At 71.2% G+C, this 54,271-nt stretch carries 54 protein-coding genes, 1 tRNA gene and 1 pseudogene; 32 read left to right on the top strand and 24 right to left on the bottom strand.

Annotated features, from left to right (window positions below; all coding sequences use genetic code 11):
* The 7 genes and pseudogenes from ACFSCV_RS08355 to ACFSCV_RS08385 all read left to right on the top strand — a co-directional run.
* Positions 1-127 (top strand): annotated as a pseudogene (locus ACFSCV_RS08355) (succinate--CoA ligase subunit alpha); the annotation flags it as partial.
* A gap of 137 nt (positions 128-264) precedes the next feature.
* Positions 265-3,219: a 2-oxoglutarate dehydrogenase E1 component gene (locus ACFSCV_RS08360; RefSeq protein ID WP_378798842.1), complete on the top strand. Its 2,955-nt coding sequence runs from the start codon at positions 265-267 to the stop codon at positions 3,217-3,219.
* A 77-nt stretch (positions 3,220-3,296) separates the two neighbouring features.
* On the top strand, positions 3,297-4,553 hold the full coding sequence (odhB, locus tag ACFSCV_RS08365; RefSeq protein ID WP_378798844.1) for a 2-oxoglutarate dehydrogenase complex dihydrolipoyllysine-residue succinyltransferase: 1,257 nt from the start codon (positions 3,297-3,299) through the stop codon (positions 4,551-4,553).
* Between the two features lie 10 nt (positions 4,554-4,563).
* Entirely contained in the window at positions 4,564-4,917 is a 354-nt protein-coding gene (locus tag ACFSCV_RS08370) for a hypothetical protein (RefSeq protein ID WP_378798846.1), read from the top strand.
* Entirely contained in the window at positions 4,914-5,231 is a 318-nt protein-coding gene (locus ACFSCV_RS08375) for a hypothetical protein (RefSeq protein ID WP_378798848.1), read from the top strand. Before ACFSCV_RS08370 ends, ACFSCV_RS08375 begins: the two co-directional genes overlap by 4 nt.
* Positions 5,232-5,234: 3 nt before the next feature.
* A complete protein-coding gene (lpdA, locus tag ACFSCV_RS08380) occupies positions 5,235-6,650 on the top strand; it encodes a dihydrolipoyl dehydrogenase (RefSeq protein WP_378798850.1) in 1,416 nt (471 codons plus the stop codon).
* Positions 6,651-6,759: 109 nt separating this feature from the next.
* On the top strand, positions 6,760-7,740 hold the full coding sequence (locus ACFSCV_RS08385; protein ID WP_378798852.1) for an aliphatic sulfonate ABC transporter substrate-binding protein: 981 nt from the start codon (positions 6,760-6,762) through the stop codon (positions 7,738-7,740).
* Between the two features lie 13 nt (positions 7,741-7,753).
* Here the strand turns inward: ACFSCV_RS08385 and panE are convergent, their stop codons facing one another.
* Complete coding sequence (panE, locus tag ACFSCV_RS08390; protein WP_378798854.1) at positions 7,754-8,677, bottom strand: 2-dehydropantoate 2-reductase; 924 nt, start codon at positions 8,675-8,677, stop codon at positions 7,754-7,756.
* Positions 8,678-8,867: 190 nt separating this feature from the next.
* Between panE and ACFSCV_RS08395 the strand changes: the two genes are divergently transcribed.
* From ACFSCV_RS08395 to ACFSCV_RS08405, 3 genes are all read left to right on the top strand, one after another.
* Complete coding sequence (locus ACFSCV_RS08395) at positions 8,868-9,395, top strand: DUF3280 domain-containing protein (protein ID WP_378798856.1); 528 nt, start codon at positions 8,868-8,870, stop codon at positions 9,393-9,395.
* Positions 9,396-9,556: 161 nt separating this feature from the next.
* Positions 9,557-10,027 (top strand): (2Fe-2S)-binding protein, encoded by a 471-nt coding sequence (locus ACFSCV_RS08400; protein WP_271200933.1) that lies wholly within the window; start codon positions 9,557-9,559, stop codon positions 10,025-10,027.
* A 4-nt stretch (positions 10,028-10,031) separates the two neighbouring features.
* Positions 10,032-12,236, top strand: coding sequence for a xanthine dehydrogenase family protein molybdopterin-binding subunit (locus ACFSCV_RS08405; protein WP_378798859.1), 2,205 nt, complete (start codon positions 10,032-10,034; stop codon positions 12,234-12,236).
* Positions 12,237-12,303: 67 nt separating this feature from the next.
* On the opposite strand, the gene ACFSCV_RS08410 is transcribed toward ACFSCV_RS08405, so the two are convergent.
* Positions 12,304-13,563: an MFS transporter gene (locus ACFSCV_RS08410; RefSeq protein ID WP_378798861.1), complete on the bottom strand. Its 1,260-nt coding sequence runs from the start codon at positions 13,561-13,563 to the stop codon at positions 12,304-12,306.
* A gap of 138 nt (positions 13,564-13,701) precedes the next feature.
* Here ACFSCV_RS08410 and mtaB point away from each other — a divergent pair, with 138 nt between their 5' ends.
* The gene (gene mtaB / locus ACFSCV_RS08415; protein WP_378798863.1) at positions 13,702-14,934 is read left to right on the top strand and encodes a tRNA (N(6)-L-threonylcarbamoyladenosine(37)-C(2))-methylthiotransferase MtaB; all 1,233 of its coding nucleotides are present in this window, start codon (positions 13,702-13,704) and stop codon (positions 14,932-14,934) included.
* Between the two features lie 30 nt (positions 14,935-14,964).
* Positions 14,965-15,924, top strand: a complete 960-nt coding sequence (ftsY, locus tag ACFSCV_RS08420) for a signal recognition particle-docking protein FtsY (RefSeq protein WP_378798865.1) — start codon at positions 14,965-14,967, stop codon at positions 15,922-15,924.
* Positions 15,925-15,928: 4 nt separating this feature from the next.
* Here ftsY and ACFSCV_RS08425 read toward each other — a convergent pair whose 3' ends face one another.
* The 7 genes from ACFSCV_RS08425 to ACFSCV_RS08455 all read right to left on the bottom strand — a co-directional run bounded on the left by ACFSCV_RS08425 (position 15,929) and on the right by ACFSCV_RS08455 (position 21,237).
* A complete protein-coding gene (locus ACFSCV_RS08425; RefSeq protein WP_378798867.1) occupies positions 15,929-17,176 on the bottom strand; it encodes a GGDEF domain-containing protein in 1,248 nt (415 codons plus the stop codon).
* 84 nt (positions 17,177-17,260) lie between these two features.
* Complete coding sequence (locus ACFSCV_RS08430) at positions 17,261-17,914, bottom strand: LysE family transporter (RefSeq protein ID WP_378798869.1); 654 nt, start codon at positions 17,912-17,914, stop codon at positions 17,261-17,263.
* Between the two features lie 423 nt (positions 17,915-18,337).
* Positions 18,338-18,640, bottom strand: a complete 303-nt coding sequence (locus ACFSCV_RS08435; protein ID WP_378798871.1) for an EF-hand domain-containing protein — start codon at positions 18,638-18,640, stop codon at positions 18,338-18,340.
* A 331-nt stretch (positions 18,641-18,971) separates the two neighbouring features.
* Positions 18,972-19,631: an outer membrane protein gene (locus ACFSCV_RS08440; RefSeq protein ID WP_378798873.1), complete on the bottom strand. Its 660-nt coding sequence runs from the start codon at positions 19,629-19,631 to the stop codon at positions 18,972-18,974.
* Between the two features lie 303 nt (positions 19,632-19,934).
* A tRNA-Thr gene (locus ACFSCV_RS08445) sits at positions 19,935-20,009 on the bottom strand.
* A 107-nt stretch (positions 20,010-20,116) separates the two neighbouring features.
* On the bottom strand, positions 20,117-20,986 hold the full coding sequence (gene dapF, locus ACFSCV_RS08450) for a diaminopimelate epimerase (protein ID WP_378798875.1): 870 nt from the start codon (positions 20,984-20,986) through the stop codon (positions 20,117-20,119).
* 92 nt (positions 20,987-21,078) lie between these two features.
* The gene (locus ACFSCV_RS08455; RefSeq protein ID WP_378798877.1) at positions 21,079-21,237 is read right to left on the bottom strand and encodes a hypothetical protein; all 159 of its coding nucleotides are present in this window, start codon (positions 21,235-21,237) and stop codon (positions 21,079-21,081) included.
* 433 nt (positions 21,238-21,670) lie between these two features.
* On the opposite strand from ACFSCV_RS08455, the gene ffh reads away from it, so the two are divergent.
* The 4 genes from ffh to ACFSCV_RS08475 all read left to right on the top strand — a co-directional run bounded on the left by ffh (position 21,671) and on the right by ACFSCV_RS08475 (position 24,973).
* Complete coding sequence (gene ffh / locus ACFSCV_RS08460; RefSeq protein WP_378798879.1) at positions 21,671-23,227, top strand: signal recognition particle protein; 1,557 nt, start codon at positions 21,671-21,673, stop codon at positions 23,225-23,227.
* Between the two features lie 134 nt (positions 23,228-23,361).
* The gene (gene rpsP, locus ACFSCV_RS08465) at positions 23,362-23,709 is read left to right on the top strand and encodes a 30S ribosomal protein S16 (RefSeq protein WP_378798881.1); all 348 of its coding nucleotides are present in this window, start codon (positions 23,362-23,364) and stop codon (positions 23,707-23,709) included.
* Between the two features lie 59 nt (positions 23,710-23,768).
* Positions 23,769-24,311 (top strand): ribosome maturation factor RimM, encoded by a 543-nt coding sequence (rimM, locus tag ACFSCV_RS08470; RefSeq protein WP_378798883.1) that lies wholly within the window; start codon positions 23,769-23,771, stop codon positions 24,309-24,311.
* Positions 24,308-24,973: an HAD family hydrolase gene (locus tag ACFSCV_RS08475; RefSeq protein ID WP_378798885.1), complete on the top strand. Its 666-nt coding sequence runs from the start codon at positions 24,308-24,310 to the stop codon at positions 24,971-24,973. The genes rimM and ACFSCV_RS08475 overlap by 4 nt, the downstream gene beginning before the upstream one ends.
* A gap of 7 nt (positions 24,974-24,980) precedes the next feature.
* Here the strand turns inward: ACFSCV_RS08475 and ACFSCV_RS08480 are convergent, their stop codons facing one another.
* The 3 genes from ACFSCV_RS08480 to ACFSCV_RS08490 form a co-directional block, all read right to left on the bottom strand.
* A complete protein-coding gene (locus ACFSCV_RS08480; protein ID WP_378798887.1) occupies positions 24,981-25,943 on the bottom strand; it encodes a DMT family transporter in 963 nt (320 codons plus the stop codon).
* A gap of 149 nt (positions 25,944-26,092) precedes the next feature.
* A complete protein-coding gene (locus ACFSCV_RS08485; protein ID WP_271200919.1) occupies positions 26,093-26,224 on the bottom strand; it encodes a hypothetical protein in 132 nt (43 codons plus the stop codon).
* A gap of 125 nt (positions 26,225-26,349) precedes the next feature.
* A complete protein-coding gene (locus ACFSCV_RS08490; protein ID WP_378798890.1) occupies positions 26,350-27,312 on the bottom strand; it encodes a tyrosine recombinase XerC in 963 nt (320 codons plus the stop codon).
* 136 nt (positions 27,313-27,448) lie between these two features.
* On the opposite strand from ACFSCV_RS08490, the gene ACFSCV_RS08495 reads away from it, so the two are divergent.
* A complete protein-coding gene (locus ACFSCV_RS08495; RefSeq protein ID WP_378798892.1) occupies positions 27,449-27,919 on the top strand; it encodes an SRPBCC family protein in 471 nt (156 codons plus the stop codon).
* 9 nt (positions 27,920-27,928) lie between these two features.
* On the opposite strand, the gene ACFSCV_RS08500 is transcribed toward ACFSCV_RS08495, so the two are convergent.
* The 5 genes from ACFSCV_RS08500 to ACFSCV_RS08520 all read right to left on the bottom strand — a co-directional run bounded on the left by ACFSCV_RS08500 (position 27,929) and on the right by ACFSCV_RS08520 (position 31,017).
* Positions 27,929-28,858, bottom strand: a complete 930-nt coding sequence (locus tag ACFSCV_RS08500; RefSeq protein ID WP_378798894.1) for a metal ABC transporter substrate-binding protein — start codon at positions 28,856-28,858, stop codon at positions 27,929-27,931.
* A 23-nt stretch (positions 28,859-28,881) separates the two neighbouring features.
* Positions 28,882-29,757, bottom strand: a complete 876-nt coding sequence (locus ACFSCV_RS08505) for a metal ABC transporter permease (RefSeq protein WP_378798895.1) — start codon at positions 29,755-29,757, stop codon at positions 28,882-28,884.
* A complete protein-coding gene (gene aztA / locus ACFSCV_RS08510; RefSeq protein WP_378798897.1) occupies positions 29,754-30,509 on the bottom strand; it encodes a zinc ABC transporter ATP-binding protein AztA in 756 nt (251 codons plus the stop codon). The genes ACFSCV_RS08505 and aztA overlap by 4 nt, the downstream gene beginning before the upstream one ends.
* Positions 30,506-30,682 (bottom strand): hypothetical protein, encoded by a 177-nt coding sequence (locus ACFSCV_RS08515; RefSeq protein ID WP_378798899.1) that lies wholly within the window; start codon positions 30,680-30,682, stop codon positions 30,506-30,508. The genes aztA and ACFSCV_RS08515 overlap by 4 nt, the downstream gene beginning before the upstream one ends.
* A gap of 92 nt (positions 30,683-30,774) precedes the next feature.
* Entirely contained in the window at positions 30,775-31,017 is a 243-nt protein-coding gene (locus ACFSCV_RS08520; protein ID WP_378798901.1) for a hypothetical protein, read from the bottom strand.
* Between the two features lie 156 nt (positions 31,018-31,173).
* On the opposite strand from ACFSCV_RS08520, the gene ACFSCV_RS08525 reads away from it, so the two are divergent.
* The 5 genes from ACFSCV_RS08525 to ACFSCV_RS08545 all read left to right on the top strand — a co-directional run bounded on the left by ACFSCV_RS08525 (position 31,174) and on the right by ACFSCV_RS08545 (position 36,308).
* Positions 31,174-32,712, top strand: a complete 1,539-nt coding sequence (locus ACFSCV_RS08525) for a gamma-glutamyltransferase (RefSeq protein ID WP_378798903.1) — start codon at positions 31,174-31,176, stop codon at positions 32,710-32,712.
* A 76-nt stretch (positions 32,713-32,788) separates the two neighbouring features.
* The gene (locus ACFSCV_RS08530; protein WP_378798905.1) at positions 32,789-33,925 is read left to right on the top strand and encodes an alpha-D-ribose 1-methylphosphonate 5-triphosphate diphosphatase; all 1,137 of its coding nucleotides are present in this window, start codon (positions 32,789-32,791) and stop codon (positions 33,923-33,925) included.
* The gene (locus tag ACFSCV_RS08535) at positions 33,922-34,620 is read left to right on the top strand and encodes a DUF1045 domain-containing protein (protein ID WP_378798907.1); all 699 of its coding nucleotides are present in this window, start codon (positions 33,922-33,924) and stop codon (positions 34,618-34,620) included. Before ACFSCV_RS08530 ends, ACFSCV_RS08535 begins: the two co-directional genes overlap by 4 nt.
* A gap of 64 nt (positions 34,621-34,684) precedes the next feature.
* Positions 34,685-35,332, top strand: a complete 648-nt coding sequence (locus tag ACFSCV_RS08540) for a DUF1007 family protein (protein ID WP_378798909.1) — start codon at positions 34,685-34,687, stop codon at positions 35,330-35,332.
* Between the two features lie 4 nt (positions 35,333-35,336).
* Positions 35,337-36,308: a nickel/cobalt transporter gene (locus ACFSCV_RS08545; RefSeq protein WP_378798911.1), complete on the top strand. Its 972-nt coding sequence runs from the start codon at positions 35,337-35,339 to the stop codon at positions 36,306-36,308.
* A 1-nt stretch (position 36,309) separates the two neighbouring features.
* Here ACFSCV_RS08545 and ACFSCV_RS08550 read toward each other — a convergent pair whose 3' ends face one another.
* On the bottom strand, positions 36,310-37,029 hold the full coding sequence (locus ACFSCV_RS08550) for an ArsR/SmtB family transcription factor (protein ID WP_378798913.1): 720 nt from the start codon (positions 37,027-37,029) through the stop codon (positions 36,310-36,312).
* Positions 37,030-37,163: 134 nt separating this feature from the next.
* On the opposite strand from ACFSCV_RS08550, the gene ACFSCV_RS08555 reads away from it, so the two are divergent.
* The 3 genes from ACFSCV_RS08555 (at position 37,164) to hemH (ending at position 39,631) form a co-directional block, all read left to right on the top strand.
* A complete protein-coding gene (locus ACFSCV_RS08555; protein ID WP_378798915.1) occupies positions 37,164-37,508 on the top strand; it encodes an antibiotic biosynthesis monooxygenase family protein in 345 nt (114 codons plus the stop codon).
* A gap of 134 nt (positions 37,509-37,642) precedes the next feature.
* On the top strand, positions 37,643-38,407 hold the full coding sequence (locus ACFSCV_RS08560) for a potassium channel family protein (RefSeq protein WP_378798917.1): 765 nt from the start codon (positions 37,643-37,645) through the stop codon (positions 38,405-38,407).
* A gap of 165 nt (positions 38,408-38,572) precedes the next feature.
* Complete coding sequence (gene hemH, locus ACFSCV_RS08565; protein ID WP_378798919.1) at positions 38,573-39,631, top strand: ferrochelatase; 1,059 nt, start codon at positions 38,573-38,575, stop codon at positions 39,629-39,631.
* A 134-nt stretch (positions 39,632-39,765) separates the two neighbouring features.
* Here hemH and ACFSCV_RS08570 read toward each other — a convergent pair whose 3' ends face one another.
* Positions 39,766-41,787 carry an autotransporter outer membrane beta-barrel domain-containing protein gene (locus ACFSCV_RS08570; RefSeq protein WP_378799124.1) on the bottom strand — a complete coding sequence of 674 codons (2,022 nt, stop codon included), beginning with the start codon at positions 41,785-41,787 and terminating at the stop codon, positions 39,766-39,768.
* Between the two features lie 347 nt (positions 41,788-42,134).
* Here ACFSCV_RS08570 and ACFSCV_RS08575 point away from each other — a divergent pair, with 347 nt between their 5' ends.
* The 4 genes from ACFSCV_RS08575 (at position 42,135) to ACFSCV_RS08590 (ending at position 44,988) form a co-directional block, all read left to right on the top strand.
* Positions 42,135-43,100, top strand: coding sequence for an SPFH domain-containing protein (locus ACFSCV_RS08575; protein WP_378798921.1), 966 nt, complete (start codon positions 42,135-42,137; stop codon positions 43,098-43,100).
* Positions 43,101-43,110: 10 nt separating this feature from the next.
* Complete coding sequence (locus ACFSCV_RS08580) at positions 43,111-43,569, top strand: NfeD family protein (protein ID WP_378798923.1); 459 nt, start codon at positions 43,111-43,113, stop codon at positions 43,567-43,569.
* 70 nt (positions 43,570-43,639) lie between these two features.
* Positions 43,640-44,248, top strand: coding sequence for a sulfite oxidase-like oxidoreductase (locus tag ACFSCV_RS08585; protein ID WP_378798925.1), 609 nt, complete (start codon positions 43,640-43,642; stop codon positions 44,246-44,248).
* A complete protein-coding gene (locus tag ACFSCV_RS08590) occupies positions 44,245-44,988 on the top strand; it encodes an FAD-binding oxidoreductase (protein WP_378798927.1) in 744 nt (247 codons plus the stop codon). Before ACFSCV_RS08585 ends, ACFSCV_RS08590 begins: the two co-directional genes overlap by 4 nt.
* Positions 44,989-44,991: 3 nt before the next feature.
* Here ACFSCV_RS08590 and modC read toward each other — a convergent pair whose 3' ends face one another.
* The 3 genes from modC to modA are packed head-to-tail and all read right to left on the bottom strand — an operon-like array spanning position 44,992 to position 47,576.
* Positions 44,992-46,065, bottom strand: a complete 1,074-nt coding sequence (gene modC / locus ACFSCV_RS08595) for a molybdenum ABC transporter ATP-binding protein (protein WP_378798929.1) — start codon at positions 46,063-46,065, stop codon at positions 44,992-44,994.
* A complete protein-coding gene (modB, locus tag ACFSCV_RS08600; RefSeq protein WP_378799126.1) occupies positions 46,062-46,745 on the bottom strand; it encodes a molybdate ABC transporter permease subunit in 684 nt (227 codons plus the stop codon). The genes modC and modB overlap by 4 nt, the downstream gene beginning before the upstream one ends.
* 30 nt (positions 46,746-46,775) lie before the next feature.
* On the bottom strand, positions 46,776-47,576 hold the full coding sequence (gene modA / locus ACFSCV_RS08605) for a molybdate ABC transporter substrate-binding protein (RefSeq protein ID WP_378798931.1): 801 nt from the start codon (positions 47,574-47,576) through the stop codon (positions 46,776-46,778).
* 231 nt (positions 47,577-47,807) lie between these two features.
* Here modA and ACFSCV_RS08610 point away from each other — a divergent pair, with 231 nt between their 5' ends.
* The 3 genes from ACFSCV_RS08610 to ACFSCV_RS08620 all read left to right on the top strand — a co-directional run bounded on the left by ACFSCV_RS08610 (position 47,808) and on the right by ACFSCV_RS08620 (position 52,280).
* Positions 47,808-50,060: a heavy metal translocating P-type ATPase gene (locus tag ACFSCV_RS08610; RefSeq protein WP_378798933.1), complete on the top strand. Its 2,253-nt coding sequence runs from the start codon at positions 47,808-47,810 to the stop codon at positions 50,058-50,060.
* A 208-nt stretch (positions 50,061-50,268) separates the two neighbouring features.
* Positions 50,269-50,397, top strand: coding sequence for a hypothetical protein (locus ACFSCV_RS08615; protein ID WP_378798935.1), 129 nt, complete (start codon positions 50,269-50,271; stop codon positions 50,395-50,397).
* Positions 50,398-50,597: 200 nt separating this feature from the next.
* Positions 50,598-52,280: an OpgD/OpgG family glucan biosynthesis protein gene (locus tag ACFSCV_RS08620; RefSeq protein WP_378798937.1), complete on the top strand. Its 1,683-nt coding sequence runs from the start codon at positions 50,598-50,600 to the stop codon at positions 52,278-52,280.
* Between the two features lie 103 nt (positions 52,281-52,383).
* On the opposite strand, the gene ACFSCV_RS08625 is transcribed toward ACFSCV_RS08620, so the two are convergent.
* Positions 52,384-52,929, bottom strand: a complete 546-nt coding sequence (locus ACFSCV_RS08625; RefSeq protein WP_378798939.1) for a GNAT family N-acetyltransferase — start codon at positions 52,927-52,929, stop codon at positions 52,384-52,386.
* A gap of 35 nt (positions 52,930-52,964) precedes the next feature.
* Complete coding sequence (locus tag ACFSCV_RS08630; protein ID WP_378798941.1) at positions 52,965-54,122, bottom strand: type III PLP-dependent enzyme; 1,158 nt, start codon at positions 54,120-54,122, stop codon at positions 52,965-52,967.
* Between the last annotated feature and the right edge of the window lie 149 nt (positions 54,123-54,271).

Below are 54,271 nucleotides of genomic sequence, written 5' to 3' on the forward strand. Positions count from 1 at the left end.
CGCGATCATCTCCGGCGGCAAGGGCGGAGCCGAGGACAAGATCGCCGCCATGGAGGAGGCCGGGATCCGCGTCTCCCCATCCCCCGCACGGCTCGGAAAAACTCTCGTCGATATGCTCAGGGGCTGAATCTCAACCCGCGGCGGCGCCGTTCTTGCGTCGCCACGACATCATACTGAAGTCGCGTTCCGGTCGTTCAATCCAGAACCGCCGTCCCTATATCTGCTTCCGGGACGGGCTCCGAAAACAACGCAAGGTCTTATCCGATGTCACGCCAGGCGGCGAACGAGGCTTTCTCCCGCACCTCCTTTCTCTGGGGCGGAAACGCCGCCTATATCGAGGACTTGCAGGCCCGCTACCTGAAGGATCCGTCCTCGGTCGACCCGCAGTGGCGCGCCTTCTTCGAGGATCTCGGCGACGCCTCCGAGGCGGTCGCCAAGACGGCCGAGGGGCCGTCATGGGAGAAGCCGAACTGGCCCGTGCCGGCGAACGGCGAGCTGGTCTCCGCGCTCGACGGCGACTGGGGCGCGGCCGAGATCGTGGTCGGCGAGAAGCTGAAGGCCAAGGCGGCCGCGAAGGGCGAGGCGCTTAGCCCCGAGCAGATCCGGGCCGCGACGCGGGACTCCACCCGCGCGCTGATGATGATCCGCGCCTACCGCATCCGCGGGCATCTCGCCGCCGATCTCGATCCGCTCAAGATCGAGCGGCGTCCGGCGCAGGAGGAGCTCGACCCGGCCTCCTACGGCTTCTCGGACGCCGACCTCGACCGCAAGATCTTCATCGACCACGTGCTCGGCCTCGAATACGCGACCGTGCGCGAGATGCTCGCCATCCTGAAGCGCACCTATTGCGGCACGCTCGGCGTCGAGTTCATGCACATCTCGGAGCCGGGCGAGAAGGCCTGGATCCAGGAGCGCATCGAGGGGCCGGACAAGGGCGTGGCCTTCACCCCCGAGGGCAAGAAGGCGATCCTGACCAAGCTGGTGGAGGCCGAGGGCTTCGAGAAGTTCCTCGACGTCAAGTACACCGGCACCAAGCGCTTCGGCCTCGACGGCGGCGAGTCCATCGTCCCGGCGCTGGAGCAGATCATCAAGCGCGGCGGCGCGCTCGGCGTGCGCGAGATCGTGTTCGGCATGGCCCATCGCGGCCGCCTCAACATCCTCGCCCAGGTGCTCGGCAAGCCGCACCGGGCGATCTTCCACGAGTTCAAGGGCGGCTCCTGGACGCCGGACGAGGTCGAGGGCTCGGGCGACGTCAAGTACCATCTCGGCGCCTCGTCCGACCGCGAGTTCGACGGCAACACCGTCCACCTGTCGCTGACCGCCAACCCGTCGCATCTCGAGATCGTCGACCCGGTGGTGCTGGGCAAGGTGCGCGCCAAGCAGGACCAGTGGAAGGACGGCGACCGCACCCGCGTGATGCCGCTGCTGATCCATGGCGACGCCGCCTTCGCTGGCCAGGGCGTGGTCGCGGAGTGCTTCGGCCTCTCGGGCCTGAAGGGGCACCGCACCGGCGGCTCGATCCACGTCATCATCAACAATCAGATCGGCTTCACCACCAGCCCGCGCTACGCGCGCTCGTCGCCCTATCCGTCCGACGTCGCCAAGATGATCGAGGCGCCGATCTTCCACGTGAACGGCGACGACCCGGAGGCGGTGACCTTCGCGGCCAAGATCGCGACCGAGTTCCGGCAGAAGTTCCACAAGCCGGTCGTGATCGACATCTTCTGCTATCGGCGCTTCGGCCATAACGAAGGCGACGAGCCGGCCTTCACCCAGCCGCTGATGTACAAGAAGATCCGCAGCCACCCGACGACGCTGGAGACCTATGCCCGGCGCCTCGAGGGCGAAGGCGTGATCAAGCCGGGCGAGGTCGACGAGATCCGCGCCGCCTTCCGCGCGCGGCTCGACGGCGAGTACGAGAGCGGGCAGGCCTACAAGCCGAACAAAGCCGACTGGCTCGACGGCCGCTGGTCCGGGATGAAGGCGTCGAAGGACGTCGACGACGCGCGCCGCGGCAAGACCGGCGTCGAGGCCGAACGCCTGAAGGAACTCGGCCAGAAGCTCACGACGCTGCCGGAGGGCTTCAAGGCCCACCGCACCATCCAGCGCCTGCTCGAGAACCGGCGCAAGATGACGGAGACCGGCGAGGGGATCGACTGGGCGATGGCCGAGGCGCTCGCCTTCGGCTCCTTGCTCCTCGACGGCAAGCCGGTGCGTCTGTCCGGCCAGGACGTGGAGCGCGGCACCTTCAGCCAGCGCCACGCGGTGCTGGTCGATCAGGAGACCGAAGCCCGCGCCGTGCCGCTCAACGCGCTTGGCGACGACCAGGCACCGTTCGAGGTCATCAACTCGATGCTCTCGGAAGAGGCGGTGCTCGGCTTCGAGTACGGCTACACGCTGGCCGAGCCGAACGCGCTGACGCTGTGGGAGGCGCAGTTCGGCGACTTCGCCAATGGCGCGCAGGTGATCGTCGATCAGTTCCTGTCGTCGGGCGAGCGCAAGTGGCTGCGCATGTCCGGCCTCGTGATGCTGCTGCCGCACGGCTATGAGGGGCAGGGGCCGGAGCACTCCTCCGCCCGTCTGGAGCGCTATCTCCAGATGTGCGCCGAGGACAACATGCAGGTCGCGAACTGCACGACGCCGGCGAACTACTTCCACATCCTGCGCCGCCAGCTCGTCCGCGACTTCCGCAAGCCGCTGATCCTGATGACGCCGAAGTCGCTGCTCCGCCACAAGCGGGCGGTGTCGCCGCTGTCGATGATGGAGGCGGGGACCTCGTTCCACCGGCTGCTGTGGGACGACGCCCAGCTCAGCCCGGGCTCGACGCTCGCGCTCAAGCCGGACGCCGAGATCCGCCGCGTCGTGCTGTGCTCGGGCAAGGTCTATTACGACCTGCTGGAGGAGCGCGAGAAGCGCGGCGTCGACGACGTCTACGTCCTGCGCGTGGAGCAGCTCTACCCGTTCCCGGCCAAGGCGCTGACCAACGAGCTGTCGCGGTTCAAGAACGCCGAGGTGGTGTGGTGCCAGGAGGAGCCCAAGAACATGGGCGCCTGGAACTTCGCGGAGTCCTATGTGGAGTGGGCGATGAACACGGCGGGCCTCGCCGCGAAGCGGCCGCGCTACGCCGGCCGTCCCGCGTCGGCCGCCACCGCGACCGGCCTGATGTCCAAGCATCTGGCGCAGCTGCAGGCCTTCCTGAACGACGCGCTCGGCGCGTGAGCCGCCGGGCGGGACCGAACTGACGACGTGACGAACTGAGCGAGCGGGCGGAGGAGCCTGCTCCATGGGAGACTTCGATGGCGACCGAAATCCGCGTGCCGACGCTCGGCGAATCCGTGACCGAAGCCACGATCGGCCGGTGGTTCAAGAAGCCGGGCGAGGCGGTCGCGGCCGACGAGCCGGTCGTCGAGCTCGAGACCGACAAGGTGACGCTTGAAGTGCCGGCGCCCGCCGCCGGCGTCCTCGGCGCGATCGAGGCGAACGAGGGCGACACGGTCGGCGTCGACGCGCTGCTGGGCTCGATCGAGGCCGGCGACGGCGCGGCGCCCGCGCCGAAGGCCGAGTCCAAGCCGGCCGAGCCGGTGAAGGCTCCCGCGCCCGCCATCAAGGACGACGCCAACGAGACCAAGCCCAAGGAGGCGCTGAAGGCCAACGGCGGCGCGGCGGCGGATTCCGGTCCCGCGGTGCGGCGCATCGCGGCCGAGAGCGGCGTCGATCCGGCGGGCGTGCAGGGCACCGGCAAGGACAGCCGGGTGACCAAGGGCGATATGCTGATCGCGGTCGAGGGCGGCGCGAAGGCTCCGGCGCCGCAGCCCGCCGTTCAGGCGCGCGCGCCGTCCGCGCCGGACGACGCCGCCCGCGAGGAGCGCGTCAAGCTGACGAAGCTGCGCCAGACCATCGCGCGCCGCCTCAAGGACGCCCAGAACACCGCCGCCATGCTGACGACCTTCAACGAGGTCGACATGACCGAGGTCATGGCGTTGCGCGCGAAGTACAAGGACGTGTTCGAGAAAAAGCACGGCGTGAAGCTGGGCTTCATGGGCTTCTTCGTGAAGGCGGTGATCCAGGCCCTGAAGGACATCCCGGCGGTGAACGCCGAGATCGACGGGACCGACCTCGTCTACAAGAACTACTACCACGTCGGCATCGCCGTCGGCACGGACAAGGGCCTCGTGGTGCCGGTGGTGCGCGACGCCGACGCGCTCGGCCTCGCCGGGATCGAGAAGAAGATCACGGACTTCGGCAGGCGCGCCCGCGACGGCAAGCTCGGCATCGAGGAGATGCAGGGCGGCACCTTCACGATCACCAACGGCGGCATCTACGGCTCGCTGATGTCGACCCCGATCCTGAACGCGCCGCAGTCGGGCATTCTGGGCATGCACAAGATCCAGGAGCGGCCGATGGCGATCGGCGGCAAGGTCGAGGTCCGGCCGATGATGTATCTGGCGCTGAGCTACGACCACCGCGTGGTCGACGGCAAGGAGGCGGTGACCTTCCTCGTGCGCGTCAAGGAAAGCCTCGAGGATCCGTCGCGCCTCGTGATGGACCTCTGAGGCTGACGCCTTGCAGCCGCCCCCGCCGCGCTTCGTCCCGTCCGGGGACCCGTTTCCCGAGCCCTGGGACCAGGAGGCGGGCGCGTGGCTCGTCGGCAAGTACGCGCTCGTCGGCGTGATCTTCGCCGACGGCGAGGGCGAACGGCTCGGCCAGTACCACGGCCGGATCGTCTCGGCGGACCGGGCCGACGGGATCGCGATCGCCTGCGAGGGCGATCGCGAGGGCGAGAGCCTGGTGATGCCTCCGGCGCTCGGCTGGTTCGGCGTGGCGCAGCCAGGCGAGTACCGGCTACGCGCGACCGGCGAACTGGTGGTCAATCCCGACGTGCTGTCGTCCTGGCGCATCGCGCGTGACGACCGATGACGGCGGACGCGCCCGAAGTCGCCGCCGCGATCGCGGCGCGCAGGAAGTCCCTCGACCGGCAGTCCGTCGCGGCGGCGCTCGGCATGGCGGTGGTGGCGGTGATCTTCGCGTTCGACGCCGCCGACCACGACCGCACCGTTCAGGGCCTGATCGACATCCTGCCGTGGCTCGTCGGACTGTCGCTCGCGATCTTCGCCTTCAACCGCTGGACGCTCTCGATCCAGTCGAAGCTCATCCGGCGCGAGTTCGACGGGGCCGCCGCCCGGAGCCCCGCTCCGCCCCGACATGAACGATCCAGGAAGAATCGGAACTGAGACATGGCTGACAACACTGGCGCCTACGACCTCATCGTCATCGGAACCGGCCCCGGCGGCTATGTCTGCGCCATCCGCGCGGCCCAGCTGGGCCTCAAGGTCGCCGTGGTGGAGAAGCGCGCCACCCATGGCGGCACCTGCCTGAACGTCGGATGCATCCCGTCCAAGGCGCTGCTGCACGCCTCCGAGCTGTTCGAGGAGGCGGGCCACAAGTTCGGCAAGCTCGGCATCAAGGTGTCCGCGCCCGAGCTCGACCTGCCGGCCATGATGGCGTTCAAGGACGAGGGCGTCACGGGCAACACCAAGGGCGTCGAGTTCCTGCTGAAGAAGAACAAGATCGACGCCTTCCACGGAACGGGGAAGATCCTTGGGTCCGGCAAGGTCGAGGTCACGCCCGAAAGCGGCGAAGCGAAGACGATTCAGACCAAGAGCATCGTCATCGCGACCGGCTCGGACGTGGCGAAGCTCAAGGGGCTCGACATCGACGAGCAGACCATCGTCTCCTCCACCGGCGCGCTGACGCTGCCCAAGGTTCCGGGCAAGCTGCTGGTGGTCGGCGCCGGCGTGATCGGGCTGGAGCTCGGCTCGGTGTGGCGCCGCCTCGGCGCGGAGGTGACGGTGGTCGAGTTCCTCGACCGCATCCTGCCGGGGATGGACTCCGACGTCGCCAAGCAGTTCCAGCGCCTGCTGGAGAAGCAGGGCGTGGCGTTCAAGCTCGGCTCCAAGGTCACCGGCGCCGAGAAGGCGGGCGAGGGCCTCAAGGTCACGATCGAGCCGGCCAAGGGAGGCGAAGCCGCGACGCTCGACGCCGACGTGGTGCTGGTCGCGATCGGCCGTGTCCCCTATACGGCGGGCCTCGGCTTAGAGGAGGCCGGCGTCGCGCTGGACGAGCGCGGCCGGGTCAAGACCGACGGGCACTTCAAGACCAGCGTCGACGGGATCTACGCCATCGGCGACGTCATCGCCGGCCCGATGCTGGCCCACAAGGCCGAGGACGAGGGCGTGGCGATCGCCGAGATCCTCGCCGGCAAGTCCGGCCACGTGAACTACGACGTCATTCCGAGCGTGGTCTACACCTATCCGGAGGTGGCCTCGGTCGGAAAGACCGAGGACGAGCTGAAGGCCGCAAAGGCCGACTACAAGGCGGGCAAGTTCCCCTTCACCGCCAACGGCCGGGCCAAGGCCAACGGCACCACGGAAGGATTCGTGAAGGTGCTGGCGGACGCCAAGACCGACAAGGTGCTCGGCGTCCACATCGTCGGCCCCCGCGCCGGCGACCTGATCGCGGAGGCCGCGATCGCCATGGAGTTCGGCGCCTCGTCGGAGGACATCGCCCGCACCTGCCACGCCCATCCCACGCTGGCCGAGGCGGTGAAGGAAGCCGCGCTCGCCGTCGAGGGCCGCGCCATCCACATGTGAGGGCCATGGCTGGCCGCCCGTCGATTGTACATTAAATAGATCGAATTTAGTTGCAATTGATGTGCGGCCGACGTTCCATGCGCCTGATCCTCAAGCGCACGGGAACGTCATGCTTCATCTTCGCTCCGCACTCCGGCCGGTCAGCCGCCGTCTGGCGCTAGCCTTCGTCTCCGTCGCGCTGTCGGGCCTGACGGTCGCGGGAGCGCGCGCCGACGACACGATCCGCATCGGCTATCAGCGCTCCTCCACGCTGACGACGCTGCTCAAGACCAGCGGCGAGCTGGAGGCGGCGCTGGCGAAGCAGAACGTCAAGGTGACCTGGCACGAGTTCACCAGCGGCCTGCCCCTGCTGGAGGCGCTCAACACCGGCAACGTGGACTTCAGCGCCGATGTGGCGGACACGGTGCCTGTGTTCGCTCAGGCGGCCGGCGCCAAGCTGACCTATGTTGCGGAGGAGGCGGCCTCGCCGGCGGCGCAGGCGATCCTCGTGCCTGCGAACTCGCCGATCACCTCGGTCGCGGAGCTCAAGGGCCGCAAGATCGCCGTCACCAAGGGCGCCGGCAGCCACTACCTGCTGCTCGCGGCGCTAACGAAGGCGGGCGTCTCGATCAAGGAGATCACACCCGCCTACCTCACCCCCGCGGACGGCCGCGCCGCCTTCATCGGCGGCAATGTCGACGCGCTGGTGGTTTGGGACCCGTTTCTGGCGAGCACGCAGGCCCAGTCCGGCGCGAAGGTGCTTCAGAACGGTGAGGGCCTGTCGGGCTACAAGCGCTACTATCTCACGACCGAGGCCTTCGCGAAGCGCAACGGGCCGGCGCTGGAAACCATCGTCGCTCAGCTCAAGGCCAAGGGCGCCTGGGTGAAGGCCAATCCCAAGGAGGCCGCCGAGCAGCTCGCCGGGCTCTGGAAGATCGACGCGGCGGTGGTCGAGCAGGGCAACGCGCGCCGCTCCTACCAGGTCGCGACGGTGACGAAGGACGGCCTCGCCGAGCAGCAGAAGATCGCCGACGCCTTCTTCGCCGAAGGCCTGTTCCCGAAGCCGGTGGTCACCGCCGAAACGGCCATCTGGCAGCCGGTCAGCCAGTAACGCCGGACGGGCCTCAGCCGGCCTCCGCAGCCTTTCGCGCCGCGTAGGCCTGCATGTGGGCGTAGGCGAGCGCGAGCGTGGGAACCGCCACGCCCGCCGCGCGGCCGCGGTCGCGCAGGTCGCCGAGGATGTGGTCGTGCTCGGTGCGGCCGCCGTTCTCGACGTCGCGCAGCATGGAGGCGGTGGCGGGCGAGCCGGCGGCGGTCAGCATGCCGAGGCTCTGCGCCAGGAACGCCTCGCGCGGGACATGGCCGTTCGCGGCCGAGACCGCGGCGCATTCGTCGAGCAGCGCCTTCGCGATCGCCGGGCCATCGTCCGCCTGCATGATCGCGCCGACAGGCGCGCGCATCAGGCAGGTGAGCCCGGCGAAGGTCGCCAGCATCGTGAACTTCTCCCACATGTCCTGCATCACGTCGGCGCTCAGCTCCGGCGCGAAGCCGCCCTTCAGGAGCTCGGCGTGGAGCGCCGTGGCGCGCGCCGCCTGCGCAGGGTCGCGCGGGCCGAGCACGAAGCGGTGCAGCTTGTTCAGGTGCCGGATGGTCCCGTCCGCGGCCATGGTCACGCCGATATGGGCGACGCCGCCGAGCACCCGCTCGCGCCCGAAGGCGGCGTCGAGCGTGTCGAGATGGCGGACGCCGTTCAGCAGCGGCAGCACCAGCGTCTCGGGCCCGACGGCGGGACGCACGGCGTCGATCGCGCTGTCGAGGTCATAGGCCTTGCAGGACAGCAGCACGGCGTCGAATGTCTCCGACGCTTGCGTCACCAAGGCGACCGGTCGGCGCACGTCGCCAAGGGGGCTCGTCAGCACCAGCCCGTCGCGCGCCAGCCGCTCGGCGCGGGCGGGGCGGACGAGGAAGGTCACGTCGACGCCGGCCTCCGCCAGACGCGCGCCGTAGTATCCGCCGATGCCTCCGGCGCCGAGAATGAGAAGCCGCATGACGTTGGTCCTTCGAGAGCCGCGGGCGGAGGCCTGTTCTACAGGGAGCCCGTCCGCTTCCTCAAACCAATGCTTGTGATGTTCGGCTCGCCGTTTGGCGATGACAGGCACCGGGGCTGACGCCAGACCGGTATTGACCTACCTCATGAGAGAGGAACGACAACAACAATCCATCGGAAGGAGACGCGGGATGCGAAAGGACCTGACATGCGCGGCGCTCGCGGCGGCCGCGTTCGTGGGGCTCGCGGGCCCAGCCTGGGCCGCCCCGATCAAGGTCGCGGCCTTCGCGTTCGAGCTGCTCGACACCAGCGCGGAGGGCGACATCCGCGGCGCCGCGCGGCCGGACGAGCTCCGTCGGATCGACCAGGTCTCGGAGCAGATGCGTACGTTCCTCACGTCGAAGGGGCTCGAACTGGTCGACGTCGCGCCGGCGCAAAAGGACATCGACGCCCAGAAGCTCATGACCTGTGGCGCCTGCCCCGCCGGCATCGCGAAGACGCTCGGCGCCGACTACTCCGCCATCGGCTACGTGCAGAAGGTGTCGAACCTCATCCTCAACCTGAACGTCGAAATCCGCGACGCGCGAACGGGCGAGGTCGTGCGCAAGGGCAGCGCCGACATCCGCGGCAACACCGAGGAATCCTGGCGACACGGCCTGAGCTATCTTATGCGCCACACCATCCTCGAACAGCCGCTGCCGCCGGTCAAAGCCCCGTGAGACGATGCGAGCGGCGTGCGTTCGGGCAAGAAGATTGGAGGATCAGGCAAGCCGCAATCTGGAACTGATACAAACCTAAGTCTAGGCTCCCGCCATCCAGCGCCGTCCCCGGACGGACGGCGCGACGCGGACCGATGGGTCCGCCATGCGAGGTCGCCATCATGATCAAGCTCAAAGTGAACGGAGAGGTGCGCACGGTCGACGTCGAGGACGACACCCCTCTGCTGTGGGTGCTCCGCGACGAGATCGGGCTCACGGGAACCAAGTTCGGCTGCGGCGTCGCCCAGTGCGGCGCCTGCACGGTGCACATGGACGGCCAGCCCGTCCGCTCGTGCCTCACCTCCGTCGCCGACGTCGGCGACTCCGAGATCGTCACCATCGAAGGCCTTGTGGGCGCGAACGCCAGCAAGGAGGCGCAGGCCGTGCAGGCCGCCTGGCGCGCGCTCGACGTGGTGCAGTGCGGCTACTGCCAGTCCGGCCAGATGATGTCGGCCGCGGCGCTGCTGACCGAGAACAAAAAGCCGACCGACGAGGACATCGACGCGGCCATGAGCGGCAACGTCTGCCGCTGCGCCACCTATGTCCGCATCCGTGCGGCGATCCACGACGCCTCGCGCCGGCTGGAGGCCTGATCCGATGAACGCTCCCACCAGAGTTCCCGCCAAGGGCCAGCCCTTCGACCTCAACCGCCGCGGCTTCCTCGCGGTCGCCGGCGGCGCCGGCCTCGGGCTGATGATCGGCATCCGGGCCACGCCCGCGGGCGCCGCCACAGGACCCGTCCAGTTCAACCCCTTCGTCAAGGTGGCGCCGGACGGCGCGGTGACGGTGATCGTCAAGCATCTCGACAAGGGCCAGGGCGTCGCGACCGGCCTCGCCACCATCGTCGCCGAGGAGATGGACGCCGACTGGGCGACCATCCGCACCGAGTTCGCGCCGGCCAATCCGGAGCTCTACGCCAACCTCGCCTTCAAGGCGCAGGGCACCGGCGGCTCGACCTCGATCGCCAACTCCTGGGACCAGTACCGCACCGCGGCCGCGACCGCGCGCGCGGCGCTGGTGAAGACCGCTGCGGATGAGTGGAAGGTCCCCGTCGGCGAGATCAAGGTCGAGAGCGGCGTCATCAGCCATCCCTCGGGCAAGAAGGGTTCGTTCGGCCAGTTCGCCGACAAGGCCGGCGCGGCTCCCGAGCCGGTCGCGGCCCCGCAGGCGCCCCAGTTCAAGGACCCGAAGGACTACCGCCTGATCGGCAAGGAGGGCGTCCACCGCGTCGACAACGACTCCAAGACCGACGGCACGGCGATCTACACCCAGGACCTCAAGTTCCCGGGCATGCTGGTCGCGGTGGTGGCGCATCCGCCGAAATTCGGCGCCAAGCCGAAGTCGTTCGACGACGCCGAGACGAAGAAGGTCAAGGGCGTCGAGCATGTCGTCCAGATACCGAACGGCGTGGCGGTGCTGGCGAAGTCGACCTGGGCGGCGATCAAGGGCCGCACCGCGCTGAAGGTCGAGTGGGACGAGACCGGCGCAGAGACGCGCGGGTCGGAGGCGATGCTCGCGGCGTGCCGCGAGGCCGTCGCCAAGCCCGGCGTCGCGACCGCGACCAACGCCGGCGACGCCGAGGGCGCGCTGAAGGGCGCGGCCAAGGTGATCGAGGCGAACTTCGCCTTCCCCTATCTCGCCCACGCCGCCATGGAGCCGCTCAACGCCTGCGTCGAGCTGAAGGACGGCGCGGTGAAGATCACCACCGGCGCGCAGTTCCAGTCCATCGATCTCGCGGTCGCATCCCAGGTCGCGGGCGTGCCGATGGACAAGGTCACCATCGACACCGTCTGGGCCGGCGGCTCGTTCGGCCGCCGCGCGGTGCCGAACTCGGACTACATCGCCGAGGCGATCACGATCGCGAAGGCGAGCGGCCTGACGACGCCGATTAAGCTGGTCTGGACCCGCGAGGACGACATGAAGGGCGGCTATTACCGCCCGATGTACGCCCACAAGGTGAAGGCGGCGATCGGGCCGGACGGCATGCCGGTGGCCTGGCACCACCGCATCGCCGGTCAGTCGATCATGACCGGCACCGCGATGGAGGCGATGCTGGTGAAGGACGGCGTCGACGACACCTCGGTCGAAGGCGCTTCGAACCTCGCCTACGCCGTGCCGAACCTGAAGGTCGAGCTCACCACCATCAAGACCGGCGTGCCGGTGCTGTGGTGGCGCTCGGTCGGCCACACCCACACCGCGCACGCGGTCGAGTCCGTGATCGACGAGCTCGCCCACGCCGCGGGCAAGGATCCGGTCGAGTACCGGCTCGCGCTGCTGGAGGATAAGCCGCGCCACACCGCGGCGCTGAAGCTCGCGGCGGAAAAGGCCGAGTGGAAGGGACCGAACAGCCTCGGCAAGGGTAAGGGCCGCGGCGTCGCCGTGCACGAGAGCTTCGCCTCCTACGTGGCGCAGATCGTCGACGTCTCGATCCAGAAGGACGGCTCGGTGAAGGTCGACCGCGTCGTCGCCGCGATCGACTGCGGGCTCGTGGTCAATCCGGACGTGGTGCGCGCCCAGATCGAGGGCGGCGTCGGCTACGGCCTCGGGGCCGCCCTGCGCAACGCCATCACGCTCGCGGACGGCGAGGTGGAGCAGGGCAACTTCGACACCTACGAGCCTCTCCGCATCACGGACATGCCCAAGGTCGAGGTCCACATGGTCCCGAGCGGCGAGAAGCCGACCGGCGTCGGCGAGCCGGGCGTGCCGCCGCTCGCGCCGGCGCTCGCCAACGCGATCTTCGCGGCGACCGGCAAGCGCGTCCGCGACCTGCCGCTCGGCGACCAGAAGTTCACGAGCGCCTGACGGGGCGCGCCACCGCGACGACGACAGTGGCCGGGCCGGCAGGACCCGGCCACTGTCACATCCGGCCTCAGTCTTCCCGGCGTTCCAGAGAACGGGCGGTCCGAAGCCCCGGAAACCACCATGCCCAGAGACCCGCGACCGCGACGGCCCCCACGCCGCCGGCGACGATCGCGGGCATGACGCCGATCACCGCGGCCATGGCTCCCGCGCGGAATTCGCCGAGCTCGTTCGAAGCGCCGACGAACATCATGTTCACGGCGTTCACACGTCCGCGCACCTCGTCCGGGGTCCAGAGCTGCAGCAGCGTCTCGCGGATCGTCACGCTCACCATGTCGGCGGCGCCCATGACCATAAGCGCTGCGACGGACAGCCAGGTGGTGGTCGAAAGGCCGAACACGGCGGTCGCGAGCCCGAACAGCCCGACGCAGGCGAACATGATGCGGCCGGCATGGTCGCGGATCGGCCAGGCGGAGAGCGCTCCGGCCACGGCGATCGCGCCGACGCCGGGCGCCGCGCGCAGCAGCCCGAGGCCCCACGGCCCGACGTCGAGAACGTCGCGGGCGACCGCCGGCATCAGCGCGATCGCGCCGCCAAGCAGCACCGCGAACAGGTCGAGCGTGATGGCGCCCAGCACGATCTTCTCGCGGAACACGTAGTCGAAGCCGGCGACGAGCGTGGACCAGCTCGAATCGAGCGCCTGGCGCGCCTGCGGCGCGCGCAGCGCGGCGATCAGGACGCCCGACAGCGCCAGCAGGCCAGCGGCCGCGCCATAGGCGACGGACGGTCCGAGGCCGTAGAGCAGTCCGCCCGCGACCGGGCCGACGATGCTTGCGAACTGCCACGCCGAGGAGGCCCAGGTGATCGCGTTCGCGAGCGCCTCCTTCGGCACGAGATTGGGCACGATCGACGAACTCGCCGGTGCGAAGAACGCGCGGGCGACGCCGAAGCCGAACAGGACGGCGAAGATCGCGAGCTCCGAGATCGCGCCCGTGACCGTCAGGACGACCAGCGCGAGCGCGCCGAGCGTCTCGACGCCGACGCAGACGCCCATGATCAGCCGTCGCGACACCCGGTCGGCGGTCGGGCCGGTGACGAGCACCAGCGCGAAGGCCGGCAGGAACTGCGCCAGCCCGACCAGTCCGAGATCGAACGGGTCGCGGGTCATGTCATAGATCTGCCAGCCGACCGCGACCGAGACGATCTGGATCGCGAAGGTGGTCGACAGCCGTGCGATCCAGAACAGCAGGTAGTCGCGGTGCCGGAAGGCGATCGGCGAGGCGGGGACGGCGCTCGCAGGCGACGGGGCCTCGGGGCCGATGACGGTCATGACGGTGTCCGGGCGGAGAGTACGCATTTTCGCTTATGCCTCGCCGGCCGGCCTGTCGAGCCCGCCGGCGGCCGGCGCGGCGACGCCGGTTCTCGTGGGCGGTGGCGTTTTCCCGCCGCCTGCGGCATATCGCGGACCATGAGCCTCGAAGTCATTACCTTCGGCTGCCGGCTGAACGCCGTGGACGGCGAGACCATCCGCGCCCATGCGCGCGGACGGGACGACCTCGTCGTGGTCAACGCCTGCGCGGTGACGGCGGAGGCGAGCCGCCAGGCCCGGCAGGCGGTGCGGCGCGCGGCGCGCGCGCGGCCGCAAGCCGAGATCGTTGTGACGGGCTGCGGCGCGCAGATCGAGCCCGCGGCCTTCGCGGCGATGCCGGAGGTCTCGCGCGTCGTCGGCGCCGACCTGAAGCTGCGCCCGGAGACCTGGACCGCGGCTCCCGGCCGTCCCCGCGTCGAGGTCGGCGACGTGTTCGAGGCGCAGCCCCCTGGGCCGCCGCCGGCGGACGCCGCGATCGTCACGCCCCGCGCCTTCGTCGCCGTGCAGACCGGCTGCGACCATCGCTGCACCTTCTGCGTCATCCCGTTCGGCCGCGGCGCGTCGCGCTCGACGCCTGCCGAGCTTGTCGTCGCCGAGGTCCGCCGTGTGCTGGACCGGGGCGCGAAGGAAGCGGTGCTCACGGGCGTCGACCTCACCGCCTGGGGGCTCGATCTCGGCCATGGCGAGCGGCTGGGCGATCTTGTGCGCGCCGTGTTGAAGGCCGTTCCCGAACTGCCGCGGCTCCGCCTGTCCTCGCTCGACGCGGTCGAGGTCGACGACGCGCTGCTCGCGGCCTTCGCGGACGAGGAGCGGCTTGCGCCCCATCTCCACCTCTCGCTCCAGTCCGGCGACGACATGATCCTGAAGCGGATGAAGCGCCGGCATTCTCGCGCCGACGCCGTCCGCTTCTGCGAGGCCGTGCGGCGGGCGCGCCCCGACGTCGCCTTCGGCTGCGATGTGATCGCGGGCTTCCCGACCGAGACCGACGCGATGTTCGAGAACACGCGCGCGGCGCTCGAGGAGTGCGGCGTCGCCTACGCCCATGTGTTTCCCTTCTCCGCACGGCCGGACACGCCGGCGGCGCGCATGCCGCAGATGCCGGCGGAGGTGGTCAAAGCCCGCGCCGCGGCCCTGCGCCGGACAGGGGAGCATCTGCTCGCCCGCCATCTCGACCGCCATGTCGGACGCAGCCTTCACGTGCTGTCGGAAGGGCGCGGCCTCGCCCGCGCCGCCGATTTCTCCCTCGTTCGCCTCCGCCATGATGCGCCCAGGGGCGCCGCGCTCGACGTGCGCGTCGCGGGCCATGACGGCCGCGCCCTCGTCGCCGCGTGACCTCCTCAAAGCCCCCGGAAAACCGCCCCCATGACCGACGCCCAAGGCTCCAAGACCTGGTTTTCCCGGCTCCGCGACGGCCTCGCCAAGACCTCGGACCAGCTCACCCGCGGAATCACGGACCTCTTCACCAAGGAGAAGTTCGACGCCGCCACGCTGGACGAGCTTGAGGACCTGCTGATCCAGTCCGACCTCGGCCTCGCCGCCGCCGAGCGCGTCACCGCGGCGGTCGGCCGCGCCCGCCACGCCCGCCAGCTCGACGGCGAGAGCGTGCGCGCGATCGTGGCGCAGGAGGTGTCGAAGACGCTCGCGCCGGTCGCGATCCCGCTCGACCCGCCGGAGAGCGCGCGGCCCGCCGTCATCCTCGTGGTCGGCGTCAACGGCTCGGGCAAGACCACGACCATAGGCAAGCTCGCCGAGACCTACCGCACCGCCGGCATGAAGATCGTGCTGGCCGCGGGCGACACCTTCCGCGCCGCCGCCGTCGAGCAGCTCGGCGTGTGGGCCGAGCGGGCGGGCGCGATCTTCATCTCCAAGGAGACCGGGGCGGACGCCGCCGCGCTGGCCTACGAGGCCTACGCCAAGGCGCGGGCGGAGGACGCCGACCTTCTGATCATCGACACCGCCGGCCGGCTGCAGAACAAGGCCGGCCTGATGGCCGAGCTCGAGAAGATCGTGCGCGTGCTGAAGAAGTTCGACGCCGAGGCGCCGCACGCGAGCCTGCTGGTGCTCGACGCCACCACCGGCCAGAACGCGCTCGGCCAAGTCGAGGCTTTCGGCAAGGTCGCCGGCGTCACCGGCCTCGTCATGACCAAGCTCGACGGCACCGCCCGCGGCGGCATTCTCGTCGCGGTCGCCGAGAAATACCGTCTGCCGGTGCATTTCATCGGCGTCGGCGAGGGCGTCGACGACCTCGAGCCGTTCGACGCCGACGACTTCGCCCGCGCGCTGGTGGGCCTGCCGCGGGTCGAGAAGGACTACAGCTTCTGACGCCTCAAAGTTCGCCGACCACGCGGTCGCGGCCGGCGCGCTTGGCGGCGTAGAGCCGGGCGTCGGCCTGCGCCAGCGTCGGGCCGAGGTCGCCCGCGCCCGGCAGCGAGGTCGCGACCCCAATGCTGACGGTGACGCGGCGGTCGGGATCGTGTGCGAACGCCTCCGACACCGCCGCGCGGAGCCGTTCGGCGAGCGCCAGCGCGCCGGGATGGTCGAGCCCTTCGCACAGCGCCACGAACTCCTCCCCGCCGTAGCGGAACACCCCGTCGCCGGTGCGCACCGCGCCGCTCAGGGCGCGCGCCACCGTCGCGAGGATCTCGTCGCCCGTGGCGTGGCCGTGCAGGTCGTTCGCGGCCTTGAAGTGGTCGACGTCGACCATGGCGAGGCTGACGGGCCGCGGGTCGACGCTCCGCCGGTGCAGCCGCCGCTGGCGCAGCTCCTCGAAGGCGGCGCGGGTCCCCGCGCCCGTCAGGTTGTCGATCGCGGCGCGCGCCAGAAGGTCCTCGTAGCGGGCGCGGTAGGTGAGGATGTCGAACACGTCGCGCAGGCGCCGGCCGGACAGCGCCGGCCGGTCCGCCGGCTCCACGAAGCCAAGGTAGAGCGCGATCAGCGCGCTGTAGAGCGCCGCGGCGCCCATCTTGGCCGCCCAGCCGCCGGACAGCGCGTCGAACGGTGTTCCCGTGACCCAGTGCAGCACGGGGAAGAAGGCGAGTTGGTCGAAGGTCAGCACCAGGCAGGAGCTCGCCAGCAGCGCGGGCAGCGCCCGCCGCCGGAACGCCCGGAACAGCCGCTCGTACAGCAGGATCAGCGCGATCACGTCCACGAACAGAAGCAGCGTTCCCCACACCATGAGGATGCCGATCTGGTCGATGAAACGCATGTCGGCCTGGTAGCCGGGCAGCGGGGCCAGCGTCTCGTGCTGCCGCAGGATGAGCGCGAGGCCGACCAGCAGCAGGTTGCCGATCATGAGCCCGTAGATCGGCTGCCGCACGGTCTCGGCGTCCTCGCGGACGTAAAGCAGCAGGAACATCATCAGCTTGCCGGAGAACAGCACCGTCGAACCAGGCGACAGCAGGCCGAAGGGCAGCTCGATGAAGAACACCGCCGCGAGGTAGGTCTCGAGGAAGTGCATCACCCCGAGAGCGCACACGAACAGGCCGATGCCGTAGGCGAAGCGCGCGCGCAGAAGGGCCGCCATGACGCCGAAGTACAGCAGCGCCTGGAGGGTGAGGAGAAGAACGCCGTTCATCGCATGCCGCCAAAGCGCGGGAGGTCCCGCTCTCCCGCGCGCTTTCGCTAGCTGAATCTCGCCCGGCTGTCACATCGCGAAGCGTCAGAACGGCAGCGCGGCCGCCTCGGCGATGAAGCGGTGGAGGCCGAACGACATCAGCGCGACGCCGGCGGCGAGCCGGCACGCCTGCGCGATCCGCGCTCCGGACGGCGTTCCGCGGCGCAGCGCGCGCATGCTGGCTCCGCCGACCACCGCGACCGTCGCGAACCACACGGCGGCGATCGCGAACACGGCTGCTCCAAGCGCGACGCGCTCGAGCGTCGTCACGGTTCCGGCGGCGGTCGCGGCGGCCGCGAGGAAGAACAGCGCCGTTATCGGATTGCTGGCCGACGTGGCCAGTCCGATCCTGAAATGCGCGGTCTCTCGTTTGGTCTTGACGGGCTGCTCGGCCAGAGGCCTCGCCGCGCTCGTCAGCGTGCGGAAGCCGAGCGCCATCACGAGCGCGCCGAAGGCGAGGCGGCTGAAGCTGATCAGCGGTTCGGAGGGCGTCAGCGCGGAGCCCGCGAGAAAGGCGGCCAGGGCGAGCGTCGCCGCGCCGCTGGCGACGCCCAGCGCGGAGGACAGAGCGACCCGCTGCGACCCGGAGCAGGCCGCGTCGAGCACGAGGAGAAAGTTCGGTCCGGGCGTCAGCATCACCGCGACATAGGCCGCCACGATGGCGATCCATGTCGGCGCGTCGTTCGCGAATAGCGCCATTGCGTTTGTGCCCCGCTTCTCGGCGGAGCCATATAGATGCCAATAAAATCCAAAATCAATCCAGAATCGAGCGCTCGATCGCTTTCACGACCTTCGGACCGGCGTGGCCGACCCTTCGGCGCGAAGGGCGCGCCGGTCATCAGGCCGAAGCTCAAGCAGAGAGAAACCATGCGGCCGGGCTAAGCCGAAGGGAGGACCAGACGGCAAGCGATTCGCGGTGGAAAAAGGAGGCGCTCACGTATCGGAGCGCGCGACGCACGCGTGGCCTGCGCGCGATCCCGGTGGCCGCGGTCGCCGCGCGGCATTCCGGCGCGACGGGAGGCCTACCGCTTGCGAGGTCGCCCGAAACCCGGAAGTCGCCTTCGGGGTTTCGGGCAGATCGTCGATGTCTAGGACAAGGGCTTCGTCAGGTCCGAACGGGACTTACTTGGCGTCCTTGCACCAGGAGGCCGAGGCTTCGCGGCACCGAGCGGTGTAGCTCTGCGCCAGCTTCTCCGCCGCAGCCCATTCCTCTTCGTCGATGCCGTTGTCGCCGTTCGAGTCCATCGCCGTGAAGACCGGCGCGGGATCGAGCTTCAGCTTGCCGACGTTCTTCTCCCACTCGACGCGGCTGATGCGGCCGCTGCCGTCCGTGTCGAGGGTCTTGAACGCGGCCCACTCGGCGGCCATGGCGGCCGTTCCCGAGAGCAACAGGACCGATGCGAAAGCGACCAAAGTCTTGGTCATGGCGTTTGTACTCCCCAAAGCGTCATTTATCCGGCGCCGCCTTGTTTTGACGGCGCTCGTGCCCCCTTTTTGGGCGGCTCAGCAACGGACACTTACCCCCAAAGCTTAGGCAATGGCACATTTTCCATTTTTTCCGGGAAGTATTGTAACGGTGGTGGGGGCGATCAGAATTGACATGTCGGATCCGATGCTTGGGCGGCGCGCGACCGGTCCTTGAAGCGATAGCAATACGTCTGATGTTTGTTCTTCAGGTTGGCCGCAGGCAGGCGCGGCCAAAGAAAAAGGGCCCCGCAGCGACGCTGCGAGGCCCCGTTTCCGTCAGCCGGAGAGCTTACCAGCCAAACTTGTAGGAGACGCCGACCAGCACGCGATGCTCGTCGTAGTCGCTGCGCACGCGGGCGCCGGCGATGCGGAAGCTGTCCTTGCCGAAGTCGCTGTAGCGATACTCGGCGCGCACCGCGATGTTGTCGGTCGCGGCGTACTCGACGCCGCCGCCGACGGTCCAGCCGACCGCGGTCTTGCTGTCGCGGCCGACGCCGCGCACGCGGACTTCACGATCGGCGTAGGCCACGCCGGCCGCGCCGTAGACCAGGAAGCGGTCGAAGGCGTAGCCGATGCGGGCGCGGGTCGCGCCGGTCCAGTCAGTCTGGGTCCGGCCGCGGAGGCCCAGGACGCTGCGGCTGGCGTCGATGTCGGCGTAGTTGAAGTCGGTCTCGATGCCGAGCACGACCGGCGAGCCGTCGAGCTGGAAGTTGTAGCCGGCGTAGGCGCCGACCACGAAGCCGTCCGGGCTGGAGCTGACGCGGCCGCCGAGGGCGCGGAACTTGGCGTCGCCCCAGCTGTAGCCGGCCTGCAGGCCGATATACGGGCCGGTCCAGGTGAAGGACGGCACGATGACGGACGGCGCGGGCTCATAGGCGGGCAGGTCCGCCGCGAAGGCGGAGGTGGCGAGAAGCGCCGCTGCGGCGGCGACGGTGGAGCGCAGGAACATTCTGTAAAACCCCGTGAAACAAAGCCGAACGTCGGCCATGGCCCTTATGTACACTCGTTTCGCACTAAAAAAGTGCAAAGACTGCTTATGAAATAAGCGTGTTGTAGGGTGGCAACATAGGGTTTGGCGGGGCCGCTGAAGCGCGCAAAGGCGCCCGCGCGCAACCTGCGGGCGGATCGGAAGGGCGGGTGCGCGCTACTGCAGGCATCGGCTGACGCATTCCGTTGCGCCAGACGCAACGCGCCGCCCGTCCGGAGGCCCCTTAGCGCGCCGCAGCGAAAGTCGCGATTATGCCGTGAAGGCTGGTGCCGCAGGGGAGGATTGAACTCCCGACCTCACCATTACCAATGGTGTGCTCTACCACTGAGCTACTGCGGCGTCGGCCGGCGAAGCAGGGGCCGGCGAAGCGCGCGGAACCTGCCACAAGGCCTTGGGCCGCGCAAGGGCGGCGAGCGCTCCGTTTTCGTCCCCGCGCGTCGGTCTCGTCAGGCGGCGACGGGCAGCATGTCGGCGCGGATGACGCCTTCGTGCTCCAGCGTCGCGGGGCCCGTCATCAGGATGTGGTCGTCGCTTTCGCGCCACACGATCCGCAAGGGGCCGCCCGGCAGGGTGACGACCACGTCGCGGCCCGTGCGCCGGGTGCGGGCGGCCGAGACGGCGGCGGCGCAGGCGGCGGTGCCGCAGGCGAGCGTCAGCCCGGCGCCTCGCTCCCAGACCTTCAGGGTCAGGGCCGACTTCGACGTGACCTTCGCGAGCGAGATGTTGGCGCGCTCCGGGAAGATCGGGTGGTTCTCAAGCATCGGCCCCACGCGGCGCAGGTCGACGACGTTGAGGTCGTCGACCCAGAAGATCGCGTGCGGGTTGCCGACATTGGCGACCGACGGCGAGTGGATCAGCGGGGCGTCGATCGGGCCGACCTGCAGCTCGATCGCGCGGGTGTCGGCGAATTCCTCGGCGAGCGGAATGTCGGCCCAGCCGAAGCGCGGCGCGCCCATGTCGACGGTGATCTGGTCGGGCGCGTCGCCGGCGGAGCAGACCAGCGGGCCGGCGGCGGTCTCCAGCAGCGCCTCGCGGCGGCCGCTCTCGCGCATCAACGCCCAGGCCACGCAGCGCGTGCCGTTGCCGCAGGCCGAAACCTCGGAGCCGTCGGCGTTGTAGATGCGCATGAAGGCGTCGGCGCCGCCGCGGCCGGGATGCAGCGCCATAAGCTGGTCGAAGCGGGTGTCGCGGTCGCGCGCCAGCGCCATGGCCTCGTCCGCCGTCACCGGGCCTCCGCCCGCGCGCAGGTCGAGCACGAGGATCTCGTTGCCGAGGCCGTTCATCTTGAGGAAGGGGCGGTCGAGAAGCGTGCTCATGGCGCGTCGGCGTGTTCGGGCGGCGGGGATCGGCCGTCCGCGTTCATATCATGCCGTCCGCGACGAAACGCCAGCCTTCCGCGAAACCGCGGTCAGGCGGCCTGTTCGTATGCCGCGCCGCCTGCCTCGTGCTGGGCGAAGGCTTCCGATCCCCAACTCACGCCGAGGAGGACGAGGGCGGCGACGCCGATGCGCGATGGCCAACAGGCGAAGGCTCTGCGGACGCGGCTGCAGGATGCGATGGTGGTCAAAAAGGTCTCTCCGACGGGCTTCTAGGCCGTGCGGCGCAGGTGCGAGCGAAGGGGCCTGCTCCGCCTCGGATATGGACGCTGAAGGTCCGCCGGGACCGACTCCTCCCTCTTTTAAGGGTCTTGCCGGCGCGTCGACGGACTCGACGTGTGCTCGCAGCCTGAGGACATACGCCCGTTGCGGTCGGGTTGCGAGAGCCCGGGGAGCCGCGCGACGCTCCGTCGCGGCTTCAAGGGCCGCGCAGGGCGCGGTCGGTTGACGCTCACGCCCTGCGCCTGTAGGTAGACGCCACGTCTGAGACCTTAGACGCCTGCGCAAGCCGCCCGTCCCACGAGTTCGGGGGGTCAACGTCCGCCGACGATCACGTCCGCGGGCGCGTTTTGCGTTGGCTGACGAGGCCGTCCGGCCCACCTGATGCGAGGCGCCTGCGCTCTCATGTTCGACACTCTGACCCACCGCCTCGGCGGCATACTGGACCGGCTGACCCGACGCGGCGCGCTGACCGAGGCGGACGTCTCGGAAGCGATGCGCGAGGTCCGCCGCGCCCTGCTCGAGGCGGACGTGGCGCTCGAGGTGGTGCGGTCCTTCGTCGACCGGGTGAAGGAGCGCGCGGTCGGCGTCGAGGTCGTGAAGTCGGTCACGCCCGGCCAGATGGTGGTCAAGATCGTCCATGACGAGCTGGTCGCCATGCTGGGCGCGGACGCCCAGCCGATCAGCCTCGCCGCGGCGGTGCCGGTGCCGATCCTGATGGTCGGCCTGCAGGGCTCGGGCAAGACGACCTCCACCGCCAAGATCGCCCGCCGCCTCACCACGCGCGACCGGCGCAAGGTGCTGATGGCCTCGCTCGACACCCGCCGCCCGGCGGCGATGGAGCAGCTCGCCACCCTCGGCAAGCAGACCGAGGTCGCGACTCTGCCGATCGTGCCGGGGCAGACGGCGCTGCAGATCGCCCGCCGCGCCATGGAGGCGGGACGGCTCGGCGGCTACGACGTCGTGCTGCTCGACACCGCGGGCCGCACCACGCTCGACGAAGCCCTCATGGCCGAGGTGGTCGAGGTCAAGAAGGCGACCAACCCGCACGAGGTGCTGCTGGTCGCGGACGCCCTCACCGGCCAGGACGCCGTGACGACCGCTCGCGCCTTCGACCAGGCGGTCGGCGTCACCGGCATCGTGCTCACCCGCGTCGACGGCGACGGCCGCGGCGGCGCGGCGCTCTCCATGCGCGCGGTCACGGGCAAGCCGATCAAGCTGGTCGGCGTCGGCGAGCGCTTCGACGCGGTCGAGGACTTCGACCCGGCGCGCATCGCCAACCGCATCCTCGGCATGGGCGACGTGGTCTCGCTGGTCGAGAAGGCCGCGGCCACCATCGACGCCGAAAAGGCGGCGAAGACCGCCGAGCGCATGCGCAAGGGTCAGTTCGATCTGAACGACCTCAAGGAGCAGCTGCTGCAGATGCAGAAGCTCGGCGGCATGTCGGGCGTGATGTCGCTGATGCCGGGCGTCGCCAACCTGAAGAAGCAGATGGCGGGCGCGAACATCGACGAGAGCGTGTTCAAGCGCCAGGCCGCGATCATCGACTCGATGACCAAGGCCGAGCGGCGCAATCCCGACCTCCTGAAGGCCTCGCGCAAGAAGCGCGTCGCTGCGGGCTCGGGCTCGAAGGTCGAGGACGTCAACAAGCTGCTCAAGATGCACCGCCAGATGGCGGACATGATGAAGATGATGGGCAAGGGCGCGAAGTCCGGCCGCGGCCCGCTCGCGGGGCTCGGCGCCGCGCTCGGCTTCGGCGGCGGCGCGCCGCAGATTCCGCCGGAGGCGCTTGAGGACCTGAAGGCCGGGAAGATGCCGCAGGGCCTGCCGCCCGGCTTCCCCGGCGGCGGCTTTCCCGGCGCGCCCGGCGGCCTGCCTCCCGGTTTTCCCGGCGGTCTCGGCGGCGGCCCCAAGCTGCCGGGCCTCGGCGGTGGTTTCCCGGGTTTCGGGAAGAAGAAGTGAATTCAGGCGTCGTTCCGGCTGAAGCGCAGCGCAAAGCCGGGATCGTCCGCCGGATGGAACGCAAAGTCTGAACATGATCCCGGCCCGGCCCCACGGCCGTCCGGGATGTCGAGCTAGAGAAAAGGAATAAGACAATGGCCCTGAAGATTCGTCTCGCCCGCGGCGGCGCCAAGAAGCGTCCGTTCTACCGCATCGTCGTCGCCGACTCGCGCTACCCCCGCGACGGCCGCTTCATCGAGCGCATCGGCACCTACAACCCGGTGCTGCCGAAGGAGGCCGAGCGCGTCGTGCTCGACGCCGAGAAGGCCAAGGAGTGGCTCGCCAAGGGCGCGACCCCGACCGATCGCGTGCACCGCTTCCTCGACCAGGCCGGTCTGCTGAAGCGCGACGCGCGCAGCAACCCGACCAAGGGCCAGCCCGGCAAGAAGGCGCAGGAGCGCGCCGAGGCCGCCGCGGCCAAGTCCGCCGAAGCCGCCGAGTAAGGTTGCGCCGCCGCTCCTGTCCCGGCGCCGCGCCGGTACAGGAGCGCGGAGCCTCGCCCATGACCTCGCCCCGCCTCGTCCAGATCGGCGTGATCGGCGCCGCCCACGGCGTCCGGGGAGAGGTGCGCGTGAAGGCCTTCACCGCCGATCCGATGTCGCTCAAGGCTTACAAGCCCGTGACGACCGCGGACGGCGCGCGCGCCTTCGAGGTGGCGAGTCTGCGCCATCTCAAGGACGATATGGTCGTCGCCCGGTTCAAGGGCGTCGACAGCCGCGACCAGGCCGAGGCGCTGAACGGCGTCGGCCTGTTCACGCCCCGCGAGGCGCTGCCGCCCGCGGAGGACGAGGACGAGTTCTACTGGGCCGACCTGATCGGCCTCAGGGTCGAGGACACGTCCGGCGCGGTGGTCGGGGAGGTGGCGTCGGTGCAGAATTTCGGCGCCGACGACCTGCTCGAGCTGCGCCTCGCCGGCTCCCGGCGTACGGTCTACGCGCCCTTCACCCGCGCGGTCGTTCCCGTGGTCGACGTCGCCGGAGGCCGGGCCGTGATCGATCCGCCCGAAGGCCTGTTCGACGAGCCGGCCGAGGGGCCGTCCGCGTGACGCCCGTTCGCGGGCTGATCTTCGACATGGACGGCACGCTCGTGGACAACATGGCGGTCCACGACGACGCCTGGGAGGCGTGGCACGCGGAGGTCGGCCTCGCCTTCGATCGGGCGAGCTTCTTCCGCCGCACCGCCGGGCGCACCAACCCCGAGATCATTTCCGAGTTCTTCCCGAACCGTCCCGCGGCCGAGATCGCGGCCATGGGCGCCGCGAAGGAGGCGATCTACCGTCGGCTCTACGCGCCGCGGCTCGCGGCCCATGCCGGCTTCGCGGCGCTGATGGCGGAGGCGGACCGGCGCGGCGTGAAAGCCGCGGTCGCGACCGCGGCCCCGCCGGAGAACGTCGACTTCACGCTCGACGGGCTGGGCTTGCGCAGCCGCTTCGCGGCGGTGGTGCAGCCGTCGATGGGCTACCGCGGCAAGCCGCATCCCGACATGTTCCTCGCGGCGGCCGAGAAGCTCGGCGCGCGCCCGGAGGAATGCCTGGTGTTCGAGGACGCGCCGCTCGGCGTCGAGGCGGCGCGGCGCGCCGGCATGCCGGCGGTCGCGATCACCACCACGCTGCCGGCCGAGGCCTTCGCCGAATTCCGGAACGTCCGCGCAACCGCGCCGGACTTCGCGCGGCTCGACTTCGACGCGCTGTTCGCCGGCGCCGCCTGAAGCGGGTTCAGCGCCGGCGCTGTTCGGCGAGGGTGAACCAGCCGACGCCCGCAAGCACCAGCGCCGACCCCGCGACGTCGATCGCCGTCACCCGCTCGCCGAGGAACAGCGCCGCCAGCACGAGCGTCGCGATCGGGCTCACCGTGCCGATGGCGGCGTTCGCCTGCGCCGAGATCCGGTGCAGCGCCGCCGACAGCAGGAAGCTCGGCAGGATGGTGCTGAGCACCGCGATCATCGCGGCGTAGAGCCACGCTTTGGCCGTGAGCTCCGACAGCACGCTCAGGTCGCGCACGACGAGGAACTGGACGATCGCGGCGGCGGCCGCAGCCGTCATGGCTATGCAGGTGAAGAGCTTCGGCCCGAGCTTAGCGATCTGGCCCTTGGCGAAGAGCTGGTAGAGCGCGAAGGCGAGCGCGGAGGCCAGCACCAGCAGCGTTCCGGTGCGCGTGGCGTCGAAGCCCGCGGCCTCGACGTCCTTCACGAACACCAGCGCTAGCCCGGTATAGGCGAGCGCGAAGGCGAGCAGCGCCCGCGCCCGAAACGGCTGGCCGAAGAAGGCCGCGCCGAGCAGCACCGTGAACAGCGGATAGGTGAACAGGATCAGCCGCTCGAACGGCGCCGAGATGTAGGCGAGGCCGAGGAAGTCGGTGTAGCTCGCGAACCAGTAGCCCAGCAGGCCGATGGCGAGCGAGGCCGCGAGCGTGCGCCCGTCGAGGGCTTGCGGACGCCCTGCGCGCGCGACCGCCATCAGCCCGATCGCGACGTAGACCGGGACCGAAAGCCCCATGCGCAGCGCGAGCAGCGTCTCGGTGTCGACGCCCTCGGCGTAGGCGAACTTGATCAGGATCCCCTTGCTGGAGAACAGGATCGCGCCCGCGGCCGCGAGCGCGTAGCCGGCCCAGGGTGTTTCGGGCTGGACGCGAGTCGGGGTCGTGACGACGTCGGGATCGGCGGGCGTCGTTGTGGGCATCGGATCACCTCCCGACCGCGGGTATCACGGCTGCGCGAGGCGACAAACACGCAAGCGCGCAGGGCTGCCCTGCCGGCGCCCCGCAAACGAAGACGGCCCGGGCGCTGGGGCCCGGGCCGTCGGTCTTCAGCGCCGGAGCTGGCGGGGGCTCAGGTTCCGGCGCGGTTGTCGGTCTGGGTCGAGGCCGTGGTGTTCTTCCGGGCGCAGGGCTCGGCCGAAGCAGGCGCCGCGACGGCGGCCGCAAGGGCGGCGGCGAGCAGCGTGGCGGTAAGCGTCTTCATCGTCGCTCTCCTCGTCACAGACGTCGGGCGGGATCGCCCGCGTCCCGATCAGGCTACCACTGCCGGACTCCGCGCCAAGCCCAAACGGCGGGCGCCCGTTCACGCTTTCGCGCGCAGGAGCGACGTCAGGCGCGGGCGCGGGGGTGGAAGGCGGCGTGCGCCGCCATCAGCCTCGCGACGTCGACCTCGGTGTAGATCTGCGTGGTCGAAAGGCTGGCGTGGCCGAGCAGCTCCTGGATGGTGCGGAGATCGCCGCCGCGGGCGAGCAGGTGCGTCGCGAAGGAGTGGCGCAGCGCGTGCGGCGTCGCGGTGTCCGGCAGCCCAAGCGCGCCGCGCATGCGCGCCACCGCCGCCTGCACGATGCGCGGGTTGAGCGGGCCGCCCTTCGCGCCCACGAACAGCGGTCCCTCGGGCGCGAGCCGCCACGGACATTGCGCGAGATAGTCCCGCACCGCCGCCTGCACCGCCGGGATCACCGGCAGCTGGCGGGTCTTGCCGCCCTTGCCCGTCACCTCGATCCGGTCGGTTCCGTCGACCGGAGCCTCGCGGCGCGTCAGCGACAGGGCTTCCGAGATGCGCAGGCCGCAGCCGTAGAGCAGCGCGATCACCGCGGCGTCGCGCGCCAGCACCCAGGCCTCGCGCTCCTCGCCGGCGCGGGTGTCGGCGTCGGCGAGCGCGCGGGCGGCGGCGGGCGCGACCGGCTTCGGCAGGCTGCGCGGAACCTTGGGCGAACGCACGGCGGCGAAGGCGGCGGCCTCGCCGCGGCCGGTGCGGGCGAGGAAGCGCGCGAAGGAGCGGTTCGCCGCCAGCGCCCGCATCAGCGAGCGGCTGACGAGGCCCTCGCCGCGGCGCGCGGATAGGAAGGCGCGAAGGTCGCGCGGCGTGAGCGCGACGATGTCGGCGAGGCTGGCCGGGCCGCCGAGATGGTTCTGCAGGAAGGCGAGGAAGGTCCGGACGTCGCGGCCGTAGGCCTCGACCGTCTTCGGCGACAGCCGCCGTTCGGTCGCGAGATGCCGCAGCCAGTCCGCGAAGGCGGCGCAGGCGTCTTCGGCGGCTGGCGCGAGAGCGGCGTGGGAAGCGTCGGACATGGCGCCAAGCGTCGCTCGCCCCGCCTTAACGGCGGGTGAGCGGCGGCCGCGCAAAAAAATGCGGGGCCGGTGTCGGGCGCGGGCTGCCCCGTCCGTCCTAGGACACGAAACGACCGCTCAGGAGGAAACAGCCGCCATGACCGACGCCATCGACCCGACCCGCGACCTTGTGCTCGACCGCCTCATCGACGCTCCGCGCGAGAATGTCTACCGTTGCTGGACCGAGCCGGAGCTGCTGAAGCGGTTCTTCGCGCCGCTGCCCTACACCACCCCGCATGCGGAGCTCGACGTCCGTCCGGGCGGCTCAAACCGGATCACCATGCGGTCTCCGGAAGGGCAGGACATGCCGATGTCCGGCGTCTATCTCGACGCGGTCCCGAACGAGAAATTGGTCTTCACCGACGCCTTCACCGAAGCGTGGACGCCGTCGGAGAAGCCGTTCTTCGTCGCGATCCTCACCTTCGCCGACGAGGGCGGCAAGACCCGCTACCGCGCCGTCGCCCGGCACTGGACCGTCGCGGACAAGGAAGCCCACGAGCAGATGGGCTTCCACGAGGGCTGGGGCCAGGTCGCCGACCAGCTCGAGGCGCTGGCGAAGACGCTCTGAGGCGGCCCCTCAGCTCGACAGCGCGCTCGTCAGCTCCCGGAGGTTCGAACGCATCATGTCGAGATAGGTCGCGGCGGGGCCGCCGGCGGGCGAGAGCGCGTCGGAATAGAGCGCCCCGCCGATCTTCGCGCCCGTCTCCTTGGCGATGCGCTCGGCGAGGCGCCGGTCGGAGATGTTCTCCACGAACACGGCCGGGATCTTCTCGGCCTTGATCTGCCGGATGATGCGGGCGACGTCTTTGGCCGAAGCCTCGGTCTCGGTCGAGACGCCCTGCGGCGCGATCATCTCCACGTCGTAGGCCGCGGCGTAATAGCCGAAGGCGTCGTGCGACGTGATGATCCGGCGGCGCTCGACAGGCACCTTGGCCCATGCGGCGCGGATTTCGGCGTCGAGCGCGTCGAGCTTTTCGATGTAGGCCGCGGCGTTCGCCTCGTAGGTCGCGCGGCCGTCCGGGTCCGCGGCGATCAGGCCGTCGCGGACGTTGGCGACGTAGATCTTGGCGTTCGGAACCGCCTGCCAGGCGTGCGGGTCGACCGCGCCATGATCATGGCCATGAGCGTGGCCATGCTTGTGGTCGTGGTCGTCCTCCTCGGCCATCTCCCGCGGAGCCACGCCCTTGGCGGCGACCACGACCGGAACCTGCGCGCCGGCCGATTTGACGAGCCGCGAGATCCAGCCCTCCAGACCGAGGCCGTTCTCGAACAGCACCTTCGCCTCCGCGACCTTCTTGGCGTCCGCGGGCGAGGGCGAGAACACGTGCGCGTCGCCATTCGGGCCGACCAGCGTCTCGACCGAAACGCGGTCGCCTCCGACCGCGGCGACGAAATCGCCGAGGATCGAGAAGGTCGCGACCGCCTTCACCTTCGCGGGCTCGGCGGCGGCGGGCAGGGTCGACAGCACGCCGGCGACGACGGCGGCGAGAAGGGCGCGGATCCGCATGGAGCTTCTCCTTGGGGGCGAGATCAGGCCGCGCGGTGGCGGCGGGGAGGCGCGAGGCGGCTGAGCGCGCCGCCATGACGGCCGAAAACGAGCGAGGCGAGATAGAGGACGCCGGCCGCGAGGATGACGGTCGGGCCGGTCGGCGTTCCGAGGTGGTACGAGAGCAGCAGGCCGGCGATCGACGCGATGACCGCGGACCCGATCGCGACCGAGAACAGGCCGCCGAGGCTCGCGGCCCAGAACCGCGCGGTCGCGGCCGGCAGCATCATCACGCCGACCGCGAGCAGGGTGCCGAGCGCCTGGAAGCCGGCGACGAGGTTGAGCACCACGAGGCCGAGGAACACGAAATGCGCCAGGCCGCCGGAGCGGCTGACCGAGGCGAGGAAGCCCGGGTCGACGCATTCGAGCACAAGCGGCCGGTAGATCAGCGCGAGCGCGACGAGCGTCACGGTCGAGACGCCGGCGAGCAGCGTCAGCGCCTGGTCGTCGAGCGCCAGCACCGAGCCGAACAGCACGTGCAGCAGGTCGACGTTCGAGCCCTTGAGCGAGACCAGGGTCACGCCGAGCGCGAGCGACAGCAGATAGAAGGCGGCGAGCGCGGCGTCCTCCTTCAGCAGGGTGGTGCGCGCGACGAGGCCGGTGAGCAGCGCCACCGAGACGCCGGCGACGAGCCCGCCCAGCGTCATCGCCGGCAACGACAGCCCGGCGACGAGGAACCCGACCGCGGCGCCCGGCAGGATGGCGTGCGCCATGGCGTCGCCGGTCAGGCTCATGCGCCGGAGCATCAGGAACACGCCAATCGGCGCGGCGCCGAGCGACAGCGCGACCGCGCCCACCAGCGCGCGGCGCATGAAGGCGAATTCGACGAAGGGGGCGAGCACCGCGTCGTAGGGCGTCATGCCGCGCGTCCCGCTCCGTGCGCGTCGCAGACCGGCGCGCGGTCGTCGAAGGCCTCCGGCATGGCGCGCGCCTCCAGCAGGCGCTCCGGCCGCAGCGTCTCGGACGTCGGGCCCCAGGCGACGGGCCGCCGCGCGAGCAGCAGCGTCTCGGGGAAGGCCTGCCGCACGATCTCCATGTCGTGCAGCACGGCGACCACGGTGCGCCGTTCGCTGTGCCAGCGCGCGATCAGCGCCAGCAGGTCGGAGACGGTCTGCGCGTCGATCGCGGCGAAAGGCTCGTCGAGCAGGATGACAGAGGCGTCCTGCAGCAGAAGGCGGGCGAACAGCGCGCGCTGAAGCTGGCCGCCGGACAGCGTGCCGACCGCCCGGCGCTCGAAGCCGGTGAGGCCGACGCCCGCGATCGCCTCGTCGATCCGGGCGTGATCGCCGCGGCTGACGCCGCCGAAGAGGCCGGTGCGCCGCCAGAGGCCGGTCGCGACCAGATCGAACACGTCGACGGGGAAGGAACGGTCGAGCTCCGCCGCCTGCGGCAGATAGGCGATCTCGCGCCGGCCGAGCGCGCCGCGGTCGATGCGGCCTCCAAGAGGCTTCAGCGCGCCGACGAGGCCCTTCAGCAGCGTCGATTTGCCGGCGCCGTTGGGGCCGACCACCGCGAGCAGCGCGCCGGAGGCGATCTCGCCGTCGAGATGATGCACGGCCGGGTGGCGGTCGTAGCCGAGCGTGACGTCGTGCAGGCGAAGCGCGGCGCTCATGCCGTGACCCACCACACCGCGAGCCAGATCAGCGCCGACGCGCCGACCGCGCCGACGAGGCGCGCGGCGGCCGAGGCGCGCAGCAGCGACAGGCCTGGCGCGTGCGCCCGCCGGCCATGGCCATGGTCGCCGTGAGAGTGATGCGCGTGATCGTGATGGGCCGTCGGGAACATGGCGCCGCCGTCTGAGGAGGACGGGCGCAATGTTATAGAGTTACATGTCCGACTTCAATCGACGCGCGGCCGCAGGGGCGCCGCAGGGCCGGTCAGCGCACCGGGTTGTGCTTCAGCGCGGTGCGGACGAACTTCACCACGATCCAGACGCCGAGCGCGAAGCCGCCGATCTCGAGGGCGTAGGTCACGATCTCGCCGAGGCCAAGAAACCCGCCGATCGCCCAGCCGCCGGCGACGCAGGCGGCGATGGTCTGGGTGGCGATCAGCACGGTGGCGGCGCCGAGGGTGATGGCGCGTCCCACGGCGGAGCCGCCGGCGGCAGGCAGATCGGACACGGGCGCGACGCTCCGGTTTGGCCGGGCGCGCGAGTGCGCCCGCAGGGTCGGCGAGCCTTTTAGCACGTTCCGCCGCGCCGTCGAGCGGCGCCGGCGCTTGCGGCCGGGGCCCGCGGTCGACTACGCCTGCGCCTCCTTCGCCCAAGCGAGCCGTCCATGATCGAAACCACCGTCTCGGACCATGGCCTTGTGGTCGCTCCGCACCCCGCCGCGGCGGAGACCGGCCGGATGATCCTCATCGAGGGCGGCAACGCCTACGAGGCCGCGATCGCCATGGCGGCGACGGCCGCCGTCACGCGCGCCGACGTCGCAGGCCTCGGCGGCGACGGGCTGTGGCTCGCGCGCGAACCCTCCGGCGTCGTCCGGGCGATCGACGCCTGCGGGGCGCCGGCGCGCGGCGCGTCGCGCGCCGGTTATGGCGCGCTCGGCTACGACGCGATCCCGCGCCGCGGCGCGATGGCGGCGCTCGCGGCTCCCGGCGCGGTCGAGGGCTGGCGGCTCGCGCTCGAGATCGCCGCCGCCTGCGGTGGCCGGCTGCCGCTTAAAGTGCTGTTCGGGGACGCGATCCGGCTCGCCCGCGAGGGCGTCGCGCTGTCGGCGGGCTTCGCGGCCCGCCTGTCCGAAGCCGCCGACGATCTCAAGCCGCAGCCCGGCTTCGCCGCGGCGTTCTTCGTCGACGATCGCCCGCTCGCGGCGGGGGACGCGCTCGTGCAGCCACGGCTCGCCGACGCGCTCGAACACCTGGCTCGGGCGGGTCTGAAGGACTTCTACGCTGGCGACGTCGCGCGTGAGCTCGCGGCGGACCTCGAACGGTTCGGGGCGCCGTTGACGCGGGACGACCTCCGGCGCGTCGGCGCCCACCTGCGCCGGCCGCTGCAGGTCCCGCTCGCCGGCGGGATCGCTTATGGCGCGCGGTCGCAGGGATTCGGGGCGCTGGCGCTGCTCGGGATCGCCGACCGGCTCGGTCTCGCCGACGACCGCGACGCGGGCTTCGTCCACGGCCTCGCCGAGGCTGCCGCGCGGGCGGCGCGCCTGCGAGACCGGTTTGGGGAAGATCTTGACGCCGATGCGGCCCTCGGCGCCGACGCGCTCCAGCGCGAGGCGGACGCGGTCGATCCCCGCCGCGCCGGCCCTCCTGGGCCCGGATTCCGCGGCGAGGGGGCGTGGTTCGGCGTCGTCGACGCGGAAGGTCGCGCGGTCTCCTTAGTCCAGACGTTGCACGATCCGTTCGGCGCGGGCTGCCTGTCGCCGGCCACCGGCGTGCTGGTCCACAATGGCGGCGCCGGACTGTCGCTCGATCCGGACGCGGCCCACGCGCTGGAGCCGGGCGCGCGTCCGCCGCTCGGCGTCACGCCGGGGCTCGCGACGCTTTCGGCCCGCGGCGACGTGCTGGTCTTCGGCGGGGGAGCGGAAGCGCAGGCCGCGGCGGCGCTGCGCCGCATCCGGCTCGGCCGCGGCGTCGGCGACGCGCTCGACGGGCCTCGCGCCCGCTTCGTCCATGGCGCGCTTCGGGTCGAGCCACGTTTCGACGGCGAGGCGCTCGACCGGCTGGAGCGCATGGGCCATCGGGTCGAGCTGTCGGGGGAGGCCCATGATCGCGTGCAGGGAGCGGCCGGCCTGATCGCCCGAAGCGCTTCGGGACGCAGCGAAGGCGGCGCCGATCCGCGCGACGACGGGGCGGCGCTCGGACTGTAATCGCGCCCCGGTCGGTTTCCTTCGCCCGCGCTCCGGCTTATCTAGCAGCGCCGTTAAGTGTGAGTCCCCGGCGGATATGGAAGCGATCCTCACCAACGCCCGGCTTGTGCTGGATGACCGCACGATCGTCGGCACGCTCGTCCATCGGGACGGCGTGATCCGTGAGGTGGCGGAAGGCCGCTCTGCGGCGGCCGGCGCGATCGACCTCGATGGCGACATCCTCGCTCCGGGCCTGATCGAGGTGCACACCGACAACCTCGACAAGCACTTCTGCCCGCGCCCCGGCGTGATCTGGCCGAATCCGCTCGCCGCGGCGCTGACGCACGACGCCCAGATGGCGGCGGCCGGCGTGACGACGGTCTATGACGCGGTCTGCGCCGGCGGCTACGACGGCGGGCAGGATTATCGGCGCGCCATCTTCCACAGCATGATCGAGGCGGTGGAGCAGGGCGCCGCCGCCGGCGTGTTCCGGATCGACCACCACATCCACATCCGCTGCGAGCTTACCGACCCCACGCTGACTGGCGAGCTGGAGCCGCGGCTTGCGTCGCCGCTGCTGGCGCTGGTTTCGCTGATGGACCACACGCCGGGCCAGAGGCAGTGGCGCGATCTCGACGACCTCCGGCGGTTCATGGCGAGCAACGGCCTCACTGGCGCGGCCGCCGACGACCTGCTGCGCAAGCGCATGGAGGCTGGCCGCGCCAACGCGGCGGAGAACCGCCCGAAGGTGGTCGCCATGGCGCAGGCGCGCGGCGCGCCGCTCGCGAGCCACGACGACACCACGGTCGAGCATGTGCGCGAAGCCCGGGCCGACGGATGCGTGATCTCCGAGTTTCCGACCACGCTCGACGCCGCCCGGGCCGCCCGCGCCGAAGGGTTGGCGACCGTCGCCGGCGCGCCGAACGTGGTGCGGGGCGGGTCGCATTCCGGCGGCGTCTCGGCGCGGGAGCTCGCGGGCGAAGGGCTGCTCGACGCGTTGTCGTCCGACTACGTCCCGTCGAGCCTGCTGCAGGCGGTCGAGCGGCTCGCCGCGTCCGAGACGCCGCTGCACGAGGCCTTCGCCTTCGCGACCTCGCGCCCGGCCGCGATGCTGGGCCTCGCCGACCGGGGCCGGCTCGCGGCCGGCCTGAGGGCCGACCTCATCCGCCTGCGCGTGGTCGAAGGCGCGCCGGTGCTGCGGGAGACGCTGGTCGAGGGGCGGAGGGTGCTGTGACCGCGCCGCGCTACGCCATCTATTACGCGCCTGCGCCAGGAAGCCCGCTTTGGTCGTTCGGCTCGTCGGTGCTTGGCTACGACGCCGCGACCGGCGCCGATATCCCCGCGCTCGCGCCGCACGGGATTTCGCAGGACGCGTGGCGGGTGCTGACCGAAACACCCCGGCGCTACGGTTTTCACGCGACTTTGAAAGCGCCGTTCCGGCTGGCCGAAGGCCGGACCGAGGACGACCTCGTGGCCGCGGGCCGCGCGTTCGCGCGTTCGCGGAAGCCGTTCCTGCTGCCGGAGCTCGAAGTCGTCGCGCTCGGGGCTTTCGTGGGATTGCAGCCGAAGCAGCGCTCGGCGGAGCTCGACGATCTCGCGAACGGCTGCGTCGAGGCGTTCGAGCCCTTCCGCGCGCCAGCGGGCGAAGCCGAACTCGCCCGGCGGCTGGAATCCCCGCTGAGCGATCGCCAGAAGGCGGCGCTCGACCTCTGGGGCTATCCTTACGTGTTCGACGACTTTCACTTCCACATGACGCTGACCGGGCCGCTGCACCCGGAGATGATCCTTCGCGTCCGCGCCGGTCTGTCGCGGCTCCACGAAGACCACGTCGCCTTCGCGTCGACGCAGGTCGACGCCGTCGCGCTGTTCGTGCAGGACCGCCCGGACGAAGGCTTCCGCATCGTCGACCGCTTCGTCTTCGCGGGCTGACGCGCCGCGTTTCGGCCGCAGTCGGGGACGACAAAGCTCGCCGTTTCGACCACCATGCGGGCCGATGACAGCGTTTCGAATCGTCCTTGCGGGCCTTGCGCTCGCCTGCCTCTGCCTCCCGGCCTTCGCCCACCCGCATGTCTGGGTGACGGCGCGAAGCGAGATCGTCTATGGGCCGGACGGCCGCATGTCGGCGGTCCGGCACGCCTGGACCTTCGACGACATGTTCTCCTCCTTCGCGTCGCAGGGGCTCGACGTCGACGGCGACGGCAAGCTCACTCGCGAGGAGCTGGCGCCGCTGGCGGAGACCAACGTCACCTCGCTGAAGGAGTTCGGCTTCTTCACCTTCTCGAAGAACGGGCAGTCCAAGGTGAGCTTCAACGAGCCGGTCGACTACTGGCTGGAGCAGACCGACGACAAGCGCCTCGTGCTGCACTTCACGCTGCCGGTGAAGGACAACGCCCCGGCGAAGGGCGCGGCGCTGAAGGTCGAGGTCTACGATCCGACCTATTTCGTCGCTTTCGAGTTCGCGAAGGACGACCCGGCGAAGCTGGTCTCGGCGCCGGACGGCTGCGCGCTCGACGTGGCGCGGCCGAAGGAGCCGGACGCGGCGGCCTCGCAGAAGCTGTCCGAGAGCTTCTTCACCGGCCTCTCGCCCGGCGACAATTTCGGGGCGCAGTTCTCGAACGCCATCAGCGTCTCCTGCCGGTGAGGCGGTGAGCGGTCGGGCCGAGCGCGTCGGGCGCGCGCTGCTGACGCTCGGGCTCGTCGTCGCCCTCTGCGGCGCGGCGGCGGCGCAGGGGGCGGGACCGTTCGGGGTCGGGCGGCCGGACGGGCCGGGAGGGGCGCCCGGCGCCGGCGGGCTGTTCGCCTGGATCGCGGCCTGGCAGGCGAGCTTCTACCGCGCGCTGTCCGCGGCGATCCGCGCCGCGAAGACCGACCCCTCCGCCTTTGCGACGCTCGCAGGCCTGTCTTTCGCCTACGGCGTGTTCCACGCCGCCGGTCCCGGCCACGGCAAGGCGGTGATCTCGTCCTATCTAATCGCGACCGGCGAGGGTCTGCGCCGCGGGGTCGCGCTCTCGACGCTCGCGGCGCTCGCGCAGGCGGTGACGGCGATCGCAGTCGTCGGGCTGCTCGCCGCCGTGATCGGGGCGACCAGCGTCGCGATCGGCGCGGCCACATGGTGGCTTGAGGCCGCGAGCTACGCCGCCATTCTGGCGCTCGGTCTGGCGCTGGTGTGGCGCAAGGGGCGGGGGCTCGCCCGCGCGCTGCAGGGCCGCTCCTCCCACGTTCACGGCGCGGCTTGCGCCCATGACCACGGCGTCGACCCGCAGCTCGTCGAAGGCCGGGTGGACTGGCGGCGCGCCGGCGCGGCGGTGCTCGCCATCGGGCTGCGGCCCTGCACCGGCGCGCTGGTGGTGCTGGCGTTCGCGGCGGCTCAGGGCATCGCCTGGGCCGGCGTCGCCGCGACCTTCGCCATGGCGGCGGGCACGGCGCTCACCGTGGCCGTGATCGCCGCCTTCGCCGTCGGCGCCAAGGCGGCGGCGCTGCGTATGGCGTCGGCCTCGCCAGGAGCCGCCGGCGTGGTGGTCGCCGCCCTCGAGACATTGGCCGCGCTGGTGATCCTCGCCTTCGGCGTGCTGATGCTGGGCGGCCTGCTGGCGGGCGGGGCCGGCTCGCCCGGCTGAGCTAGCCGGCGACCGCCGCCAGCGCCTCCGCCGCAGGGCGCGCCGTCCCGATCTCCTCGGCGAGGAAGCGGCGACCCTCCGGCGTCACAGTCAACGTCCGCTCGTCCTTCCGGCGCGCGAGCCGGCCGCGCGCGATCAGCGCCTCCAGCAGCGCCGCGCCGAGCGCGCCCGCCAGATGGTCTCGCCGCTCGCTCCAGTCGAGGCAGCAGCGCGCGAAGGCCCGGTGGGCGCAGCGCGCCCGGCCCACGTCGACGCCCTGCGCCCGGAACCAGCGCTCGCCCGCGAGCGTCGGCTCGAAGCCGTCATGGCCGCGCCGGAGCAGGTCGCGCGCGACCAGCGCCTCGACGAGATCGACCGCGACGCGGCCAGCGAGGTGGTCGTAGCAGGTTCGCGCCTCGCGGAAGGCGGCGTCCGCGGCGGACCGGGGCCGGACCGTGGGCCGTGACGCGCCGGCGAAGGACATCATCCGCTCGATCAGCTCGGCGACTTCCGAGCCCGCCAGCCGCACGTAGCGGTGGCGGCCCTGCGCGGCGACCGCGACCAGCCCGGCCGCGGCCATCCTGGCGATGTGGCCGCTCGCGGTCGCGGGCGAGACGCCGGCGAGGCTCGCGAGCTCCTTCGCGGTGCGGGCGCGGGCGTCCATCAGCACGCCGAGCATGCGCGCGCGGGTCGGATCCCCGATCAGGGCGGCGGCTTCGGCGATGAGCGGGTCTTGAGACATGGCCGCAAGCCTAGCGGCGTGCGACGCCCCGCGCGAGCGCCGACGCTTCGGCCCGCGCCGAAGCGTTTCGGCTTGCGTTGCGCCCGCGCAGGCGGACAGGGTGGGCGACTCATTCGCCTTTCGTCGGAGCCGCCATGATCGCCGTCATCTTCGAGGTCACCCCCGCCGAGGGCCGCGCCGACGACTATTTCGCCATTGCCATGTCGCTGAAGGCGGAGGTGGAGGCGATCGACGGCTTCATCTCCGTGGAGCGCTTCGCCAGCGTCACGACGCCGGGCAAGTTCCTGTCGTTGTCGATCTGGCGCGACGAGGAGTCGGTCCAGCGCTGGCGCGCGGTCGCGAAGCATCGCGCCGCGCAGACCGCCGGGCGACGCGACGTGTTCGCCGGCTACCGGCTGCGGGTCGCCTCCGTCATCCGCGACTACGGCATGGAGGACCGGGCCGAGGCGCCGCAGGATTCGCTCGCCCTGCACGGCTGAGACGCCGCGCCTTCCGGAACGCGCGCGCTATCTTCGCCGGCATGTCGAAGCCCCTTCCGGAACGTCAGTCCGTCCAGCCTCCGGCGCCCGAGGAGGCTTCGCCCGACGGGCCGCCGCCGGGCGGACGCGGCCGTATGGCGCGGTTCCGGCGCGCGCTGCACGCGCTCTACCACGGCGACAGCCGGGCCGCGCTCCGGTTCCAGGGCGCGGTGTTCGTCGTCGACCTCGCGATCATCGCCTTCTTCCTGGCCACGCCGGCGCTGAGCGGCGAGCCGATCTATCTCTGGCTCGACATTCTCATCGCCCTCGTGGTCGGTCTCGACCTCGTCGCCCGCGCGCTCGCCGCGGCCGACTTCCGCCGCTGGGTCCGCAAGCCGGACGTCTGGGTCGACGCCTTCATCTTCGTGACGCTGCTCGCGCCGGCCTGGTTCGCCAATCTGGGCTATCTGCGGGCGCTCAGGATCTGGACCCTGTCGCGCAGCCCGGCGCTGTGGCGCGGCCTGCGCCGCCACGGCCTCGCCCACTGGGAGGACGCCACCCGCGCGGTCATCAACCTCGCGACCTTCCTGCTGGTGGTCACAGGCTTCGTCTACACCGGCTTCGTCGGCCGCGCCGAGGGCATCGACACCTACGTGGACGCCCTCTACTTCACGGTGGCGACGGTGACCACGACCGGCTTCGGCGACATCACGCTCCCCGGAACCTGGGGCCGGCTGACCTCGGTGGTCGCTATGATCGTCGGCATCTCGCTGTTCGTGCGGCTGGCGCAGGCGATCTTCCGGCCGCGCAAGGTGTCCTACCCCTGTCCCCAATGCGCGCTGACCCGGCACGAGCCGGACGCGGTGCATTGCAAGGCCTGCGGCCATCCGCTCAAGATTCCGGACCACGACGAGGACTGAGGCGCCAGCCGGCGAAGGGCGGTCCTTCGAACACGTCGCGCGCGGCGGGCACGGCGGCGGTCGATCCGCCGCGGCGCGCGGGCCGTAAGGGGCTGCGGAACGGCTGTATTTCGCGCGCGAGGCGACTATGTTCCGCCGGTGTTTCAGAGGAGTTCCGACCGTCTCATGAACGCTCCCATCGTCCAGGGCGACCTGCGCGCCGTGCGCCTGCCCACCGACCATCCGCCGGTGAAGGTCGGCCGCATTGGCGTTCTGCTGGTCAATCTCGGGACGCCCGACGCCACCGACTACTGGTCGATGCGGCGCTATCTCAAGGAATTCCTGTCCGATCGCCGCGTGATCGAGACGCCGCGGCTGATCTGGTGGCCGCTGCTGAACGGGATCATCCTGACGACGCGGCCGGGCCGGAAGGGCAAGGACTACGCCTCGATCTGGAACAAGGAGCGCGACGAGAGCCCGCTCCGCACCATCACCCGTTTGCAGTCCGAGAAGCTGGCCGCGAGCCTCGCCTCCGCCTCGCCGAAACTGGTGGTGGACTGGGCGATGCGCTACGGCAATCCGTCGATCGCCTCGCGCATCGAGGCGTTGCAGAACGAGGGCTGCGACCGCCTGCTGCTCGTGCCGCTCTACCCGCAATACGCCGCGGCGACTTCGGCGACCGTCTGCGACAAGGCGTTCGACGCGCTCAAGACCATGCGCTGGCAACCGGTCCTGCGCGTCGCCCCGCCCTGGGCCGACGATCCGGTCTACATCGAGGCGGTCACGTCGTCGATGAAACGGGAGATCGCGAAGCTCGGCTTCGAGCCCGAGGTCATCCTCGCCTCGTTCCACGGCGTGCCGCAGAGCTACCTCGCCAAGGGCGATCCCTACCATTGCCAGTGCCAGAAGACCGCGCGGCTGATGCGCGAGGCGCTGGGGCTCGATGAGCGGCGCTTCCGCATCACCTTCCAGTCGCGCTTCGGGCCGGAGGAATGGCTGCAGCCCTACACCGACAAGACGGTGGAGGCGCTGGCGAAGCAGGGCGTCAAAAGCCTCGCCGTGGTGACGCCGGGCTTTTCCGCCGACTGTCTGGAGACGCTGGAGGAGATCGCCGGCGAGAACGCCGAGATCTTCCGCCACAACGGCGGCGAGAACTTCGCGGCCATCCCCTGCCTCAACGACACCGACGACGGCATGCGCGTGATCGAGCACGTGGTCCGGCGCGAACTCATGGGCTGGATCTAGGACGCGGCCGCCTGAGGTCGCTCAGGCCGGCATGTCCGCCGGAAACGCGCGGGCATGACGTCCGGCGCCAAAGACAAGGGCGGCGCCCGCATGGATTTCCCATGCGAAAGCGCCGCCCTCTCCAGACGTTGGTCTCAAAAGCCGACGCGGACGCGGCCCCGGAAGGAGTGGTCTTCCATATGGCCGCCGATCGCGCCGTCATACTCGGCGGCCAAGGCGACATTGGCGCCGACCTTCGTCCAGGCGCGCGCGCCGAGGCGGGCGTAGTCATGGCTCTTCAGGTCGAAGGGCGCGAGCGTCGGCAGTCCGCCCGCGGTCGCGACCACGCCGGGGCGGCCGCCATCGGAGAACTGGTGCTCCCAGCCGACGTTTCCGGTCAGGCCGGCGGCGCCCCATGAGGTCTTCGCCGCGACGTTCACACGCCCACCGAGCTGGGTCGTGGCCGACTCGAACTTGCGGCGGCCGTATTCCAGCGCCGTCGCGGGCGAGGTGGAGGAACGCTCGGTGAACGGGTCGATCTCGCCGTCGATGTAGGTGGCGATGAAGTACGGCCCGACCGAGATCAGCCGCTCTTCCGTGACGTTCACCGGGACGTCGTAGCCGAGGCGGAACAGCACGCCGACCTCGTCGCCGTCGGTCTTGCCGCCGAAGGAGGCGCCGGCGAGCCTGCGGCGGATGTCGTAGTCCGACCAGGTGTAGCTGCCGACGAGATTGGCGTAGCCGCCGGACAGGAAGTTCAGGCCGGCGAAGGCGCTGACGGTGGTCGACTTCAGGTCGACGTCGAGGCGGTTGCGCCCGTCGGCGTCCGCGTTGGCGAAGCCGATCGCGACGCCGAAATTGACGGCGCTCACCCAATGCGCGTCCGGAAGGATCGTGTAGTCGGCGCCGAAGTTGATCTGCGACATGCTGAAGTCGGCCGACGCGCTGCGAACGGACTGCAGCTTGCCGAACGAGCCGCCGGCGGTCGCGAACAGCTTGAGGCCGCCAAGCTCCTCCGCGCCGGCGGCGTCGCCTTCGGCGAGCTTGCCGATCTGGAACGGCAGGTTGTCGCCGCCGCCGACAAGCCCGTCCATGCGCATGCCGACCGCCTCCATCTGGTGACGGGTGACGAGGGCCGCGACCTGTCGCATCACGCCGAGCGAGCCGACCGAGATCGGCGCCATCGGGCCGACCGGCGTGCCGCCGACGCCCGAGAAGGCGAAGATGAAGGTGTTGGGCGTGCCGGTGACGGAGTCCGAATCCGGGGTGTCGCTCGCGGTGCCGAGCGAGTAGACCTCGGCGCCGACGTCGGCGAGGGCCTTCAGCGAGTCCACGACGTTTCCGGCCGCGCCGTAGTAGATCACGAACTCCTGCGTGGCGCCGGGCGCCAGCGTCGCGAAGCTGAAGTCGAACGCCGCGCCGTGGTCGTCCGGTCCGTTGTGCTCGAAATTCTGGTCGACCGTGCCGGGCGCGATGCTGGTCAGCGGCGTGAGCGGGTTGGGATCGTTGAAGCCGTTGTCTGTGGAGTTCACCAGATTGGCGGCGGGCCAGCCCTGAATGGTCACGAATTCGCTGAACTCGGTCGGCGGCACGTCCCAGTCCATCACGCGGCGGTAGCGCAGGTCGCCGATCGCCGCCGTTCCGGTGTTGGTGATGCTCACGTCCACCCGGTAAAGGTTCGTGCTCACGCTCGGCGAGAAGTCGTGGACCACCTCGGCGAACGGATTGCCGCCGACGGTAATGTTGGTCGTCGACACCGCGCTGCTGCCGTTGGAGAGCGCGTTCGTGCCGGTTCCGGACACCGTGAGCGTCGCGGTTCCCGTTCCCGTGTCGCCGTTGGACTGGCTCCGTCCAAAACCCGAGGCTGGATTGGTGAAGTCGGCGAGGCCCCAACCTTCGCAATCGCAGCCCGGCGCCAGCGCGTCGCCGCGGCCGCCCGCCGCCTCCGACGGCAGATAGGTGATGCCGATCGCGCCGTTGACCGAACCGGCCGCCGGCGCGATCAGGGTGCCGAACTCGTTGATGCCCAGTTGCACCACGCCGTTGTCGATGATCGCGGAGTCGACGACCGTCTGCGCCGCCGCCGGTTGCCAGAACCCGAACGCGAGCAGGCCAAACGCCGCCGAGGTCGAAAACAGGCCGGCGGGCGCCGACCGTTTCGATCCGTGCGTTCCCATGGTCACCAATGCGCGCATTCCATCCCCCGACGAAGATTCCAAAAACAAACCAAAATGATGCGAGCTGGGCGAATCGGTCAAGCCGCGGTGGGCGCAATCGCTCTGTCACGGTCAAGAAATCGTCAGGTGTCGCGCTGGGACAACATGCGGAAACCGGCCATCGCCGCGCATGACGTGTTGTTGTTTTCAATCGATAAGTATTCGTCCACGCTATACATGGCGCTCTGTGGGCGAGCCTGAGGCCGCCGGGCGCCAGCGCGATCGCCTTGGCGCGAAAACCGCCGGGCGCTTGCGTCGCGCGCGCGCCTCGGGCCTCATGCGCGCCGGAACGGGAAGGGAGTGAGCGTATGCTGTCCGGGTTCGACATCGCCGCGATCGCGGTCGCTGCGCTCGCAATCTTCATCATCTTCGCGGGCGTGAAGACGGTGCCGCAGGGCTTCAACTACACCGTCGAGCGCTTCCAGAAGTACACGCGCACCCTGCATCCCGGCCTGACAATCATCGTGCCGTTCATCGACCAGATCGGCCGCAAGATGAACATGATGGAGCAGGTGCTCGAGATTCCGCGGCAGGACGTCATCAGCCGCGACAACGCCATCGTGCAGGTCGACGGCGTCGCCTTCTTCCAGGTGATCGACGCCGCGCAGGCCTCCTACGAGGTGACCAATCTGGAACGCGCCATCCTTGCGCTGACCATGACGAACATCCGCTCGGTGCTGGGCTCCATGGACCTCGACCACATGCTGAGCCAGCGCGACGAGATCAACACCCGGCTGCTGCACGTGGTCGACGCGGCGGCCTCGCCCTGGGGCGTCAAGGTCACGCGCATCGAGATCAAGGACATCACGCCGCCGTCGGACATCGTCACCGCTATGGGCCGGCAGATGAAGGCCGAGCGCGAGAAGCGCGCCGCGATCCTTGTGGCCGAGGGCGCTAAGCAGGCGCAGATCCTCGAGGCCGAGGGCCGCAAGGAGGCCGCGTTCCGCGACGCCGAGGCGCGCGAGCGTTCGGCGCAGGCGGAGGCGACGGCGACGACCCTCGTGAGCGAGGCGGTGGCGGCGGGCGACACGGCCGCGCTCAACTACTTCGTCGCGCAGCAATATGTCGAAGCGCTCAAGGCCATGGCCGCCTCGCCCAACCAGAAGACCTTCGTGCTGCCTTACGAGGCGACGGCGCTGCTCGGTTCGATCGGCGGCATCGCCGAGCTCGCCCGCGACGCGTTCGGCGCGTCCGCGGACGAACGGCGCGCGTCGCAGCCGTCCGGCCGCCGCGGCAGCGTGCCGTCGTCCGGCTCCGTCCCTCCGAGCGCCTGAGCCGAAGCCGATGCTGCTGTCGCTCGTCGGGGAAATGGGATTCTGGCGCTGGATCGTGCTCGGGCTGCTGCTGCTCGCGGTCGAACTCGTGGCGCCGGGAACCGTGCTGCTCTGGCTGGGGCTCGCCGCGATCGTCGTCGGAGCGATCGTCTTCGTGATCGATCCCGGCTGGCAGGTCGAGGTCGTGGCCTTCGCGGTCCTCGCGCTCGGCGCGGCGGTCGGCTGGTGGTTCCTCGGCCGGCCCGACAACGCCGCCGCCTCCGACCGGCCGATGCTCAACCGGCGTGCGGAGCGTCATGTGGGCCGCCGTTTCGTGCTGGGCGAGCCGATCGCGGGAGGCGAGGGCCGGGTCCGGATCGACGACACCGTCTGGCGCGTCCGCGGGCCGGACCTTCCCGCAGGCGCCGAGATCGCCGTGGTCGCGGCCGAGGGCGCGACGCTGGTGGTGGAGCCGGCGCCGCGGGCCTGAGCCCGCTTGCCATCGCGCCGGCGCCGCCGCATCGTTCGGGCGCGGAACGGACGAAAAGGGGTGGGCGGACATGGCGACGCGGGGATTCACGGGGCGGCGGACGCCCTCCGACACGGCGGCCCGGACGCCGCCGGGCCAGGCCCTGACCGACGACTTTCCCGTGCTCTCCGCCGGACCGACTCCCAAGATCGACCTCGCCTCGTGGCGCTTCGCCCTGAAGGTCGGGCCGCGCACCGTGAAGGCGTGGGACTGGGCGGCGTTCAACGCGCTGCCGATGACGCGGCTGACGACCGACATCCATTGCGTGACGACGTGGTCCAAGCTCGACACGGCTTGGGAAGGCGTCGCGATCGACGATCTGCTCGCCGACGCCGGCTTGGCGCCGCCCACCGGCTTCACGCTCGCCCACGGTTATGACGGCTACTCGACCAACGTCCCCGCCGCCGATCTCGCCGGCGCCAAGGCCATGATCGCGATCCGCTACGACGGCGCGCCGCTGGAGCCGGACCATGGCGGCCCCGCCCGGCTGCTGGTGCCGCACCTCTACCTCTGGAAGTCGGCCAAGTGGCTGAACGCGCTGCAGTTCACCGAGCGCGACGAGGCCGGCTTCTGGGAGCTTCGCGGCTATCACATGTACGGCGACCCCTGGCGCGAGCAGCGCTACCACGACGACCCGTGAGCGCGGGGCCGGCGCGCGTCTCGAGCTGGCGCGAGGCGCGGATCGTCGCGATCGAGCGGCTGACGCCGCGGGTCTCGGCGTTTTCGCTGCAGCCCGAGGGGCCGATCCCGTTCCGCCCCGGCCAGCATCTGGACGTCCGCCTGACCGCCCCGGACGGCTACCAGGCGCGCCGAAGCTACTCGATCGCCTCCGCGCCGGAACGGCCGGAGCTTCTCGAACTCGCGATCGAACGGCTCGACGACGGCGAGGTCTCGCCGTTCTTTCATGACGTGGCGGAGGTCGGCGACGCGATCGAGATCCGCGGACCGATCTGCGGGCATTTCGTCTGGACGGTCGCGGATGGCGGTCCTCTGCTGCTGATCGGCGCGGGCTCCGGCGTCGCGCCGCTGATGGCGATGGTCCGGCATCGCGCGGCGGCGGGGAGCGACGTCCCGGCGGCGCTGCTGCTCGCCGCGAGAACCCGGGCAGAGGCGCCCTACCGAGCCGAGTTGGAGCGGCTCGCCGACGAGACCAGCCTCGCACTGACCTTCGCTTTGTCGCGTGAACCCGAGCCTGGTCCGCGGGAGGTCGGCCGCCGCGTCGACGTCGGGGTGGTCGCGGCTGCGCTCGGCAGGTTGCCGGCGCCTCCGTCCCATGTGTTCGTCTGCGGATCGAACGCCTTCGTCAACGTGGCGACCGACGCGCTCGCCGCCGCCGGCGTCGCCGCAAGCGTGATCCGCACCGAGCGCTACGGCGGCTGAGGCTCAGGCGCGCGCGGTCGCGACGCTCTTCACGAGCGCATGCACCACGCGGCCCGGCGCGAGCCTGAGCTCGTCGGCCGAACGCGCGGTGATCTCGGATTTCAGCACCGCGCCGCCGACGTCGACCGCGACCAGCACGTAAGGGCCGCCCGTGCGCCGGACCGAACGCACGAGGCCCGTGAGCGCGTTGCGGGTCGAGATGCGTTGCGGCGGGTCGAGCGCGAGCGCGACGTCGCGCGCGAGCAGCCTGAGCCGCAACGCGTCGCCCGGAGCCCCGATCAGCCCCGGAACCCAGATGCGATGGGCGCCAAGGGCGACGCCGGTGAGCTCGTAGGCCTCGTCGAGCTCTGCGATCTGCGCCTCGACGGTGACGCCCTCCGCGAAGCGGTCGCCCGCGCTGGCGAGCCCCGCCTTGGCCACCGCCTGCTCCACCGGGCCGGCCGCGATCACGGCGCCGCCTTCGAGCACCACGAGCCTGTCGGCGAGCCGGCGCGCCTCCTCCAGCGCATGGGTGACGTAGAGCACCGGCAGCGCGGTCTCGCGCGCCACGGTCTCGAGGAAGGGCAGCACCTCGGCCTTGCGCTCGCTGTCGAGCGCCGCGAGCGGCTCGTCGAACAGCAGCGCGCGCGGGCCGGACAGCAGCGCGCGGCCGATCGCGATGCGCTGCCGCTCGCCGCCCGAGAGCGACCGCGGCCGGCGGTCGAGCAGATGGCCGACGCCGAGCGTCTCCACCACCTGGTCGAAAGAAGGCTCGGCCGCGTCGCGCCGCCGCCTGCGCCCGAACAGTAGGTTGGAGCGCGCCGACAGATGCGGAAACAGGCGGCTTTCCTGGAACACGACGCCGATGCGGCGCTTGCGAGGCGCGAGGTTCGTGCGGGCGCCGGCGTCGAACAGCGTCTCGCCGCCGAGCGTGATCCGGCCGGCGTCGGGGCGCGTCAGCCCCGCGACGGCCGCGACCAGCGTGGACTTGCCCGCGCCGGAGCGGCCGAGCACCGCGGTGACGCCCGGCGGCGCCTCGAAGGCGGCCGCGAGGGTGAAGTCCCCGTTCGTCCGGCGGATGTCGACGGAGAGCGTCACCCCGAAATCCTCGACGACAGACGCCGCGCAAGTATTTCGGAGACGATCAGCGCCCCGAGCGACAGCGCGATCGCGACCAAAACCAACCGCCCCGCCGCGGCGTCGCCGCCGGGCGTCTGCGTCAGCGTGTAGATTTCGGCCGGCAGGGTCCGCGTCTCGCCCGGAATGTTGGAGACGAAGGTGATGGTCGCGCCGAACTCGCCGAGCGCCTTGGCGAAGCCGAGCACCACCCCCGCCAGAACGCCCGGCAGGCTGAGCGGCAGCGTGACCGCGAAGAACGCGCCGATCCGGCTGGAGCCGAGCGTCTCCGCCGCGTCCTCGAGCCGGCGGTCGACCGCCTCGATCGAGAGCCGGATTGCGCGCACCATCAGCGGGAAGCCCATCACGGCGGCGGCGAGCGCGGCGCCGGTCCAGCGGAACGAGAAGGTCAGCCCGCAGCAGGCTTCCAGGAACTGCCCCGCCGGCCCGCGGCGGCCGAAGGCGATCAGCAGCAGGTAGCCGGTGACGACCGGCGGCAGCACCAGCGGCAGGTGGATCAGCCCGTCCAGCAGAGTCTTGCCGGGAAAGCGGCCGCGCGCCAGCGCGAGCGCCGCGAGCACCGCGAGCGGCAGGCTCGCGGTCACGCCCACGGTCGCGACGAGCAGGCTGAGGCGGACGGCCGTGAGGTCGTCCGCGGACAGGCCGAGCGCTATGCCGAGCGTCTCCAGCCCTCAGCTCCCGGACGGCGGCGCGACGACCGCGAAGCCCTGCGCCTCGAAGGCCTCGCGAGCGGGGGCGGCTGTCAGACGGTTCAGGAAGGCGGCGGCGTTCGGGCTCTTCGAATCCTTGAGCAACGCTACCGGGTAGACGATCGGAGGATGGCTGTCGGCCGGGAAGGTCCCGACGATCTTCACCTTCGGGTCGGCGGCGGCGTCGGTCTTGTAGACGACGCCGAGCGGGGCCTCGCCGCGGGAGACGAGGGCGAGCGCGGCGCGCACGCTCTCCGCGCCGGCGATCCTGGCTTCGACCGCGCCCCAGGCGCCGAGCATCTCCAGCGCCGCCTTGCCGTATTTGCCGGCCGGCACCGATTTCACCTCGCCCATGGCGAGGCGGCCGTCGCCGAGGACGGCGGCGAGATCGACCCCGGGCTTGAGGTCCACGTCGCCCTTGGGCCAGTCGGTCGCGGCCACGAGCACGAGGCTGTTGCCGAGCAGCGTGACGCGGCTGTCCTTCCGGATCAGGTCCTTGCCCTCGACATAGTCCATCCAGTCGAGGTCGGCGGAGATGAACAGGTCGGCGGGCGCGCCGCTCTCGATCTGCCTGGCGAGGGCCGAGGAGGCGGCGTAGCTGGTCTTGACCTCGACGCCGGTCTCCCTGCTCCAGGCGGCCGCGATGGAGTCGAGCGCGTTCTTCAGCGAGGCGGCGGCGAATACGACCACGGGGGCCTTGGCGTCGTTCGCCACCGCTGCGACGGGGCTGAAGGCGAGGGTGAGGCCGAGCGCGAGACGCGCAAGGAACGAGCGGCGGAACATGGGCGGTCTCCTCGCCGCGGGCGTCGGGCCTGGCGGCGTCACGGATCGTGTGGGTCCCCCGTGCGCAGGGCCGCCTCCATCGAGGCGCGCGGACAAGGGCGGAAACCGCCTTCAGCGGCGGATGCGACGCCGCGGACGATGCCGCAGCGCGGCCCGCCGGGCAAGGGGAGGGCGCGCGCTTGTTCTCGGCGCGTCGCCGCAGCATCTAAGGACGCAGAGGACCGCCCGCCGATGAACCGCCCCGAACCCCGCCCCCACGTCTCCACGCCTGCGCCGCAGCCGGGCGACAGCCTCGTGCTCGACGTCGAGGGCATGCACTGCGCCGCCTGCGCGACGCGGGTCGAGCGCCTGCTCGGTCAGACGCCGGGCGTCGCCTCGGCGAGCGTGAACCTGCCGCTGGAGCGCGCCGACGTGCGCTTCGCCGGGCCGATCGACGCCGAGGCGGCGGTGGCCGCCGTGCGCCGCGCCGGCTACGAGGCCCATGTGCGCCCGGCCGACGCCGCGGCCCGCCGCGCCGCCGACGCCGAACGTGTCCTCGCGCGCCGCGCGGAGGAGCGCCGCACGCTGCTGCTGCTCGCGATGACCGCGGCGCTCGGAGCGCCGTTCCTCGTTGAGATGCTCGGCATGGCGTTCGGCGCCCATGGCGTCATACCCGGCTGGGCGCAGCTCGCGCTCGCGACGCCCGTGCAGGTTCTCGTCGGCGCGCGGTTCTACCGTGGGGCTTACGCCTCGCTGCGCGGCGGAGCCGCCAACATGGACGTGCTGGTCGCGCTCGGCACGACAGCGGCCTTCGGCTGGAGCCTCGTCCAGGTGGCGCTCGGGCTCGGCGGGCCGCTCTATTTCGAGGCGGCGGTCGCCGTGCTCGGCTTCGTGCTGCTCGGCAACCTGATGCAGGCGCGGGCGACCGCCGGCGCCAGCGCCGCGCTGACCGCCCTCGGCGAACTCACTCCGGCGCGCGCCCGCCGCGCGCGTACCGACGGCGGCGAGGACGACGTCGCGGTCGAAGACATCGCGATCGGCGACCTCGTGAACGTGCGGCCCGGCGAGCGCTTCCCCGTCGACGGCGTCGTGCGCGAAGGGCGGAGCGAGGCGGACGAGCAGCTCATCACCGGCGAAAGCCGACCGGTCCCGAAGGCCGCGGGCGACGCGGTCGCGGCGGGCGCGCTCAACGGGTCCGGATTCCTGGCGGTGGAGGCGACCGCGGTTGGCGAGGACGCCACCCCTGCGCGGATCGGCCGGCTCGTCGCCCGCGCCCAGCTCGCCAAGGCGCCGGTGCAGCGTCTGGTCGATCGCGTCACGGCGGTGTTCGTGCCGGTCGTCGTCGCGCTCGCCGTCGTGACCTTCGCCGGCTGGATGCTCGCGGGCGCCGGCGCGGGCGTCGCGCTCAGCGCGGCGATCGCGGTGCTCGTCATCGCCTGCCCCTGCGCGCTCGGCCTCGCGACGCCGGCGGCGCTGGTGGCGGGCGCAGGGGCCGGGGCCCGCGCCGGCGTGCTGGTGCGCGACATCGAGGCGCTGGAGCGGGCGGCGCGCGTCGACGCCGTCGCCTTCGACAAGACCGGGACGCTGACCGCCGGACGCCCGGCGCTGGTGGCGGTCGAAGCGATAGACGGCGACGGGCCGAAGCTGCTGGCGCTCGCCGCCGCTGTCGAGCGCGGCTCGGAGCATCCGCTCGCGGGCGCGGTGGTCGAGGCCGCCGAGGGGCAGGGGCTCGCTATCCCGCGCGCGTCGAACGTGGAGGCCCGGCCGGGCGACGGGGTCGTCGGCGAGGTCGGCGGCGCGCGGGTCGCCGTGGGCGGCGTAAGGCTGCTCGCCCAGAACGACGTCCACACCGCGCCGATCGAGGCGCTGATCGCGCGCCACGCGGCCTTAGGCCGGACCGTGGTCGCGGTGTCGGAGGGGCGGCGGCCGCGCGGCGTGCTGGCCTTCGCCGACGCGCCCCGGCCGGGCGCGGCGGAGGCGGTCGGCCAGCTCCGCGACGACGGCGTCGAGGTGATCATGCTGACGGGCGATTCGGCGGAGGCCGCGGCGCCGGTCGCGCGCGCCGTCGGCGTGGAGCGGGTCGAGGCCGGGGCGAGGCCGGCGGACAAGCTCGCCGCGATCGCGCGGCTGCAGGCCGAGGGCCGCCGCGTCGCGATGGTGGGCGACGGCGTCAACGACGCTCCCGCGCTCGCCGCGGCCGATCTCGGCATCGCCATGGGCGGCGGCGCCGACGTCGCGCTCGAGACCGCGGGCGTCGCCCTGCTGCGCCCGGACCCTCTGCTTGCCCCGGCGGCGCTGCGGCTCGCGCGCCGCACGGTCGCGACCATCCGGCAGAATCTGGTCTGGGCGTTCGCCTACAATCTGATCGGCCTGCCGCTCGCGGCGTTCGGGCTGCTGTCGCCCGCGCTCGCCGGCGCCGCGATGGCGCTGTCCTCGGCGAGCGTGGTGCTGAACGCGCTGCGGCTGGCGCGCTGGACGCCGGACGGCCGCCCACGGGCGGCGTAGCGCGGGCGCCACAGGGCGGCGGCTATGCGCGGCCTGCCCTGTGCGCAACCCGGACGAACCGGCCGGACGCCTTGACCGCCGGACGCCTGCGGGCGAATTCCCCGCGGGCGCGGTGAAACGGTTTGACGACTTCGGCGTTCAATATCGGATCGTTAAGCCTCCCGCGGCAATCTCGTCGCTCGCAAGCCCCCGTTCCGGAACTCAGTCCATGCGTGTCGTGATCTTCTTCGCTTCGATTCTGTCCGTGGTGGTCGCCGTGGCGGCGCTGCCGCTCTCGCCCGCCGAAGCGGTGACGAAGGCGTCCGACGCGCCGCATCAGGCCGCCTACGGCCGCTGACTGGGGCTTCCGCCCGCCACATCCGCGTGATCGTGCCGGCTTGACCTTCGAGGTCATCGACCGAACGGCAGCTGCGCTCTATGTCTTGTCCGCGACGACCGCGGACGGGACCTCCTGACGGACAAGGATCGCGCGGCGCGGCCGTGCGGTCCGCCTTAGGCGGGACTGTTCCCGGGTCGTCGTCTGGCCCGCCTCCGTCGATGAGCGTCCCCCACGTGCCGTCCCGCGAAACATCCGACATTCTCCTCGACCGCCGCGTTCTGCTGAAGATCGGGCTCGCCGCGCAAGCCGCCGTCGCCTTTGGGGCGGAGGCCTTCGCCCAAGGGGCGGGCGGCGTCGACGACCTCAAGTTCGGTCCCGCCGAGCCGTTCTCCTATGACGGCCTCAAGAAGCTCGCGCTCGACAAGGCCTCGAAGCCTTACGCCGAGCCCCCGCGGCCAAACCCGGAGATCGTGCGCAAGATCGACTACGACGCGCATGGCAAGCTGAAGTTCAATCCGGATCACGCGCTCTACGGCAAGTCGCCGGGCGCCTATCCCATCACCTTCATGCATGTCGGGCAGTTCTTCCCGAAGACGGTCCGCATGCACGCCGTCGCCGACGGCAAGTCGCGCGAGATCCTCTACGATCCGGCCTATTTCGACATGCCGGCGGACCACGTCGCCAAGGGGCTGCCACCGCAGCCGTCCGCCTATGCGGGCTTCTGGGTGCGCGAGGCCAAGGACGAGGTCACAGACAAGGGCGACTGGAAGACGCGGGAGCCGTTCGCAACCTTCCTCGGCGCGTCCTATTTCCGTGCGATCGGCGGCCTCGGCCAGGTCGGCATGTCGGCCCGCGGCGTGGCGCTGTTCCCGGAGCCCGGCGCGGCAGAGGAATTTCCGGATTTCACCTCGTTCTGGTTCGAGCCGGCCAAGGCCGACGGCGAGCCCGTGACGGTCTACGCGCTGCTCGACGGGCCCTCGCTCGCGGGCGCCTACCGCTTCCTGATCCGCCGCACGCCGCAAGGCACGCTGATGGAGATCGAAGCCGCCTGCACCATGCGCAAGGACCTGCCGCGTCTGGGGCTCGCGGCGCTGACCTCGATGTACTGGTACTCCGAGACCGCCAAGCCCGAGCTGATCGACTGGCGGCCGGAGGTGCACGATTCCGACGGCCTCGCGATGTGGACCGGCTCGGGCGAGCGCATCTGGCGGCCGCTCAACAATCCGCCGCGCATCGTGACCTCGACCTTCTCCGACGAGCGCCCGCGTGGCTTCGGCCTGCTGCAGCGCGACCGTGTGTTCGACCACTACCAGGACGGCGTGAAGTACGAGGACAGGCCGTCGACCTGGATCGAGCCGGTCGGCGACTGGGGCAAGGGCGCGGTGCAGCTCGTGGAGCTGCCGACCGACGACGAGATCCACGACAACGTGGTCGCCTACTGGATCCCGGCCGAGCCCGCCAAGGCCGGCAAGACCGTCTCGCTCGCCTACAAGCTCTATTGGCAGGACGAGGAGCCCTATCCGACCCCGCTTGGGCGGGTAGTGGCGACGCGGCTCGGCCGCGGCGGCCAGCCCGGCCTGCCGCGGCCGCAGGGCGTGCGCAAGTTCATGGTCGAGTTCCTGGGCGGCCCGCTCGCCGACATCCCCTACGGCCAGACCGTCGAGCCGGTGCTGTCGGCCTCGCGCGGCACGTTCTCGTATATCTACGCCGAGGCGGTGCCGAGCGACGTCAAGGGCCACTGGCGCGCGCAGTTCGACCTGACAGCGGAGGGCTCAGATCCGGTCGAGATGCGCTGCTACCTCAAGGTCGGGGACCGGGTGCTGACCGAGACTTGGCTGTTCCAGTACCATCCGCCGGCCCAGCCGGCTCCGCCGCCGCCTGCGCCTGACGCCCCGCGGTGAGGCGGGGCGTCAGGCGCTTGGCCGAAGCCGGTCTTCGCGACGCGGCTCGCCGGCGTCCTCGCCGTCAATCGTATCGGGCGAGGGATCGGGTCGGGCGGCCTTCTCAGGCGGCCCGTTTCGGAGCGGCGACCACGGCCGCGCGGCGCGGCAGGGCGATCGCGCCGGTGGCGCGCACCATGCCGTTCGCGCCGTCGAGGGCGCCGGTCTGCAGTTCGAGCGCGAGGAAGCGCGCGCGCTCAACCGGGCCGGGCAGGCTCAGGCCTTCGGTCGCCTCGGCCGCGAAGCCGAAGCGGGCGTAGTAGGGCGCGTCGCCGACCAGCACGACCGCGTCATGGCCGAGCGCCGCGGCGCGGGCGAGCCCCTCGCGCATCAGCGCGGAGCCCACGCCCTCCTCGCGCGCCTCCCGCTCCACCGCGAGCGGGCCGAGCATCAGCGCGGCGCGGTCGCCTGCGGCGACGTGCCAGAAGCGCAGCGTGCCGACCATGCGGCCGGACGCGTCGACGGCCTTGAGCGCGAGCCCCTGCGCAGGCAGCCGGCCCTCGCGCAGCCGCTCGCAGGTCTTGGCGAAGCGGGCCGGGCCGAAGGCGCGGTCGAGCAGGGCCTCGCGGGCGCCGGCGTCGGCCGGGCCCTCGTCCAGAATGACGGCCATGAAACCCTCCTGAAGGGGTTAGACGACCTGGGCGGTCAGATGACGACGGAGGCGAGCGGCGCGAAGCCGTTGAACGCGACCGCGGCGTAAGTCGTGGTGTAGGCGCCGGTCGCCTCGATCAGCACCTTGTCGCCGATCTCGAGGCTCACGGGCAGCGCGTAGGGCGCCTTCTCGTACATCACGTCGGCCGAATCGCAGGTCGGGCCGGCGAGCACGCAGGGGCTCTTCGCGTCGCCGTCCCGTGCGGTGCGGATCGGATAGCGGATCGCCTCGTCCATGGTCTCGGCCAGACCGCCGAACTTGCCGATGTCGAGGTAGACCCAGCGCAGCTCGTCGGCCGCCTCGGACTTCTTCGACACCAGCACCACCTCGGCCTCGATCACGCCGGCGTTGCCGACCATGCCGCGGCCCGGCTCGATGATCGTCTCCGGGATGCGATTGCCGAAATGCGCGCGCAGGCCCTCGAAGATCGCCTCGCCATAGGCCTCGACCGCCGGGATGTCCTTGAGGTAGCGGGTCGGGAACCCGCCGCCGAGATTGACCATCGACAGCGTGATGCCGCGCTCGGCGCAGTCGCGGAAGATCTGCGACGCCGAGGCGAGCGCGGAATCCCACGCGCCGACGTTGTTCTGCTGAGAGCCGACATGGAACGACACGCCGTAAGCCTGCAGGCCCAGGCGATGGGCGTGATCGAGCACGTCCGCGGCCATCTCGGGCGCGCAGCCGAACTTGCGCGACAGCGGCCACTCCGCGCCGGCGCCGTCGGCCAGGATGCGGCAGAACACGCGCGAGCCGGGCGCCTGGCGCGCGACCTTCTCGACCTCCTCGCGGCAGTCGACCGCGAACAGGCGCACGCCGCGAGCGTAGGCGGCGGCGACGTCGCGCTCCTTCTTGATGGTGTTGCCGAACGAGATGCGGTCGGGGGTCGCGCCGGCGGCGAGCGCCATGTCGATCTCGACCACGGAGGCGCAGTCGAAGCACGAGCCGAGCTCCGCCAGCAGGCTGAGGATCTCGGGCGCCGGGTTGGCCTTCACCGCGTAGAACACCCGCGTGTCCGGCAGCGCGTGCGCGATCTTCGCGTAATTGTCGCGCACGATCTCGCTGTCGACCACGAGGATCGGCTCGGACGAGTTCTTCTCCGCGAGGAATCGGCGGATGCGGTCGTTGTCGAGGGCGGCGAGGTGAGAGGCCATGGCGGGTTCCCAACGCAAGTTCAGAGTGACGGTTGAAGGACGCCGATCGCCCGGAGCGCGCGTTGGAGACGCGCCTCGGTCGTCGTCAGCATCCCGCGGCCGACTCCGTCAGGAGCCCGGCCGTTCGATCACGCCGTAGTCACGACGAC

Origin of the sequence: Methylopila henanensis (genome assembly GCF_042681025.1) — a bacterium.
GTDB lineage: Bacteria > Pseudomonadota > Alphaproteobacteria > Rhizobiales > Methylopilaceae > Methylopila > Methylopila henanensis.

What these genes read in the sequence shown, in the direction of transcription:
- ACFSCV_RS08360 (WP_378798842.1), top strand. Translation starts at nt 265, where the DNA reads ATGTCACGCCAGGCGGCGAACGAGGCTTTCTCCCGCACCTCCTTTCTC.
- odhB (WP_378798844.1), top strand. Translation starts at nt 3,297, where the DNA reads ATGGCGACCGAAATCCGCGTGCCGACGCTCGGCGAATCCGTGACCGAA.
- ACFSCV_RS08375 (WP_378798848.1), top strand. Translation starts at nt 4,914, where the DNA reads ATGACGGCGGACGCGCCCGAAGTCGCCGCCGCGATCGCGGCGCGCAGG.
- lpdA (WP_378798850.1), top strand. Translation starts at nt 5,235, where the DNA reads ATGGCTGACAACACTGGCGCCTACGACCTCATCGTCATCGGAACCGGC.
- ACFSCV_RS08385 (WP_378798852.1), top strand. Translation starts at nt 6,760, where the DNA reads ATGCTTCATCTTCGCTCCGCACTCCGGCCGGTCAGCCGCCGTCTGGCG.
- panE (WP_378798854.1), bottom strand. Translation starts at nt 8,677, where the DNA reads ATGCGGCTTCTCATTCTCGGCGCCGGAGGCATCGGCGGATACTACGGC.
- ACFSCV_RS08395 (WP_378798856.1), top strand. Translation starts at nt 8,868, where the DNA reads ATGCGAAAGGACCTGACATGCGCGGCGCTCGCGGCGGCCGCGTTCGTG.
- ACFSCV_RS08400 (WP_271200933.1), top strand. Translation starts at nt 9,557, where the DNA reads ATGATCAAGCTCAAAGTGAACGGAGAGGTGCGCACGGTCGACGTCGAG.
- ACFSCV_RS08405 (WP_378798859.1), top strand. Translation starts at nt 10,032, where the DNA reads ATGAACGCTCCCACCAGAGTTCCCGCCAAGGGCCAGCCCTTCGACCTC.
- ACFSCV_RS08410 (WP_378798861.1), bottom strand. Translation starts at nt 13,563, where the DNA reads ATGACCGTCATCGGCCCCGAGGCCCCGTCGCCTGCGAGCGCCGTCCCC.
- mtaB (WP_378798863.1), top strand. Translation starts at nt 13,702, where the DNA reads ATGAGCCTCGAAGTCATTACCTTCGGCTGCCGGCTGAACGCCGTGGAC.
- ftsY (WP_378798865.1), top strand. Translation starts at nt 14,965, where the DNA reads ATGACCGACGCCCAAGGCTCCAAGACCTGGTTTTCCCGGCTCCGCGAC.
- ACFSCV_RS08425 (WP_378798867.1), bottom strand. Translation starts at nt 17,176, where the DNA reads ATGAACGGCGTTCTTCTCCTCACCCTCCAGGCGCTGCTGTACTTCGGC.
- ACFSCV_RS08430 (WP_378798869.1), bottom strand. Translation starts at nt 17,914, where the DNA reads ATGGCGCTATTCGCGAACGACGCGCCGACATGGATCGCCATCGTGGCG.
- ACFSCV_RS08435 (WP_378798871.1), bottom strand. Translation starts at nt 18,640, where the DNA reads ATGACCAAGACTTTGGTCGCTTTCGCATCGGTCCTGTTGCTCTCGGGA.
- ACFSCV_RS08440 (WP_378798873.1), bottom strand. Translation starts at nt 19,631, where the DNA reads ATGTTCCTGCGCTCCACCGTCGCCGCCGCAGCGGCGCTTCTCGCCACC.
- dapF (WP_378798875.1), bottom strand. Translation starts at nt 20,986, where the DNA reads ATGAGCACGCTTCTCGACCGCCCCTTCCTCAAGATGAACGGCCTCGGC.
- ffh (WP_378798879.1), top strand. Translation starts at nt 21,671, where the DNA reads ATGTTCGACACTCTGACCCACCGCCTCGGCGGCATACTGGACCGGCTG.
- rpsP (WP_378798881.1), top strand. Translation starts at nt 23,362, where the DNA reads ATGGCCCTGAAGATTCGTCTCGCCCGCGGCGGCGCCAAGAAGCGTCCG.
- rimM (WP_378798883.1), top strand. Translation starts at nt 23,769, where the DNA reads ATGACCTCGCCCCGCCTCGTCCAGATCGGCGTGATCGGCGCCGCCCAC.
- ACFSCV_RS08480 (WP_378798887.1), bottom strand. Translation starts at nt 25,943, where the DNA reads ATGCCCACAACGACGCCCGCCGATCCCGACGTCGTCACGACCCCGACT.
- ACFSCV_RS08485 (WP_271200919.1), bottom strand. Translation starts at nt 26,224, where the DNA reads ATGAAGACGCTTACCGCCACGCTGCTCGCCGCCGCCCTTGCGGCCGCC.
- ACFSCV_RS08490 (WP_378798890.1), bottom strand. Translation starts at nt 27,312, where the DNA reads ATGTCCGACGCTTCCCACGCCGCTCTCGCGCCAGCCGCCGAAGACGCC.
- ACFSCV_RS08495 (WP_378798892.1), top strand. Translation starts at nt 27,449, where the DNA reads ATGACCGACGCCATCGACCCGACCCGCGACCTTGTGCTCGACCGCCTC.
- ACFSCV_RS08500 (WP_378798894.1), bottom strand. Translation starts at nt 28,858, where the DNA reads ATGCGGATCCGCGCCCTTCTCGCCGCCGTCGTCGCCGGCGTGCTGTCG.
- ACFSCV_RS08505 (WP_378798895.1), bottom strand. Translation starts at nt 29,757, where the DNA reads ATGACGCCCTACGACGCGGTGCTCGCCCCCTTCGTCGAATTCGCCTTC.
- aztA (WP_378798897.1), bottom strand. Translation starts at nt 30,509, where the DNA reads ATGAGCGCCGCGCTTCGCCTGCACGACGTCACGCTCGGCTACGACCGC.
- ACFSCV_RS08515 (WP_378798899.1), bottom strand. Translation starts at nt 30,682, where the DNA reads ATGTTCCCGACGGCCCATCACGATCACGCGCATCACTCTCACGGCGAC.
- ACFSCV_RS08525 (WP_378798903.1), top strand. Translation starts at nt 31,174, where the DNA reads ATGATCGAAACCACCGTCTCGGACCATGGCCTTGTGGTCGCTCCGCAC.
- ACFSCV_RS08530 (WP_378798905.1), top strand. Translation starts at nt 32,789, where the DNA reads ATGGAAGCGATCCTCACCAACGCCCGGCTTGTGCTGGATGACCGCACG.
- ACFSCV_RS08540 (WP_378798909.1), top strand. Translation starts at nt 34,685, where the DNA reads ATGACAGCGTTTCGAATCGTCCTTGCGGGCCTTGCGCTCGCCTGCCTC.
- ACFSCV_RS08550 (WP_378798913.1), bottom strand. Translation starts at nt 37,029, where the DNA reads ATGTCTCAAGACCCGCTCATCGCCGAAGCCGCCGCCCTGATCGGGGAT.
- ACFSCV_RS08555 (WP_378798915.1), top strand. Translation starts at nt 37,164, where the DNA reads ATGATCGCCGTCATCTTCGAGGTCACCCCCGCCGAGGGCCGCGCCGAC.
- ACFSCV_RS08560 (WP_378798917.1), top strand. Translation starts at nt 37,643, where the DNA reads ATGGCGCGGTTCCGGCGCGCGCTGCACGCGCTCTACCACGGCGACAGC.
- hemH (WP_378798919.1), top strand. Translation starts at nt 38,573, where the DNA reads ATGAACGCTCCCATCGTCCAGGGCGACCTGCGCGCCGTGCGCCTGCCC.
- ACFSCV_RS08570 (WP_378799124.1), bottom strand. Translation starts at nt 41,787, where the DNA reads ATGGGAACGCACGGATCGAAACGGTCGGCGCCCGCCGGCCTGTTTTCG.
- ACFSCV_RS08575 (WP_378798921.1), top strand. Translation starts at nt 42,135, where the DNA reads ATGCTGTCCGGGTTCGACATCGCCGCGATCGCGGTCGCTGCGCTCGCA.
- ACFSCV_RS08580 (WP_378798923.1), top strand. Translation starts at nt 43,111, where the DNA reads ATGCTGCTGTCGCTCGTCGGGGAAATGGGATTCTGGCGCTGGATCGTG.
- ACFSCV_RS08585 (WP_378798925.1), top strand. Translation starts at nt 43,640, where the DNA reads ATGGCGACGCGGGGATTCACGGGGCGGCGGACGCCCTCCGACACGGCG.
- modA (WP_378798931.1), bottom strand. Translation starts at nt 47,576, where the DNA reads ATGTTCCGCCGCTCGTTCCTTGCGCGTCTCGCGCTCGGCCTCACCCTC.
- ACFSCV_RS08610 (WP_378798933.1), top strand. Translation starts at nt 47,808, where the DNA reads ATGAACCGCCCCGAACCCCGCCCCCACGTCTCCACGCCTGCGCCGCAG.
- ACFSCV_RS08615 (WP_378798935.1), top strand. Translation starts at nt 50,269, where the DNA reads ATGCGTGTCGTGATCTTCTTCGCTTCGATTCTGTCCGTGGTGGTCGCC.
- ACFSCV_RS08620 (WP_378798937.1), top strand. Translation starts at nt 50,598, where the DNA reads ATGAGCGTCCCCCACGTGCCGTCCCGCGAAACATCCGACATTCTCCTC.
- ACFSCV_RS08625 (WP_378798939.1), bottom strand. Translation starts at nt 52,929, where the DNA reads ATGGCCGTCATTCTGGACGAGGGCCCGGCCGACGCCGGCGCCCGCGAG.
- ACFSCV_RS08630 (WP_378798941.1), bottom strand. Translation starts at nt 54,122, where the DNA reads ATGGCCTCTCACCTCGCCGCCCTCGACAACGACCGCATCCGCCGATTC.